This window comes from Streptomyces sp. NPDC048600, assembly GCF_055587025.1.
Genome location: NZ_JBVJGZ010000003.1, coordinates 47533 through 104356 on the forward strand (window position 1 = coordinate 47533; position 56824 = coordinate 104356).

The 56824-nt window shown below is 72.8% G+C and carries 48 protein-coding genes and 1 pseudogene (1 of these 49 cut by a window edge); 29 read left to right on the forward strand and 20 right to left on the reverse strand.

The genetic code is table 11. The annotated features are described in order from the left end of the window. Positions 1-176 precede the first annotated feature (176 nt). The gene (erpA, locus tag ACZ6SQ_RS04485) at positions 177-533 is read right to left on the reverse strand and encodes an iron-sulfur cluster insertion protein ErpA (protein WP_356688991.1); all 357 of its coding nucleotides are present in this window, start codon (positions 531-533) and stop codon (positions 177-179) included. A 344-nt stretch (positions 534-877) separates the two neighbouring features. On the opposite strand from erpA, the gene nadA reads away from it, so the two are divergent. After that, entirely contained in the window at positions 878-2062 is a 1185-nt protein-coding gene (gene nadA / locus ACZ6SQ_RS04490) for a quinolinate synthase NadA (protein WP_469556676.1), read from the forward strand. Between the two features lie 86 nt (positions 2063-2148). On the opposite strand, the gene ACZ6SQ_RS04495 is transcribed toward nadA, so the two are convergent. From ACZ6SQ_RS04495 to ACZ6SQ_RS04515, 5 genes are all read right to left on the reverse strand, one after another. Beyond that, positions 2149-5274, reverse strand: coding sequence for an efflux RND transporter permease subunit (locus ACZ6SQ_RS04495; protein ID WP_469556677.1), 3126 nt, complete (start codon positions 5272-5274; stop codon positions 2149-2151). A 154-nt stretch (positions 5275-5428) separates the two neighbouring features. Further along, positions 5429-6106 carry a response regulator gene (locus ACZ6SQ_RS04500; RefSeq protein ID WP_469556679.1) on the reverse strand — a complete coding sequence of 226 codons (678 nt, stop codon included), beginning with the start codon at positions 6104-6106 and terminating at the stop codon, positions 5429-5431. After that, positions 6103-7320 carry a sensor histidine kinase gene (locus tag ACZ6SQ_RS04505; protein WP_469556680.1) on the reverse strand — a complete coding sequence of 406 codons (1218 nt, stop codon included), beginning with the start codon at positions 7318-7320 and terminating at the stop codon, positions 6103-6105. The genes ACZ6SQ_RS04500 and ACZ6SQ_RS04505 overlap by 4 nt, the downstream gene beginning before the upstream one ends. A 399-nt stretch (positions 7321-7719) precedes the next feature. Further along, positions 7720-7998 carry a PspA-associated protein PspAA gene (pspAA, locus tag ACZ6SQ_RS04510; protein ID WP_469556682.1) on the reverse strand — a complete coding sequence of 93 codons (279 nt, stop codon included), beginning with the start codon at positions 7996-7998 and terminating at the stop codon, positions 7720-7722. Between the two features lie 20 nt (positions 7999-8018). After that, entirely contained in the window at positions 8019-8813 is a 795-nt protein-coding gene (locus ACZ6SQ_RS04515; protein WP_356688997.1) for a PspA/IM30 family protein, read from the reverse strand. Between the two features lie 289 nt (positions 8814-9102). On the opposite strand from ACZ6SQ_RS04515, the gene ACZ6SQ_RS04520 reads away from it, so the two are divergent. Then, positions 9103-9705, forward strand: coding sequence for a DUF3043 domain-containing protein (locus tag ACZ6SQ_RS04520; protein ID WP_469556684.1), 603 nt, complete (start codon positions 9103-9105; stop codon positions 9703-9705). Between the two features lie 80 nt (positions 9706-9785). Beyond that, positions 9786-10490: a methyltransferase domain-containing protein gene (locus tag ACZ6SQ_RS04525; RefSeq protein WP_469557202.1), complete on the forward strand. Its 705-nt coding sequence runs from the start codon at positions 9786-9788 to the stop codon at positions 10488-10490. Positions 10491-10640: 150 nt separating this feature from the next. On the opposite strand, the gene ACZ6SQ_RS04530 is transcribed toward ACZ6SQ_RS04525, so the two are convergent. After that, positions 10641-10889, reverse strand: a complete 249-nt coding sequence (locus ACZ6SQ_RS04530) for a hypothetical protein (protein WP_469556686.1) — start codon at positions 10887-10889, stop codon at positions 10641-10643. 151 nt (positions 10890-11040) lie between these two features. Between ACZ6SQ_RS04530 and ACZ6SQ_RS04535 the strand changes: the two genes are divergently transcribed. Further along, complete coding sequence (locus ACZ6SQ_RS04535; RefSeq protein WP_469556687.1) at positions 11041-12249, forward strand: bifunctional adenosylcobinamide kinase/adenosylcobinamide-phosphate guanylyltransferase; 1209 nt, start codon at positions 11041-11043, stop codon at positions 12247-12249. 97 nt (positions 12250-12346) lie between these two features. Here the strand turns inward: ACZ6SQ_RS04535 and ACZ6SQ_RS04540 are convergent, their stop codons facing one another. Beyond that, entirely contained in the window at positions 12347-13099 is a 753-nt protein-coding gene (locus ACZ6SQ_RS04540) for a class I SAM-dependent methyltransferase (protein ID WP_469556689.1), read from the reverse strand. A 156-nt stretch (positions 13100-13255) separates the two neighbouring features. Here ACZ6SQ_RS04540 and cobT point away from each other — a divergent pair, with 156 nt between their 5' ends. After that, positions 13256-14368 carry a nicotinate-nucleotide--dimethylbenzimidazole phosphoribosyltransferase gene (gene cobT / locus ACZ6SQ_RS04545; RefSeq protein WP_469556691.1) on the forward strand — a complete coding sequence of 371 codons (1113 nt, stop codon included), beginning with the start codon at positions 13256-13258 and terminating at the stop codon, positions 14366-14368. Between the two features lie 9 nt (positions 14369-14377). Here the strand turns inward: cobT and ACZ6SQ_RS04550 are convergent, their stop codons facing one another. Continuing rightward, a complete protein-coding gene (locus tag ACZ6SQ_RS04550; protein ID WP_469556693.1) occupies positions 14378-15136 on the reverse strand; it encodes a hypothetical protein in 759 nt (252 codons plus the stop codon). Positions 15137-15202: 66 nt separating this feature from the next. Here ACZ6SQ_RS04550 and ACZ6SQ_RS04555 point away from each other — a divergent pair, with 66 nt between their 5' ends. Next, positions 15203-15988: an adenosylcobinamide-GDP ribazoletransferase gene (locus ACZ6SQ_RS04555; protein ID WP_469556694.1), complete on the forward strand. Its 786-nt coding sequence runs from the start codon at positions 15203-15205 to the stop codon at positions 15986-15988. 598 nt (positions 15989-16586) lie between these two features. Here the strand turns inward: ACZ6SQ_RS04555 and ACZ6SQ_RS04560 are convergent. The 5 genes from ACZ6SQ_RS04560 to ACZ6SQ_RS04580 all read right to left on the reverse strand — a co-directional run bounded on the left by ACZ6SQ_RS04560 (position 16587) and on the right by ACZ6SQ_RS04580 (position 23479). After that, on the reverse strand, positions 16587-17378 hold the full coding sequence (locus ACZ6SQ_RS04560; RefSeq protein ID WP_469556696.1) for an endo alpha-1,4 polygalactosaminidase: 792 nt from the start codon (positions 17376-17378) through the stop codon (positions 16587-16589). Further along, complete coding sequence (locus tag ACZ6SQ_RS04565) at positions 17375-18022, reverse strand: spherulation-specific family 4 protein (RefSeq protein ID WP_469556697.1); 648 nt, start codon at positions 18020-18022, stop codon at positions 17375-17377. Before ACZ6SQ_RS04565 ends, ACZ6SQ_RS04560 begins: the two co-directional genes overlap by 4 nt. Before the next feature lie 118 nt (positions 18023-18140). Beyond that, positions 18141-19649, reverse strand: coding sequence for a hypothetical protein (locus ACZ6SQ_RS04570; protein ID WP_469556699.1), 1509 nt, complete (start codon positions 19647-19649; stop codon positions 18141-18143). Continuing rightward, positions 19646-21166, reverse strand: a complete 1521-nt coding sequence (pelF, locus tag ACZ6SQ_RS04575; RefSeq protein WP_469556700.1) for a GT4 family glycosyltransferase PelF — start codon at positions 21164-21166, stop codon at positions 19646-19648. The genes ACZ6SQ_RS04570 and pelF overlap by 4 nt, the downstream gene beginning before the upstream one ends. Positions 21167-21481: 315 nt before the next feature. Beyond that, complete coding sequence (locus ACZ6SQ_RS04580) at positions 21482-23479, reverse strand: hypothetical protein (RefSeq protein ID WP_469556702.1); 1998 nt, start codon at positions 23477-23479, stop codon at positions 21482-21484. Between the two features lie 416 nt (positions 23480-23895). On the opposite strand from ACZ6SQ_RS04580, the gene ACZ6SQ_RS04585 reads away from it, so the two are divergent. The 7 genes from ACZ6SQ_RS04585 to ACZ6SQ_RS04615 all read left to right on the forward strand — a co-directional run bounded on the left by ACZ6SQ_RS04585 (position 23896) and on the right by ACZ6SQ_RS04615 (position 35092). Beyond that, entirely contained in the window at positions 23896-25422 is a 1527-nt protein-coding gene (locus tag ACZ6SQ_RS04585) for a leucyl aminopeptidase (protein WP_469556703.1), read from the forward strand. Positions 25423-25727: 305 nt separating this feature from the next. Beyond that, positions 25728-27116: a dihydrolipoyl dehydrogenase gene (gene lpdA / locus ACZ6SQ_RS04590; RefSeq protein WP_389328515.1), complete on the forward strand. Its 1389-nt coding sequence runs from the start codon at positions 25728-25730 to the stop codon at positions 27114-27116. Between the two features lie 69 nt (positions 27117-27185). Continuing rightward, entirely contained in the window at positions 27186-28967 is a 1782-nt protein-coding gene (gene sucB / locus ACZ6SQ_RS04595) for a 2-oxoglutarate dehydrogenase, E2 component, dihydrolipoamide succinyltransferase (protein WP_469556705.1), read from the forward strand. A 427-nt stretch (positions 28968-29394) separates the two neighbouring features. Beyond that, the gene (locus ACZ6SQ_RS04600; protein WP_469556706.1) at positions 29395-30030 is read left to right on the forward strand and encodes a GntR family transcriptional regulator; all 636 of its coding nucleotides are present in this window, start codon (positions 29395-29397) and stop codon (positions 30028-30030) included. 620 nt (positions 30031-30650) lie between these two features. Next, complete coding sequence (aceE, locus tag ACZ6SQ_RS04605) at positions 30651-33365, forward strand: pyruvate dehydrogenase (acetyl-transferring), homodimeric type (protein ID WP_469556707.1); 2715 nt, start codon at positions 30651-30653, stop codon at positions 33363-33365. A gap of 128 nt (positions 33366-33493) precedes the next feature. After that, entirely contained in the window at positions 33494-34471 is a 978-nt protein-coding gene (locus tag ACZ6SQ_RS04610) for a helix-turn-helix transcriptional regulator (protein WP_469556709.1), read from the forward strand. A gap of 102 nt (positions 34472-34573) precedes the next feature. Beyond that, a complete protein-coding gene (locus ACZ6SQ_RS04615) occupies positions 34574-35092 on the forward strand; it encodes a DUF4240 domain-containing protein (protein ID WP_386384977.1) in 519 nt (172 codons plus the stop codon). Positions 35093-35321: 229 nt separating this feature from the next. On the opposite strand, the pseudogene ACZ6SQ_RS04620 reads toward ACZ6SQ_RS04615, so the two are convergent. Further along, a pseudogene (locus ACZ6SQ_RS04620) lies at positions 35322-36140 on the reverse strand (peptidoglycan recognition protein family protein); the annotation flags it as partial. Positions 36141-36301: 161 nt separating this feature from the next. On the opposite strand from ACZ6SQ_RS04620, the gene ACZ6SQ_RS04625 reads away from it, so the two are divergent. Continuing rightward, positions 36302-37486: a MarP family serine protease gene (locus ACZ6SQ_RS04625; protein WP_469556710.1), complete on the forward strand. Its 1185-nt coding sequence runs from the start codon at positions 36302-36304 to the stop codon at positions 37484-37486. 38 nt (positions 37487-37524) lie between these two features. Here the strand turns inward: ACZ6SQ_RS04625 and ACZ6SQ_RS04630 are convergent, their stop codons facing one another. Beyond that, the gene (locus ACZ6SQ_RS04630) at positions 37525-38034 is read right to left on the reverse strand and encodes a GNAT family N-acetyltransferase (RefSeq protein ID WP_469556712.1); all 510 of its coding nucleotides are present in this window, start codon (positions 38032-38034) and stop codon (positions 37525-37527) included. 60 nt (positions 38035-38094) lie between these two features. On the opposite strand from ACZ6SQ_RS04630, the gene ACZ6SQ_RS04635 reads away from it, so the two are divergent. Beyond that, positions 38095-38994 (forward strand): TIGR01777 family oxidoreductase, encoded by a 900-nt coding sequence (locus ACZ6SQ_RS04635; protein ID WP_469556713.1) that lies wholly within the window; start codon positions 38095-38097, stop codon positions 38992-38994. A 267-nt stretch (positions 38995-39261) separates the two neighbouring features. Continuing rightward, positions 39262-40599: an NAD(P)/FAD-dependent oxidoreductase gene (locus ACZ6SQ_RS04640; protein WP_469556714.1), complete on the forward strand. Its 1338-nt coding sequence runs from the start codon at positions 39262-39264 to the stop codon at positions 40597-40599. Positions 40600-40711: 112 nt separating this feature from the next. Here ACZ6SQ_RS04640 and ACZ6SQ_RS04645 read toward each other — a convergent pair whose 3' ends face one another. Further along, entirely contained in the window at positions 40712-42151 is a 1440-nt protein-coding gene (locus ACZ6SQ_RS04645; RefSeq protein ID WP_469556715.1) for a regulator, read from the reverse strand. 234 nt (positions 42152-42385) lie between these two features. Here ACZ6SQ_RS04645 and lipB point away from each other — a divergent pair, with 234 nt between their 5' ends. The 4 genes from lipB to ACZ6SQ_RS04665 all read left to right on the forward strand — a co-directional run bounded on the left by lipB (position 42386) and on the right by ACZ6SQ_RS04665 (position 45582). Beyond that, on the forward strand, positions 42386-43186 hold the full coding sequence (gene lipB / locus ACZ6SQ_RS04650; protein ID WP_469556717.1) for a lipoyl(octanoyl) transferase LipB: 801 nt from the start codon (positions 42386-42388) through the stop codon (positions 43184-43186). Between the two features lie 122 nt (positions 43187-43308). Next, a complete protein-coding gene (gene lipA, locus ACZ6SQ_RS04655; protein ID WP_469556718.1) occupies positions 43309-44274 on the forward strand; it encodes a lipoyl synthase in 966 nt (321 codons plus the stop codon). 279 nt (positions 44275-44553) lie between these two features. Further along, entirely contained in the window at positions 44554-44778 is a 225-nt protein-coding gene (locus ACZ6SQ_RS04660) for an SCO2195 family GlnR-regulated protein (protein ID WP_386384892.1), read from the forward strand. A 102-nt stretch (positions 44779-44880) separates the two neighbouring features. Next, on the forward strand, positions 44881-45582 hold the full coding sequence (locus tag ACZ6SQ_RS04665; protein WP_469556720.1) for a DUF4191 domain-containing protein: 702 nt from the start codon (positions 44881-44883) through the stop codon (positions 45580-45582). Between the two features lie 191 nt (positions 45583-45773). Here ACZ6SQ_RS04665 and ACZ6SQ_RS04670 read toward each other — a convergent pair whose 3' ends face one another. Then, positions 45774-46241, reverse strand: coding sequence for an RDD family protein (locus tag ACZ6SQ_RS04670; RefSeq protein WP_469556721.1), 468 nt, complete (start codon positions 46239-46241; stop codon positions 45774-45776). A 209-nt stretch (positions 46242-46450) separates the two neighbouring features. On the opposite strand from ACZ6SQ_RS04670, the gene glnA reads away from it, so the two are divergent. The 5 genes from glnA to pspAB all read left to right on the forward strand — a co-directional run bounded on the left by glnA (position 46451) and on the right by pspAB (position 51362). Next, the gene (glnA, locus tag ACZ6SQ_RS04675; RefSeq protein WP_389328556.1) at positions 46451-47860 is read left to right on the forward strand and encodes a type I glutamate--ammonia ligase; all 1410 of its coding nucleotides are present in this window, start codon (positions 46451-46453) and stop codon (positions 47858-47860) included. A gap of 137 nt (positions 47861-47997) precedes the next feature. Next, the gene (locus ACZ6SQ_RS04680) at positions 47998-48264 is read left to right on the forward strand and encodes an SCO2583/SCO2584 N-terminal domain-containing protein (protein ID WP_469556723.1); all 267 of its coding nucleotides are present in this window, start codon (positions 47998-48000) and stop codon (positions 48262-48264) included. A gap of 95 nt (positions 48265-48359) precedes the next feature. Next, positions 48360-49778, forward strand: coding sequence for a hypothetical protein (locus tag ACZ6SQ_RS04685; protein WP_469556725.1), 1419 nt, complete (start codon positions 48360-48362; stop codon positions 49776-49778). 79 nt (positions 49779-49857) lie between these two features. Beyond that, entirely contained in the window at positions 49858-50769 is a 912-nt protein-coding gene (gene htpX, locus ACZ6SQ_RS04690) for a zinc metalloprotease HtpX (RefSeq protein WP_469556726.1), read from the forward strand. A gap of 14 nt (positions 50770-50783) precedes the next feature. Further along, on the forward strand, positions 50784-51362 hold the full coding sequence (pspAB, locus tag ACZ6SQ_RS04695) for a PspA-associated protein PspAB (protein WP_386384906.1): 579 nt from the start codon (positions 50784-50786) through the stop codon (positions 51360-51362). A 33-nt stretch (positions 51363-51395) separates the two neighbouring features. On the opposite strand, the gene ACZ6SQ_RS04700 is transcribed toward pspAB, so the two are convergent. Then, positions 51396-52736 (reverse strand): DUF2252 domain-containing protein, encoded by a 1341-nt coding sequence (locus tag ACZ6SQ_RS04700; RefSeq protein ID WP_469556728.1) that lies wholly within the window; start codon positions 52734-52736, stop codon positions 51396-51398. 189 nt (positions 52737-52925) lie between these two features. Here ACZ6SQ_RS04700 and ACZ6SQ_RS04705 point away from each other — a divergent pair, with 189 nt between their 5' ends. Next, on the forward strand, positions 52926-54110 hold the full coding sequence (locus tag ACZ6SQ_RS04705; protein WP_469556730.1) for a winged helix DNA-binding domain-containing protein: 1185 nt from the start codon (positions 52926-52928) through the stop codon (positions 54108-54110). 139 nt (positions 54111-54249) lie between these two features. On the opposite strand, the gene ACZ6SQ_RS04710 is transcribed toward ACZ6SQ_RS04705, so the two are convergent. Then, a complete protein-coding gene (locus ACZ6SQ_RS04710; RefSeq protein WP_469556731.1) occupies positions 54250-54564 on the reverse strand; it encodes a hypothetical protein in 315 nt (104 codons plus the stop codon). Between the two features lie 152 nt (positions 54565-54716). On the opposite strand from ACZ6SQ_RS04710, the gene ACZ6SQ_RS04715 reads away from it, so the two are divergent. From ACZ6SQ_RS04715 to ACZ6SQ_RS04725, 3 genes are all read left to right on the forward strand, one after another. Next, complete coding sequence (locus ACZ6SQ_RS04715; RefSeq protein ID WP_469556732.1) at positions 54717-55079, forward strand: arsenate reductase family protein; 363 nt, start codon at positions 54717-54719, stop codon at positions 55077-55079. A 74-nt stretch (positions 55080-55153) separates the two neighbouring features. Then, positions 55154-56302 (forward strand): hypothetical protein, encoded by a 1149-nt coding sequence (locus ACZ6SQ_RS04720; protein WP_469556734.1) that lies wholly within the window; start codon positions 55154-55156, stop codon positions 56300-56302. A gap of 118 nt (positions 56303-56420) precedes the next feature. Beyond that, positions 56421-56824: the 5' portion of an RlpA-like double-psi beta-barrel domain-containing protein gene (locus ACZ6SQ_RS04725; RefSeq protein WP_469556736.1), read on the forward strand. Its footprint extends 331 nt past the window's final position; the window shows 404 of its 735 coding nt (coding positions 1-404); the start codon lies at positions 56421-56423; the stop codon falls past the right edge of the window.

Below are 56824 nucleotides of genomic sequence, written 5' to 3' on the forward strand. Positions count from 1 at the left end.
CATTGCCAACCAAAACCCCGAGGTAAAGGCGGCCCCAAACGATGCCCCCCAAGAAGAAATCCCCCCCCCCCCCCCCCACACCCACACCCCCCCCCCCCCCCCCCCCCCCCCCCCCCCCCCGCCTTCGTCGTGGCTCGCACGGCTCGCCCCGGAGGGCTGCCGCTGGGGGCCGCGGGTCAGCTGAAGGAGTCGCCGCAGGCGCAGGAGCCGGTCGCGTTCGGGTTGTCGATCGTGAAGCCCTGCTTCTCGATGGTGTCGACGAAGTCGACCGTGGCGCCGCCCAGGTACGGAGCGCTCATGCGGTCCGTGACGACCTTCACACCGCCGAAGTCCTTCACGACGTCGCCGTCGAGCGAGCGCTCGTCGAAGAAGAGCTGGTAGCGCAGGCCGGAGCAGCCGCCGGGCTGGACGGCGACGCGCAGGGCGAGGTCGTCACGGCCTTCCTGGTCGAGCAGGGTCTTGACCTTGGACGCGGCGGCGTCGGTCAGGATGATGCCGTCGGTGACGGTGCTGGTCTCGTCCGATACGGACATCTACATCTCTCCCGGGTTGTACGGAGACTGCTTGCCGACGGTTGAAACCGGCGGGGCCTCGGATTCATTCCGGGCCGGTCCATGGAGTTACCGCCGGGCCGGTCCTTCTTCATGCTCGCACACGGGCCGGGAAGCGGAAAACGTCCTGTCCGGACCACCCGGGGGTGACATCAGAACGGCCGCGGGATTCATGTCACATCGACACTATGGCCATCGTCAAACTGACGTGAAGCGGTTATGATAGATAGCGTCATTTCGACGAAAAGGTCGAAGAGTTCGTCCCGTATGACCCGCCGGTCCGGCTTCCCGGTCCGGCGAGCCGCAGAACAGAAAGGGTGCGTGTCGTGACCACCGCCCAGACCCAGGAGCTCGACGTACAGCCGACGCCCCTCGCCCTGCTCCTGCTCGGCCGCGAGGCCGACCCGCGCAGCGAGCGTGGCGTCGAGTGTCCCGGTGACCTCCCCTCGCCGTCCGACCCGGACCTGGTCGAGCGGGCCCGCGCGGCCAAGGAGAAGCTCGGCGACAAGGTGTTCGTGCTCGGCCACCACTACCAGCGCGACGAGGTCATCCAGTTCGCGGACGTCACGGGCGACTCCTTCAAGCTGGCCCGCGACGCGGCGGCCCGCCCGGAGGCCGAGTACATCGTCTTCTGCGGTGTGCACTTCATGGCCGAGTCGGCGGACATCCTGACCTCCGACGAGCAGAAGGTCGTCCTGCCGGACCTGGCCGCCGGCTGCTCCATGGCCGACATGGCGACGGCCGAGCAGGTCGCCGAGTGCTGGGACGTGCTGACCGAGGCCGGCATAGCCGAGCAGGTCGTGCCGGTGTCGTACATGAACTCCTCGGCCGACATCAAGGCGTTCACCGGCAAGCACGGTGGCCTGATCTGCACCTCGTCCAACGCCGAGCGCGCCCTCGACTGGGCGTTCCAGCAGGGCGAGAAGGTCCTCTTCCTGCCCGACCAGCACCTCGGCCGCAACACCGCCGTGCGGGACATGGGCATGTCCCTGGACGACTGTGTGCTCTACAACCCGCACAAGCCGAACGGCGGTCTGACCGTCGAGGAGCTGCGCGCGGCCAAGATGATCCTGTGGCGCGGCCACTGCTCGGTGCACGGCCGCTTCAGCCTGGACTCGGTGAACGACGTCCGTGAGCGCATCCCGGGCGTCAACGTCCTGGTGCACCCCGAGTGCCGGCACGAGGTCGTGGCCGCGGCGGACTACGTCGGCTCGACCGAGTACATCATCAAGGCGCTGGAGGCGGCCCCGGCCGGTTCCAAGTGGGCCATCGGCACCGAGCTGAACCTGGTCCGCCGCCTGGCGAACCGTTTCGCGCCCGAGGGCAAGGAGATCGTCTTCCTCGACAAAACGGTCTGCTTCTGCTCCACGATGAACCGCATCGACCTGCCCCACCTGGTCTGGGCCCTGGAGTCGCTGGCCGAGGGCAAGCTGGTCAACCGCATCGAGGTCGACAAGGAGACCGAGGCGTTCGCCAAGCTCGCCCTGGAGCGGATGCTGGCCCTGCCGTAACCCGCGCGCCGGCCGCGGAACGCAGGAAGGGCCCCGGACCTCACGGTCCGGGGCCCTTCTGCCGTCGGTTCACCCGATCGCGGTGGTCACACCCCCGCGGGCTCCGGCTCCTCCGACGCCACCGGCTGGGCCGGCACTCCGGCCTTCTTCTGGCGCTTGGCCTCGCGCTTGTTCGCTCGCCGCTCCTTGCGGAGCTCCAGCATCGCGTAGAGCGTCGGGACCAGCAGCAGGGTCAGCAGGGTCGAGGTGATCAGGCCGCCGATCACGACCACCGCCAGCGGCTGGGCGATGAAACCGCCCTCGCCGGTGACGCCGAGCGCCATCGGCAGCAGGGCGAAGATCGTCGCCAGGGCCGTCATGAGGATCGGGCGCAGACGGTGCCGGCCACCCTCCACGACGGCCTCGACGACGCCGTAGCCCTGGGCGCGGTACTGGTTGACGAGGTCGATCAGCACGATCGCGTTGGTCACCACGATGCCGATCAGCATCAGCATGCCGATCATCGCGGGGACGCCCATCGGCGTGCCGGTGACCACCAGCAGGCCGATCGCGCCGGTCGCGGCGAACGGGACGGAGACCAGCAGGATCAGCGGCTGGGCCAGCGAGCGGAAGGTCGCCACCAGCAGCATGAAGACGATCGCGATCGCCGCGAGCATCGCCAGGCCCAGGTTGGCGAACGCCTCGTCCTGGTCGGAGGACACACCACCGATCTCGGCGGTGGCGCCGGCGGGCAGCTTCAGCGCGTCGATCCTGGACTGGAGGTCGGCGCTCACCGCGCCGGTGTTGTCGCCGGTCGGCCGGGCGGTGACGGTGGCGGCCCGCTGACCGTCGATCCGGGTCATGGAGACCGGCCCGTCGACCAGCTCCACGGTCGCGATATCGCCCAGTTCCACCGGGCCGAGCTTCAGCGCGCGCAGCTCGGCGAGGGTGCCCGCGGGGTTCGCGGAGCGGATGACGACGTCGCGCTCGGTGTCGTCCAGCGTGGCCTTGGCGGCCGGGGTGCCGCGCACCGCGTGGGCGACGGCGAGGCCGAGCGTCTGGTCGCTGAACCCGGCGGCGGCCGCCTTGTCGTTGGCCTTGACCGAGATACGCGGAACGCTCTGCGCGAGGTCGCTGGTGACGTCGGTGACGTCGTCGAGCTTCGCGACGGTGGCGCGGACCTGCTCGGCGGCCCGGCGCAGGGCCTCGCCGTCGGCGGCCTTCACGACCACGCTGAGGTCCTGGCTGCCGAAGCCGTCCCCGGCCGCGACCGTGGTCGTGCCGATGCCGGTGAGCTTCTTCAGCCCGGCCTCGATGCGGTCCACGACCTCGTCGGAGGAGGCCGACTCCGCCAGCATCACGTTGTACTGCGCCTGGTTGGTGTCCGTGCCGCCGCCGAAGGCCGCGAGGAACCCGGACGAGCCGACCGTGACCTGGTAGTCCTTGACGCCCTCGATGCCGTCGAGCAGCCGCTCGACCTTCTTCGCCTGCTCGTCGGTCGCGGCGAGGCTGGTGCCGGGCGCCAGCTCCTGACGGACGGTGAGGACCTCCTGGTCGCCCTGGTCGAAGAAGTTGGTCTTCAGCAGGGGGGCCATGCCGAAGGTGCCGATCAGGATCACGGCCGCGAGGGCCACGCTGGTCAGCCTGCGGCGCGTGGCGAAGCGCAGGACGGGGACGTAGAGCCGCTGGAGCCTGCTGTTCGCCTCCTTCTCCTCGGCCTTGCGGCGCGCCTCCTCGGCGTCCTCGGGGGTGCCCTTGGGAGCGCGCAGGAACCAGTACGACAGCACGGGGACGACCGTCAGCGACACCAGCAGGGACGCCAGCAGCGCCGCCGTGACGGTGAGGCTGAACGGGCCGAACAGCTCGCCGACCATGCCGCCGACGAGGCCGACGGGCAGGAAGACGGCGACGGTGGTGAGGGTGGAGGAGGTGACGGCGCCGGAGACCTCGCGCACGGCGGTGAGGATCGCGGACTGCCGCTCCTCGCCGTAGCCGAGATGGCGCTTGATGTTCTCCAGGACCACGATCGAGTCGTCGACGACACGGCCGATGGCGATGGTGAGGGCGCCCAGCGTGAGCATGTTCAGGGACAGGTCACGCGTCCACAGCACGATCAGCGCGAGCACCACGGACAGCGGGATGGACACCGCCGTCACCAGCGTGGAGCGGACCGAGGCCAGGAACACCAGGATGATCACGACCGCGAAGAGCAGTCCGAGCCCGCCCTCGGTGGTCAGGCCGTCGATGGCCTTGGACACGGCCGGGCCCTGGTCGCTGACCACGGTGACGGTCGCGCCGGAGCCGAGGTCCGCGCGCATCGCGGGCAGTGCGTCCTCGACCGCCTCGGAGATGGCGACCGCGCTGCCGTCGTGGTCCATGGTGACCATCACGGCGAGGCTGGGCCGGCCGTCGGTCCGGGTGATCGCGTCGGCCGGGGCCTGCTCCTGCCGGACCGTCGCCACGGAGCCGAGGCGCACCGGCCGCCTGCCGCCCTCGCCGGTGACCATCAGGTCCTCGACCTGCGTCAGCGAGGTGTAGCCGCCGCCGACCCGGACGGTGCGGTTGGCGCCGTCCTCGTCGAAGGAACCGGCCGGGACGGTGGCGCCGCCCGCCTGGAGGGCCTGGGCGAGGGACTGCGTACTCAGCCCGGCGCGGGCCAGCTTCCGCTCGTCGGGCGTGACGGTGACCTGGAGGTCGCGCACACCGTCGACGGTGACCTGGCCGACCCCGTCGATGTCCTTCAGCCGCGGGACGACCGTCCGGTCGAGCTGGTCGGCCAGGGCCTGCTGGTCCTTGCCGGAGGTGACGGCGAGCACCACGGTCGGCATGTCGTCGGTGGACCCGGCGACGACCTGCGGGTCGACGGAGTCGGGCAGCTGCGCACGGGCGCGGTTGACCGCCTGCTGGACGTCGGCGACGAGCTGCTTCGTGTCGTTGCCGTAGTCGAAGGACGCCATGATCACGGCGTTGCCCTCGCTCGCCGTGGAGGTGACGCCGGTGATGCCGTCGACGGCCTCGAGGTTGTTCTCGATCGGCTCGACGACCTGCTTCTCGACCACGTCGGGGGAGGCGCCCTGGTACGGCGCGAGGACCGACACCATGGGCAGTTCGATGGTCGGCAGCAGCTGCTGCTTGAGCTGGGGGATCGCGATGGCCCCGAAGGCGAGCGCGATGATCGACATCAGCCCGATCAGGGCCCGTTGCGCGAGGCTGAATCTGGACAGCCAGGACATGGGTCAGGGTCTCTCTTCAGTGGCCGGAGCGGGGAGGGGGCGCAGGGGGAGCGCCCACCCCACACCCTGTGCCATCCACGGGCCCGGCCCGTACCCCGCAGGTCCCGTTTCCTTATGCCGCGCATACTGCGGGTGGAGTACGAGCCTCCGGGTGTCAGTCCACCCGGGGTCGTACCAGTCCCGATTCGTACGCGATGACGACCAGCTGCGCCCGGTCGCGGGCGCCCAGCTTGGCCATGGCCCGGTTGACGTGCGTCTTCACGGTCAGCGGGCTGACGGTGAGCCGCTCGGCGATCTCGTCGTTGGAGAGCCCGCCGGCGACCTGCACCAGCACCTCGCGCTCCCGCACGGTCAGCGCGTCCAGCCGCTCGGCGTGCGCGGGGTCGCGGTCGTCGGCGCCGCCCTGGGCGAGGAAACGGGCGATCAGCCCCTTGGTGGCGGTCGGCGACAGCAGCGCCTCGCCGCCCGCCGCGACCCGGATCGCGTTGAGCAGTTCCTCCGGCTCGGAGCCCTTGCCGAGGAACCCGGCGGCTCCCGCCCGCAGCGACTGCACGACGTAGTCGTCCACCTCGAAGGTGGTGAGTATGACGACCCGGACATCGGCCAGCGCGGGGTCCTCGCTGATCATCCGGGTGGCCGCCAGACCGTCGGTGCCCGGCATCCGGATGTCCATCAGCACGACGTCGGTGGGCCGCTCCTTGGCCAGCCGTACCGCCTCGGCGCCGTCGGAGGCCTCCCCCACGACCTCCATGTCGGGCTCGGAGTCGACCAGCACCCGGAACGCGCTGCGCAGCAGGGCCTGGTCGTCGGCGAGCAGCACGCGGATGGTCATGCGGGGTCCTCCTGCGGGCCGGTGCGGTTCCTGACCGGCAGGATCGCATGCACCCGGAAGCCGCCGCCGAAGCGGGGACCGGTGGTCAGGGTGCCGCGTACGGCGGTGACGCGCTCGCGCATGCCGAGCAGCCCATGACCGCCGCCGTCCGACGCGGCGGGGTCGCCGTCGCCGTCGTCGAGGACGCTGATCTCGATGCTCGGGCCCACCCGGACGACGCTGACCTCGGCCCTGGCGCACTGCCCGCCGTGCTTCTGCACATTGGTCAGGGCCTCCTGGATGACGCGGTACGCGGCGAGGTCCACGGCGGCGGGCAGCCGGGCTCCCTCGTCGGTGCGGGCGACCTCGACGTGCAGGCCGGCCGCGCGGAAGGTGCCGACCAGCTCGTCGAGGCGGTCGAGTCCCGGGGCGGGTTCGGTGGGCGCCTCCGGGTCGCCGGACTGGCGCAGCAGGCCCACGGTGGCGCGCAGCTCGTTGAGCGCGGAGCGGCTGGCGTCGCGGACGTGGGAGAGCGCCTCCTTGGCCTGGTCGGGCCGTTTGTCCATGACGTGGGCGGCGACGCCGGCCTGCACATTGACCAGGGCGATGTGGTGCGCGACGACGTCGTGCAGATCGCGCGCGATCCGCAGCCGCTCCTCGGCGACCCGGCGCCGGGCCTCCTCCTCCCGCGTGCGCTCGGCCCGCTCGGCCCGCTCGCGGATGGCCTCCACGACGGCCCTGCGGCTCCTCACGGCGTCGCCGCCGGCCGCGGCCATGCCCGTCCAGGCGAAGATGCCGAGGTTTTCCTGGGCGTACCAGGGCAGCGGGCCGCAGAGCATGGCCGCGCCGGTCAGCACGGTCATGGTGAGCAGGCCCACGCGCCAGGTGGTGGGGCGGTCGGTGGTGGAGGCGACGGTGTACAGGGCGATGACGGCCGCCATGGCGACGGGGGCGCGGGGGTCGCCCGTCACGGCCTCCACGAGGGAGAGGCCGCCGGTGACGGCCAGTACGGCGAGGGGGGCGCGGCGGCGGAACACGAGCGCGGCGGCGGCGAGCGCCATCAGTACGAGGCTCAGGGTGTCCGGGGTGCGCAGGCCCCAGGTGATGCCGTTGGCTCCGTGGGGGTCCACGAAGGAGCCGGCGACCATGGCCGCGAGGACGGCGGACGCGAGGGTTGCGTCCAGCGCCATCGGGTGCGCCTTCATGCGGGCGCGGACGCGGTCCAGGGTGGTCACGGCCATCTACGGTAACCGCCCCGGCGGGGTGCCCGGCGGGCGGCTGAGCCGTGCGGTGCGCTGCTCGGCGTCGCGGCGGGAAAAGCGGGGCGGTGCGCAGCTCGGCGTCAACGAGGTGCCTCCCCCAGAGGGGGGACCCCCAGCCCACCCGTGCCGCCCCGAGCGGCACGCATGCCCGCGGCCAGGGCGGCGCGCAGCCCGCGGCGGCGGAAAGACGCGTACGGCGGCAAGGGGACGGGGCGGGGGGTGTCCGCCCGCAGCGGCCGCCGTCAGACACCAGAACCCCCGCAGGAGACCTGATCGGCGGACCGAGGACGGATACACCCCCCGCCCCGGCCCAGCACCACCCACCAACCGCAGGCGTCCCCACCGACAGGCCGCCGCGGGCAGCCACACACCTCAGCCCGGGATCAGGCCGTCGTCGCGGAGCATGGTGCGGACCTCGGTCAGGGTTGCCTCGGGGGACGGGAGGATGAGGTCCGATGGTTCGAGGGAGTCGAGGGGGAGCGGGTCGCCGAGGCGGCGGACCGCGTCCAGCAGGGCGCCGAGGGTGCGGCGGAACCCCGCCTCGTCACCGGACTCGAGCTCCTTCAGGAGCTCGTCGTCCAGCGAGTTCAGCTCGGGCAGGTGGCTCTCGGAGAGGGTCACCTGCCCTTCCCCCATGATCCGTACGATCATGTCGCCTCCTCGGCGTACCCCTACTGCTTGTCGAAGCGCGGAGTGTCCTGCGGCTGCTGCTGGCCCTGCTGCTGCCCGCTGCCGCCCTCGAGGGCCTGCCGGTCGGACGAACCGCCCGCCAGCTCGGCCTTCATGCGCTGGAGTTCCAGCTCTACATCCGTACCACCGGACAGCCGGTCCAGCTCGGCCTGGATGTCGTCCTTGGCGATACCGGTCGGGTCGTCGAGCGCGCCGGACGCCAGCAGCTCGTCGATCGCACCGGCCCTGGCCTGGAGCTGCGCCGTCTTGTCCTCGGCGCGCTGGATCGCCAGCCCGACGTCGCCCATCTCCTCGGAGATACCGGTGAAGGCCTCCCCGATCCGGGTCTGCGCCTGGGCCGCGGTGTACGTCGCCTTGATCGTCTCCTTCTTCGTACGGAAGGCGTCGACCTTCGCCTGGAGCCGCTGCGCCGCGAGGGTGAGCTTCTCCTCCTCGCCCTGGAGCGTGGCGTGCTGCGTCTCCAGGTCGGTGACCTGCTGCTGGAGCGCCGCACGGCGGGACAGCGCCTCACGGGCCAGGTCCTCCCGGCCCAGCGCCAGCGCCTTGCGGCCCTGGTCCTCCAGCTTGGCCGACTGCGACTGGAGCTGGTTCAGCTGGAGCTCCAGCCGCTTGCGCGAGGTGGCCACGTCGGCGACACCGCGGCGCACCTTCTGGAGCAGCTCGAGCTGCTTCTGGTACGAGTAGTCGAGGGTCTCGCGCGGGTCCTCGGCCCGGTCAAGGGCCTTGTTCGCCTTCGCGCGGAAGATCATCCCCATCCGCTTCATGACACCGCTCATGGGCTTCGCGCGCCCCCTTCTGACGGACTCCGGCTCCAGCTCTGCGACAGAACCCACAGTACGGGCCCTGCATCCATTGACGCACTGTTCCGTGGCTGATGCGGTCATCCCCGAGGACGACTGCGCCCGCTCCGGCTCCGGCGTAAGGAGTAGGTGGTCCCCGAGGGTCCCGAGGGTTCCCCGGGGCCCTCCACCACGTCTTCCCTGTCCCCTGAAGACGCCTGGTGTTGCCGGATCGTTCCCCCCGGGACTGGGGTCCACACCTGCCTACCCCGTACCCTTGGGTTTTGTGTTCCGTAGCCGTGCCACCAAGGACGAGAAGGCCGCCGCCGCCGACAAGGCGCCGGTGACCGACTCCAAGCAGACCCGTGACCCGCAGGCCCCGAAGGGCAGGCCCACTCCCAAGCGCAGTGAGGCCCAGTCCCAGCGCCGCAGCGTCGCCAGTACGCCCACGACGCGCAAGGAGGCCGCCAAGCGGCAGCGCGAGGAGCGCCGTGCCGCCCTGGACCGTCAGCGCCAGGCGCTGGCAGGGGGCGACGAGCGTTACCTCCCCGCGCGCGACAAGGGGCCGGTGCGCCGCTTCGCTCGCGACTTCGTCGACTCCCGCTTCAACATCGCCGAGTTCTTCCTGCCGATGGCCGTGATCATCCTCGTGCTGAGCGTGGTCCGGGTGCAGAACGTGCAGACGCTGGCGCTGCTGCTGTGGCTCGTCGTGATCGTGATGATCGTGCTGGACTCGGTCCTCACCGGGTTCCGTCTGAAGAAGCAGCTGCGTGAGCGCTTCCCGGACGAGAACAAGCGCGGCGTGGTCGCCTACGCGCTGATGCGCAGCCTCCAGATGCGTCGGCTCCGGCTGCCGAAGCCGCAGGTCAAGCGCGGAGAGCGGCCCTGAGCGCAGCCGCTTTCTCCGGGGGTGCGGCCGAGGCCTGGCTGAACAAGCTGGGCGGCCTGCGTGATGTCGTACGACAGGAGCTGGTCGCCCGGCAGCTCGACGAGCAGATAGCCGGGCGGTTCCCGGTCGGGCAGCGGCTGCGGGTGCTCGACGTGGGGATGGGCCAGGGCACCCAGGCGCTGCGCCTGGCCCGCATCGGCCATCAGGTCACCGGTGTCGAGCGCGACGCGAAGATGGTCGCCGTCGCGCGGGCCGCGCTGTCCGCCGAGCCGGAGGGCATCCGGGAACGGATGCGGATCGTGGAGGGCGACGGCCGGGACACCGGCGTGCACTTCCTGCCGGGCAGCTTCGACGTGGTGCTGTGCCACGGCGTGCTGATGTACATCGAGGAGCCGGACGCGCTGCTGGCGGGTCTGGCCCGGGTGCTGGCGCCGGGCGGGCTGCTGTCGCTGCTGGTGCGCAACGCCGACGGGCTGGCCGCGCGGCCGGGCCTGTCCGGCGACTGGGCGGGGGCGCTGACCGCCTTCGACACCACCACGTACCGCAACCGGCTGGGTCTGGACGTGCGGGCGGACCGGCTCCAGACGATCACCGCGACGCTGGCGGGGATCGGTACGCCGCTGCACGCCTGGTACGGGGTGCGGGTGTTCACGGACACCGCGGCGGACGACGCCGAGATCCCCGAGGACGTCGAGCAGCTGCTCGCGGCGGAGGAGCGGGCGGGGCGCACGGACCCGTACCGGGCCGTCGCGGCGCTGCTGCATCTGTGCGGGGTCCGCGGCTGAGACACGGGCGGGAGCCCGGGGACGTCGTCACCCGGCCCGACCGCCGGGGCCCGGGGCCCGGCCCGTCAGGACGAGGCCCCACGAGCGACAGTCAGTCCCCTGAGCCCCGGCCGACAGACCGCCCCCGCGACTCGGCAGGCAGCCTGCGGCTCAGGCCTCGACCTCCGCCGTCTCCGCCTCCGCCTCCGCCGTGTCGTCGGCGTGCAGGCTCATCGGGCCGTAGATCTCCGTGGTGTCCTCGAACAGGCGCACCTGGTCGGCGCCGCCGGCCTGGAGGTCCTTCCAGTGCTCGCCGATCCACGACTCGGCGTCGCCCTGCGTGGTGAACTCCTCGGGCTGCACCGCGGGCTCGACCTCCGACCCGTCGGACTTCTCGAACCGCCACGTCCACATCGCCATGCAGGCCTCCTTCGTGGTCCTTCGTCTGGGACGAGCCTATGGGGTCGGCCGGGGTCGTCAGAAGAAGATCGGCACAGTCGGCCGATACCGCCCCGCCGCTCAGGGGGCTCCCGGGCGGGCATGATCAGGAGCGAGCGGCGAGAATCGGGGCGTGGAACTCACTCTGCTCGGCACCGGTGCCCCCGCTGGCCTCCCCCGCCCCGACTGCCCCTGCGCGGCCTGCGCCACCGCTCTCGGGGACGACGTCCGGGGAGCCACCTCGCTGCTGGTGGACGGGGCGCTGCTGCTGGATCTGACGCCCGGGGCGGCCTTCGCGGCGGCGCGGGCCGGGCGGTCGCTGAGCGGTGTGGGGCAGGTGCTGCTGACGCATCCGCACGACGGGCCGGCCGTCGAGGTCCCGGCGGGGCTGCCGCAGCCGGGCCGGGTGCCCGACGGGCGGGAGCTGGCGCTGCTGACGGGGCACCGGGTGCGGGCCGTGGCGATGGACGCGCCGGGCACCGGGTACGCGGTGACCGGGCCGGACGGGCAGCGGCTGCTGTATCTGCCGCCGGGCGGGGCACCCGCCGGGCTGGAGGAGGGCGGGCCGTCCGCCGAGCCGTACGACCTGGTGCTCGCCGATGTCGTCGGGCGGCCCGACGCGCTGGCCCGGCTGCGCGCGGTCGGCGCGGTGGGGCCGGGGACGGATGTGGTCGCGGTCCATCTCGATCACGACGTACCGCCGGGGGCGGAGCTGCCGCGGCGGCTCGCGGCGGCGGGGGCGCGGGCCGTACCGGACGGGACGACGCTGGCGGTGGGCGGCTACCCGGGCGCGCCCGCGGTACCGCGCAGGACGCTGGTGCTGGGCGGGGCGCGGTCGGGCAAGTCGGTCGAGGCGGAGCGACGGCTGGAGTCGTTCCCGGACGTGCTGTACGTGGCCACCGGGGGGACGCGGGGCGGGGACACCGAGTGGGCGGGGCGGGTCACCGCGCACCGGGAGCGGCGGCCGGGGTCCTGGCGGACGACCGAGACCTGCGACCTGGTGCCGCTGCTGAAGGACGACGGGCCGCCGTTGCTGATCGACTGTCTGTCCCTGTGGCTGACCGACGCGATGGACGCCGTCGGGGCCTGGGACGACGCGGAGTGGGCCGACGGGGGCGAACGGGCGCTGCGCGAGCGCGTGCGGGAGCTGACCGGGGCCGTGCGGGAGGCCCGGCGGATCGTGGTGGCCGTGTCGAACGAGGTGGGGTCGGGGATCGTGCCCGCCACGGCGTCGGGGCGGCGCTACCGGGACGAACTGGGGCGGCTGAACGCGGCGTTCGCCGGCGAGTGCGAGCAGGTGCTGCTGGTGGTGGCGGGGCAGGCCGTCGTCCTGCGGGGGTGAACGGCCCCCGGGCACGGGCGGGGTGAACGACCCTCGGGCGCGGGCGGGGTGAACGGGCCCCGGCGCGGGCGGGGTGAACCGGTCCGGCCCGGTGCGCTCAGGCCCCCCGGTGGGCGGCCGTCTTCCGGGCGATCAGGCGGTACGCCCGGGACAGGCGGGTGCGGGTCAGCAGGGTGGGGACGGTGGGGGTCACCAACTCGCAGCCCTCCGCCTCCAGTTCCGCGCGCAGGTTGGCGGGCGGCAGGAGATGGGGGACGCAGGGCAGCGGGAGGCGGCGGGGGTCCGTGGTCTCGATCAGGAGGTGGCCGCCGGGGCGCAGGGCCTTGAGCGCGGCGCGCAGCTCCGCGCGGGGGTCGCGGGTGTGCTCCAGATGGTGGAGCAGGCTGACCACGTCGTAGCGGGAGCGCAGCCGGGTCAGTACGTCGGGGGCCGTCAGGGTGCCTACGTGGGCCTCGTCCAGGCGGCCCGCCCGGCGGGCCCGTTCCACGCGCCTGCCGCTGTCCACGCCGTCGAAGGCGGTGTAGGGGAACAGGACGCGGGCCGTCTCGGGGAAGTCGGCGTGGCCGGTGCCCACGTCCAGCCAGCTCTCCGGTTCGGGGAAGGGCAGCATCGCGCGGGCGGCGAGCCGGTGGCGCAGCCGGGTGGCGGCCGCCCGTACGCCGTCCGCCCGCGGGCCTTCCCCGTGTGCCAGGTCCGTCCTGGGGTCGGTCCGACGCGGGTTCTGGAAGACGTGGGCGCAGTCGCGGCACTCGTCGACGGCCTGCGCCCCGGGCTTCGTCCGGGTGCGCAGGCTCGTGGAGCCGCACCAGGGGCAGTCGTCGCGGCGCGGGTCGGTGGGGGTGGGGGGCATCGGCTTACTCCCTGGGACGGCCGGACGACAGGGACGTATGACAATCCGCTGCAAAACGGAACGTATGGGATCTCGATCTTGGGCGCAACGACGTCGCCGGGGTGTGGGGGCCATGTGGCGGCGTTCTGTTCGACCGGTGCCGGTACTGTTCGGCGAATGAGCTCGCTTAATCTCGACGACTTCACCGATCTGATCGAGCGGCCCGACGGCGGAGTGCGCCGCGACGCGGAGGCGCGCCGGGAGCGTCAGATCGTGCCGCCCGGATCGCTGGGGCGCCTGGACGAACTGGGTGAATGGCTCGCGGCGGCGCAGGGCACCGCCGCGGTACGGCCCGTCGAGCGGCCGCGGGTCGTGATCTTCGCCGGGGACCACGGGATCGCCGGGCTCGGCGTGTCCGCGCGACCCTCGGACGGCGCGCTGGAACTCGTGCGCGGGGTGCTGGACGGCAGCCGCCCGGTGGCGGTGCTCGCCCGGCGGCTCGGTGTGCCGGTGCGGGTCGTCGACATGGGTCTGGACTGCGAGCCGGACGCCCTGCCCGCGGACGTCGTACGCCACCGGGTGCGCCGGGGCAGCGGGCGGATCGACGTCGAGGACGCGCTGACCGTCGAGGAGGCCGAGGCCGCGTTCCGGGCGGGCATGGCCGTCGCCGACGAGGAGGCCGACTCGGGGACGGACCTGGTCGTGCTCGGCGACGTCAGCGTCGGCGGGACCACGCCGGCCGGTGTGCTGGTCGCCGCGCTGTGCGGGACGGACGCGTCGGTGGTGACCGGGCGCGGCGGGCAGGCGATCGACGACCTGGCGTGGATGCGTAAGTGCGCGGCGATCCGGGACGCGCTGCGGCGGGCCCGGCCGGTGCTGGGCGAGCAGCTGCAGCTGCTGGCGGCCGTCGGCGGCGCCGACCTCGCCGCCATGACGGGCTTTCTGCTCCAGGCCGCCGTACGGAAGATGCCGGTCGTGCTGGACGGTGTGGTGAGCGCGGCCTGTGCGCTGGTCGGACAGCGGATCGCCTTCCGGGCGCCGGACTGGTGGCTGGCCGGGCAGCTCAGCGGGGAGCCGGCGCAGGCCAAGGCGCTGGACCGGATGGCCCTGGAGCCCCTGCTCGACCAGGGCGTGACGGTGGGTGAGGGAGCCGGGGCGCTGCTCGCGCTGCCGCTGGTCCAGGCCGCGGCGGCGCTGGCCGCGGAGCTGCCCGAGCGGGACGAGGAGAAGCCGGCGGAGGAGTCCGAGTCCGTGGACACCACCGCCGCGGGCGGGTCCGGGGAGGACTGAGCCGGGCCGTCAGCGGGCCTGCGGCTGCGGGGTGCGGTCGGGAGCGCCGCCGATCAGGTCCTGGAGCCGGCGCGCGGGGCCCGCCCAGCGCCGGTCGTGGCGGTAGGCGCGCAGCATCGCGCGGGCCCGGGTGCGCGGGCGTCGGGCGTAGAAGCGGCGGGCCCACGAGGATCCGGGGCGGGCCAGGCGGATCGCGGCGACGATGGCGACGAACGGGACGATCACCCCGAAGATCGCCATCCGGAGCTTGCCCTTGAAGAGGGCGATCAGGGCGATCAGGAAGTTGATGCCGATGGTCAGCAGGACCGTGCCGCGGTTCTGGAGCTCATCCTCGGTCAGGCCGTTGACGCCGAAGGGCGAGAAGCCGAGCAGCATCAGGCCGACCAGGGCGGCGGTGAGCACCACGACCTCGACGCTCTTGCGGCCCGCCTCGGTCCAGTAGACGTCGTCCAGGTGCAGGATCAGCGCGAACTCGTCGAGGACCAGGCCCGCGCCGACGCCGAAGACGACCGCGGCGAGGCTCGAGCCGAAGCCGCGCGTGCCGCCCGCGACCGCGGCGAACCCGCCGATGACGGTGAGGACGACCCCGGGCACGACGTGGTGGATGTGCACGCCGCCGGCCTGGACGTTGCCGAAGGGGCCCCGGCCCGCGCGGATCAGGCGAGTGATCAGCCGGGTGATCAGGAAGGTGGCGAGGAAGGCCACCAGGGCGAGCAACAGGGGCAGCTTGCCGGGTTCGATGATGTTGCGTTGCAGCCAGTCGCCCATGAGCGCAGTCTGCGCCCGGGCGGGCGCGGGCGCCTGTCCGGTTACGCCGTCGCGTAGCCTTCCGCCGTGCCTTCGATACCCGCAGCCCATGGCCTCCGCTTCGCCTTCGGCACGCTGTCCGTGCTGCCCGTGAGCGTCACCCGCTGGGACCGTGGCGCGGCCCGGGGCGGGATGCTGTGCGCTCCGGTGGTCGGGCTGGTGCTGGGGCTGGGCGCCGGGCTGGCGGGGCTGGTCCTGCTGCTGCTCGGGGCCGGGCCGCTGTTGGCCGCGGTCGCTTCGGTGGCTGTGCCGGCCGTGCTCACCCGGGGGCTGCATCTGGACGGGGTCGCGGACACGGCGGACGGGCTGGGCAGCGGCAAGCCCGCGGAGGACGCGCTGCGGATCATGAAGCAGTCGGACATCGGGCCGTTCGGGGTGATCACGCTCGTCCTCGTGCTGCTGGCGCAGGTCGCCGCGCTGGCGGAGCTGTACGGGGGGTCGTGGGGGGCGGGGGTGTTCGGGGCCGTCGTGGCCGCCGTCGCCGCGCGGCTCGCGCTGACGGCGGCCGCGCGGGCGGGGGTCCCCGCGGCTCGGCCCGAGGGGCTGGGGGCGGCGGTCGCCGGGGTGGTCCCCGAGCGGGTTGCCTACGGCGTCGTGGCCGGGGTTCTCATGGCTGCCGTGGTCCTGGGGTGGCTGTGCTTCGGGGTGTACGGGGGTGTGCGCGCCGGGGCGGCTGTGCTGGTCGGGCTGGCTGTCGCCGAGGGGTTGTTGCGGCGGTGTGTCCGGCGGTTCGGTGGGGTCACGGGGGATGTGTTCGGGGGGGTTGCGGAGGCGGCTGGGACGGCCGCGCTGGTGGTGCTTGTTCTCGGCTGAGGGCTGGGGGGTGCCGCTGGCAGTCGGGTCTCGGGTGCGGCGCCGCTGTGGCGTGTCACGCCGGGTGTTGTGTGGCAGGTGCGGCGCCGTTGTGGCTGGTCGCGCAGTTCCCCGCGCCCCTAAAGACAGGGCGGTTGCGCCTGAGGCACGTCGGGGACATGCCCTGAAGGGGCGCGGGGAACTGCGCGAGCGACCACGACGCACCCGCGCGTCGGACCGAACCGGACCGTCCGCGACCTGCCCGCGCCCACGCGGCGGAGCCGCACATCGATACAGCCCGCGCCCCTAAAAGACAGGGCGGATGCGCCTGAGGCACGTCGGGGACATGCCCTGAAGGGGCGCGGGCAACTGCGCGAGCAACCACGACGCACCCACGCGTCGGACCGAACCGGACCGTCCGCGACCTGCCCGCGCCCACGCGGCGGAGCCGCACATCGATACAGCCCCGCGCCCCCGGAGGGGCGGATACGCCTAGGGCACGTGCCCTGAAGGGGCGCGGGGAACTGCGCGAGCGACCACGACGCACCCACGGGTCGGACCGTTCGCGACATGGTCGCGCCCATGCGGCGGAGCCGCACTTCGATACAGCCCCCGGCGCTTATGGGCAGGGGCGGCGCCAGGCGTTCAGGTTGTAGTGCTTCTGCATGGAGCTGAGGTGCAGGTCGTGGGTGTGGGGGCAGAAGCGGGTGGGGGGCAGTTCGTACTCGACGTGGAAGACGGCCTTGTTCGCGGCGATGAACGGGGTGAGGGTGTCGCATTCGCCGTACTGGGCGCACTGTTCGTTGACCGCGAAGTCGAAGTCGTCGACCAGTTCGGGGATCTGGTCGAGGTCGTTCTTCAGGCCGACGGCCAGGCCGCGGTCCTGGGCCAGGCGGGCGATCAGGCGGTTGTAGCGGAGCTGGTCGGCGGCGGTGAGGGGGAAGCCGGTGTCGTTGGCGTAGCCGTCCATGTTGTCCGGCTCGACCGCGTCGAAGCCCTTCTCGCGGCACATGTCGAGCCGGGCCGCCATCAGGGGTTCGAGGACGTCGGTGCGGCGGATGTCGAGCCAGCGTTCGCCGTCCCAGCCGTTGCCCTTGCCGAGCACCGCGCGCGGGAAGTCGGCGGCGTCCGGGCGCCAGTCCTCGAAGGCGCCGGTGGACAGGTAGCAGATCACCTTGCGGCCGTCGCCGTGCAGGCGGGCGACCGTGTCGGCGTCGTGCTCGAAACCGTCGATGTCGTACACCGGCACGTCGACGGAGGTGTCGAGCCGGCCGCTGAGCTGCCACTGCCAGGTGAGGCCGGGGCGCGGCTGCCAACGAGGGCCGGACGGTTCGCCCTCGGGGTCGTCGGGGGCCGTCGTGCAGCCCGCGAGCAGGAGCAGCAGGGCGGCCGGCAGGAGGAGGCGTCTCACCGGGTGGGCTCCAGGGTGTGCGGCAACGTACCCCAAGGATGGGCGCCCGTGCCCGGCACCGCACAGTGCAGGTCGGCGCCCCGTGCCCGGACGGCGCCGGTGACGTCGGCGCCGTCCGGGACGCCGTACACCAGGTGGCAGACCAGCGTTCCGGGGCCGTAGGAGGGGCCGGGCGGCGTGGTGCGGTAGGTCTCCCAGGTGCCCTCGAAGGTGACGAGGACGTCGGCGGTGCGCGCGAACGCCGGGTCGGGCGGGGTGCCGTGGTTGAGGACGAGGGTGGTGCAGCTGGAGGACCAGGCGGCCGCCGCCAGCCGGCGGTAGTACGGCAGGGCGGCCGGGTCGGAGGCCGCCTGGTCGAGGAAGGCACCGTCGGCTCCGTACCAGGCGTGGTGGCGGGCCAGTTCGGCGGCGACCTCCTCGTGCGGGCGGCGGCCGTAGTCGGTGTCGGCGTAGCCGAGGACGCGGACCCCGGCTGCCTTCAGCCGGGCGGCGGCCCTGGCGAAGGCCGCGTCCGGGTGGGCGCCGGGGCCGTCGGCGGGGTTGAGGACCACGCCGTGCAGACGGGGCGCGGCGGCGACGAGCGCGTCCCACTCGGCGGGGCGTACGTCGGGGTGCTCGTAGTACGGGACCAGCAAGGTGTTCATCGGCGGGCTGACGCCCCTCCCAACAGGGTGTGCGGTATGGCGGTCTTCATGGGTGGGCCCATCGGTGGGCCCATCGGTGGGCTCATCGGTGGGCTCATCGGTGGGCTCATCGGTGGGCTCATCGGTGGGCCGAGGCCCTGCCCAGCAGGACGCAGGCGAGGGCCGTCTGCGCGAGGGCGGCCAGGCCGTAGACGACCGGGCCCGTCCACGGCGGTTCCCCGGTGCCGGTGAGCAGCAGCACGGTCTGGGCGAGGGCGACCGCGCAGGACACCGCGGCGGCGCTGACGATCGCGCCGAAGGACTGGAGCAGCAGCCCGGTCCACACCACGACCCCGAGCAGCAGCAGGCCCGTCAGCCGGGCCGCGTCCAGGTCCGGGGAGCGCGGCCACAGGGCGGCGACGGCCAGGGCGAGGGCGAGGAGGGTGGCGAGGTATCCGGTGAGGCAGCGGGCGACCGTCAGGGCGGTGGCCCGGCGGAACGCACTCGGGGTGCCGGTGGAGCGCAGTCCGGCCAGGCTGCCGCTGCGGAAGCGGTGCAGCAGCCATTCGCCGGGGCCCATGCTGAGGGTGAGCGCGACGGCCACGGGGGCCTCCACCAGACCGGCCGTGCCGCCGGCGAGAACGTCTCCGAGGGCCGCGTACAGCACGAGCACACCGCTGCCGAGGCCGAACACGGCGTACGGCACGGAGCCCGACAGCCGGGGGCCGCCGGCGGGCGCGCCCGGTGACCGGCCACCGTGGGCGCCGGACGGCATCAGGGCCGTCAGGGCCGTGGACCAGCCGCCCCCGCGCAGGGCGGGCGCCACCTCCCGGGCGGCGAGGACCGCGACGGCGGTCAGCGAGCCGAGGAGCAGCGCGTACCGGGCGCCCGTCGGGAGCGCCACGAGGGGGGTGAGGGCGGCGCCCGCGGCCATCGGCAGCAGCGCGTACAGCAGCAGCCGTTCGCGGCCCATGACCAGCAGCACGGTGGCCGCGCCCAGGTAGCAGGACTGTCCGGCGGCGAAGGCCAGGGCGCCCGGGTCGGTGGTGCCCGCGACGGCGAGCGCGGTGAGCGCGCCGAGCAGGGCGCCGGCGGGCGCGCCGACGAGCAGGGAGCGGCGGGCGGCCGTTCGGTCGCCGAGGCCTAGCCAGGAGTAGGCGCGGTGGGACAGGCCCTGGTTCCAGGCCCAGCCGGTGAGGGCGCCCGCGAGCAGCGGGACCGTGCCGGGCGGCAGGCCGAGGGCGTCGCGGGGGCCGGCGAGGAGCGGGGCGCCGAGGACGTAGGCGAGGCCGGGCAGGGCGAAGACGACTCCGCGGATCAGACAGCCGAGGAGGCCGGTCTGCCAGGGGTCGTGGACGGGCCCGTCGGGCTCGGGGTGACGGCGGCCGACGCGCTCGTAGAGCTCCTCGGCGAGCGCGAAGGAGCTCTTGACGCCGTAGGTCTCGCGGATGCGGTCGTCGGACATGCCGTCGGACTCCAGCAGCGCGGCGATCTCGTCCGGGTGGACGGCCGCGGCGGCGAAGTCCTCGAGGCGGTCGGCGAGTTCGTCGACGGGGTCCCGCCCGGACCAGCCGGAGGTGCGCTGGCGCGGGACGGTGGGCAGGGTGTCGGGGCGGGCGCCGGGCGGCAGCCAGACCATGCCGCTCACCGGCCGGCTCCTTCCGTGGCGAGCGCCGTGTACCAGGGGTCGCGCAGCTCCCGGGTCCAGTCGGCGACGGTCTCGACGGCCGGCTCGTAGGTCTCGGGCAGTCCGGCGAGTTCCTGGTAGATGGTGCGGAAGTTGTCCACGCAGCGGCGCAGGGTGAACCGGTCGATGACCCGCTGACGGGACAGCTCGGCCAGCCTCAGCCGTCGTCGGTCGTCCTTGAGCAGGGTGAGGGCCGCGGCGGCCATCTTCTCCGGTTCGCGCGGCGGGACGACGAGACCGGTGTCGCCGACGGCCTCTCGCACTCCGCCGACGTCGGTGGAGACGGTCGTACGGCCGCAGGACATGGCCTCGATGATGGAGAACGGGAAGCCCTCGGAGATCGAGGACAGCATGACCACATGGCCGGCGGCGTAGGCGCGCCAGACCTCGGTGACCCGGCCCTCGAAGGTGAGTCCGTCGGTGACGCCGAGTTCGGCGGCGAGCTTCTCCAGCCGGGTGGCGTAGGCCTCGCCGCCGGGCGGGACGGGGCCGAACAGCCGCAGCCGGGTCTCCGGGAGTTCGGCGCGGACCATCGCGTAGGCGCGGACGAGGGTCTCCAGGTCCTTGATGGGGTCGACGCGGCCGCACCAGGTGAGGGTGGGCACCTCGGGTTCGGGTCCGGCGTGGGGGAAGGCGGCGGGGTCGACGCCGTTGTAGACCGTGCGGATGCGGTCGGGGTCGGCGCCGCCGCGCTCCTCCCAGCGGCGGTTGTACTGGTTGCACGGGGTGATCAGGTCGGCGGAGCGGTAGCCGTAGGAGTTCAGCTCCCGGTAGAAGCCGAGCATGAACGCCTTGACCGGCCAGCGCTGGGTGTCCCTGCGGTAGCCGAGGTAGCGCTCGCGCAGATAGATGCCGTGCTCGGTGAGCAGAAACGGTACGCCTTCCAGCGCGCGGGCGGCGAGTGCGGGCAGGGTGGCCAGGCCGCTGCTGACGGCGTGCGCGACCGAGTCCTGCGGGACGCGCACGGCGAGCGGGCGCAGGGCGTGTTCCAGCAGGTCGGTCGCGGTGAGCGCGTCGTGCACGGTGGGCCGGGCGGCCGCGGTCGGCAGATGCGGCATGGTCCAGATCCACATCAGCGAGCGCAGCGCCGACTCGGTGCGCAGGGCGGCCGACAGCCGTCCGTCGCGGGCGAGGCGGGCCAGTTCGGTGAGCGCCTCGCCGAAGTCGCAGCGGGAGTCGGGGTCCAGGAAGGACAGCAGCAGCCGCTCGTAGGCGTCGGTGAAGCGGCGGCGCGCCTTGCCGTGCGGGGCGCGGGCGCGGCCGGGTCGGGGTCCCCAGGTGGGGACGGTGGTGTGGCGGCGGACGTTGGGCGGCAGCTCCCAGGTGACGGGTTCGCGGCCGGTGCCGGTGAGGGAGACGATGTGGAAGTCGACCTCCGGCATGCCCTTGACCAGCTGGTCGCACCAGGTGCTGACGCCGCCGTGGACGTGTGGGTAGGTGCCTTCTGTGAGCATGGTGACGTGACGGCGCTCGCGCATCTCTGCGCTTCCCCCCTGGGAGTTTGCGGATGATGTGCGGGGTGGTTTCCCCGCGGCCCCTTTTTTGCGGTTTGCGTGCGGGGAACTGCTCCTTCGATCCCGGGTGCGGGTTGTCGTCGGTTGGTCACGCAGTTCCCCGCGCCCCTATTTGACCCCGGGTGCGGGTTGTCGTCGGCTGGTCGCGCAGTTCCCCGCGCCCCCAAAAAGACGCCAGTTCCCCGCGCCCTTTTAGAAGGGCGTTGCTGGTCGCGCTCGCGCGGCGGTAGCCGCATGTTCAGCACAGCCCCGCGCCCCTAAAAGACGGGGCGTTGCCCTTTACGGCAGTTTCAAAGTCACTGCCGACTGGAGTGGTTCCGGGGTGGTCCAGGCTGAGCGTTGGGCTGCGTAGCCGGTGCCGAAGACCGTGGTTCCCAGGAGGAGTTGCTTCCTGGTGCCTTCGGGGGTCGTCACCGGGACCTGGACGCCCGAGGGTGCCGTGACGGTGACGGTCTTGCCGACCCGGTACGCCGTGACGCGGCCCTGATCGAGGGCGGCCTGCCAGGCGTCGCGGCGCTTGAGCTCGGTGCCGATGGCGCTCTGGCGGAGGTTCTCCAGCGGGGTGTTGTCGGCGAACAGGGCCCGGTAGTCGGCAAGCACCTTGTCCATGACTGGGTAGAGGATGCGGTCCTCGGCCAGGTTGGACTGGTGGGCGTAGTGCGGGCGCGGGTCGTTGGCGAGGACGTGCCCGAGGGCGGTGCGCGCCTCCTGCGGGACGATGTGGCTGTCGTAGCCGGTGGCCGGGTCCAGCGGCGCCGGCAGACAGGTGGAGGTCGGGTTGTTCTCGCAGATGCCGCTGCCCCCGTCGGCGGCGGAGGTGTAGATCCAGTTGTACTCGTCGGCCATCTCGGCCTCGGTGCCCGTGTTGTAGTACACGTTCATCGGGTGGCGCGGCACGGTCAGGGCGGCGCCGACGGTCCGCTGGGCGGGCTCGCGGGAGTTGTCCGAGGCGATCCACTTCACGCCGTTGTCGGCGAGGGCGCCGGCCAGGTTCGGGTTGTCGGCGGGCTGCTGCGGCAGGGTCCGCAGACCGGAGTGCTCGCCGGTGACGAGCTCGGTGCGGTCGACGGGCAGGCCCGTGCGCGTCGCCCAGTTGGTGTTGTCGCGGATCTGGGCGGAGATCTCGGAGCGGCTCATGTACCGGGTCGAGCCGTCGGCGTTCTTCGCGCAGGTCCAGGGCACGGTCGAGGTGTCCTGCACGCAGCCGAGGAAGGGGTGCGTGTAGGTGTGGTTGATCCAGCGGTACTGCGCCCGGTCGGCGACCAGCCGGTCGGTGAGCGGGTCGGTGCCGCCGTGCTCGGCCCTCCACTCCTCGCCGGAGCCCGCGTTGTAGACCATGTCCATGGTGAAGCCGCGCTCGCGCTGCCACTGGGCGGCGTAGGCGGCGTCCTCGGCGGTCATCCGGATCGACCCGGTGTCCTCGCCGCCCCCGCCGGGGCAGTCGATGTCGCCCGGTGTGCAGTTGAGGGTGGTGTCCCAGCGGGCGTCGGGCGCGAAGACGTCGTCCACGTGCACGGCGAAGTGGTTGCGGTCGCGGCCCAGGTGGACGCCGTCGGTGAGCCACTCCACGATGCCGCGGGCCAGCAGCCGGAAGTGCCGCTGGTGCTGGTTGTAGGCGAAGGTGACGACCAGCTCGCGGCGCCCGTCGTGCGCGTACTCGCCGACCAGGCTGCCGCGGCCGGTGCCGTCGGGCACCGTGATGTCGACGTACGAGGTGTAGCCGGGGCGCGGGCGGGCCGCGTAGCCGTAACTCTCCTGCACACCGGGGTCGTTGTCGTCGAAGGCGAAGGCGCCGTCGAGGTAGCCGAAGCGGCCCGCCTTGCCGGCGGCGGTGACGGCGGCCTCCCGGCCGTCGAGCAGACCGGCCCAGCCGCCCTCACTGGTGTAGTCGAGCCCGACGCCCGGGTGGGCCCAGGTGTAGGCGTCGACCTGCGGGATGCCGTACGTCCGCTCGTAGTTCTCCAGCGCGCTCTGCTCGGCCGAACCGGCCCCGAAGGGAGCCTCGTTGGGCAGCACGACACCCTGGAAGCGCGCGCGGGGCGTGCCGTTCACGGTGTCGGCGAGGAAGGCCGCGGTGACGGCCGGACGGTTCGGGTCCGTCAGGTCGACGGTGGTGTACGGGATGCCCGTGCTCCGCAGCTGGGCGGCGATCGCCCGGACCGCCGAGTCGCCGTTGTCGACGACGAGCACCCTGAGGTCGACGCGCGGTGTCGTGGCCGCCGACGCCTCGGGCGCCGTCACCCCTACGGCCAGCAGGCCGGTGACCCCCAGGGCCATGGCCGTTTCTCTCCATCTTTGCGCTCCGTGCGCCATTGGTGGTCCTCCCCCAGAAGACCCGCGCTGCGCCGATCGCGCCGCGGATCAGTGGAAATCATGCAAAGCGACGACAGGGCCGCTTCGCCGAACGCGACGAGTGTGACTCAGTTCACCGGGTGTGAGGATCGGGAAATAACCATGACGCCACTCGCAGGTGAACGGCCGGAGGAATGAGCGATTGCACACACGCGCGTAGGCTCGTCCCAGGCATGCGCCGTGCCGGTGCGCGACCCCGGAGGGGGCATGGTGCCTCCCCCCGGATCAGCGGACCCGGTCGGAGCGGCCTGTCCATCCGGATCTAGGGTCGGCTGTCGGGCCCGGCCGACCCACACCGTTCGGCCACAGAAACTTCACATCGGAAGCGAGATTTCACCACCGTGACTGCTCTCACTCTCAGCACGTCCGCGGCGCCCGCCCTGCGGGCCGACGCGATCGTGATCGGTGTCGCCAAGGGCGCCAAGGGCCCTGTCGTCGCCCCCGGTGCCGAGGCCGTCGACCAGGCGTACGACGGCAAGCTCGCCGGCGTCCTGGAGACGCTCGGCGCCTCGGGCGCCGAGGGCGAGGTGACCAAGCTGCCCGCCCCGGCCGGGTTCAAGACCCCGCTGCTGGTGGCCGTCGGCCTGGGCGCCGCGCCGGAGAAGGACGCCGAGTACGGCGCCGAGGCGCTGCGCCGCGCGGCCGGTGCCGCCGCCCGCGCGCTGACCGGGATCAAGAAGGCCGGCTTCGCCCTGCCGCTCGCCGACTCCGGCGACACCGGCGCGATCGCGGAGGGCGCGCTGCTGGGCGCGTACTCCTTCGACGCCTACAAGGGCGACGCCAAGGACGCCAAGGCCAAGAACGGCAAGGCGCCGCTGGCGGAGGTCACCCTGCTGGGCGCGAAGCCGCGCGACAAGGCCCACAAGGCCGCCGTCGACCGCGCCACGGCGGTCGTCGAGGAGCTCAACCGGGCCCGCGACCTGATCAACACCCCGCCGAACGACCTCGACCCTGCGGGCTTCGCCGCGATCGCCTCGGCGGCCGGCAAGGAGCACGGCATCAAGGTGCAGGTGCTCGACGAGAAGGCGCTCACCAAGGGCGGCTACGGCGGCATCCTCGGCGTCGGCGCCGGCTCGGCCGCGACCCCGCGCCTGGTGAAGCTGTCGTACACCTCCTCCAAGGCCAAGAAGCACCTCGCCCTGGTCGGCAAGGGCATCACCTACGACTCGGGCGGCATCTCGCTGAAGCCGGCCGGTCACAACGAGACGATGAAGTGCGACATGAGCGGCGCCGCCGCCGTGTTCGCCGCGGTCGTCGCGGTGGCCCGGCTCGGCCTGGAGGTGAACGTCACCGCGTGGCTGGCGCTCGCCGAGAACATGCCGTCGGGCTCCGCCACCCGCCCGGGTGACGTGCTGCGGATGTACAGCGGCAAGACGGTCGAGGTGCTCAACACCGACGCCGAGGGCCGGCTGGTGCTGGCCGACGCGCTGTGGGCGGCCTCGCAGGAGAAGCCGGACGCGATCGTGGACGTGGCCACGCTGACCGGCGCGATGGTGCTGGCGCTCGGCAACCGCACCTTCGGTGTCATGGCCAACGACGACGCGTTCCGCTCCGCCCTGGTGGAGGCCGCCGAGGAGGTCGGCGAGGAGTCCTGGCCGATGCCGCTGCCGGAGCACCTGCGCAAGGGCATGGACTCGCCGGTCGCCGACATCGCGAACATGGGCGAGCGGATGGGCGGCGGCCTGGTCGCCGGTCTGTTCCTGCGCGAGTTCGTGGGCGAGGGCATCACCTGGGCCCACCTGGACATCGCGGGTCCGGCGTTCAACGAGGGCGGCCCGTTCGGGTACACCCCCAAGGGCGGCACCGGTTCCGCGGTGCGCACGCTGGTCCGGCTGGCCGAGCTGACCGCCGCGGGCGACCTGGGCTGACGCCCTGCTGACGGGACCTCGCGTGCGGGTAGTGCGAGGTCCCGTCGACCCGGGTACCGCGGCTCGTCCCCGCGCGGCCGACCGCGGGCGATTTGTGGGGGTCCGTGCGTATCCCCGGACCCCCTGGTCACTCAACGTGCTACGTCTCACACAGCGGCCCCGCGTCTCGTTCGGTTCGGACAAGTGCGAAGATGGGGCACGGCAGGACAGGGCCCCCACCAAAGGGCCGAAGAACGAGCGGCCGGACACCAGCCGCCGACCGGTCACTGGAGACCGGCGTGGCGCACATGCATGGAGGACGTGACGTGGCGAACGACGCCAGCACCGTTTTCGACCTAGTGATCCTCGGCGGTGGTAGCGGTGGTTACGCCGCGGCCCTGCGCGGGGCGCAGCTGGGCCTGGACGTCGCCCTGATCGAGAAGGACAAGGTCGGCGGCACCTGCCTGCACCGGGGATGCATCCCCACCAAGGCCCTGCTGCACGCGGGCGAGGTCGCCGACCAGGCCCGCGAGAGCGCGCAGTTCGGTGTGAAGGCCACCTTCGAGGGCATCGACATCGCGGGTGTGCACAAGTACAAGGACGACGTGATCTCGGGCCTGTACAAGGGCCTGCAGGGTCTGGTCGCCTCCCGCAAGGTGACCTACATCGAGGGTGAGGGCCGGCTGTCCTCCCCGACCTCCGTCGATGTGAACGGTCAGCGGATCCAGGGCCGCCACGTGCTGCTGGCGACCGGCTCCGTGCCGAAGTCGCTGCCGGGCCTGGAGATCGACGGCAACCGGATCATCTCCTCCGACCACGCCCTCGTCCTGGACCGCGTGCCGCAGTCCGCGATCATCCTGGGCGGCGGTGTCATCGGCGTCGAGTTCGCCTCGGCGTGGAAGTCCTTCGGTGCCGAGGTCACGGTCATCGAGGGCCTGAAGCACCTGGTGCCGGTCGAGGACGAGAACTCCTCCAAGCTTCTCGAGCGCGCGTTCCGCAAGCGCGGCATCAAGTTCAACCTGGGCACCTTCTTCTCGAAGGCCGAGTACACCCAGGACGGTGTCAAGGTCACCCTCGCCGACGGCAAGGAGTTCGAGGCCGAGGTCCTGCTGGTGGCCGTCGGCCGCGGCCCGGTCTCGCAGGGCCTGGGCTACGAGGAGCAGGGCGTCGCGATGGAACGCGGCTACGTCCTGGTCGACGAGTACATGCGCACCAACGTCCCGACGATCTCGGCCGTCGGCGACCTGGTCCCCACGCTCCAGCTCGCGCACGTCGGCTTCGCCGAGGGCATCCTGGTGGCGGAGCGTCTGGCCGGTCTGAAGACCGTCCCGATCGACTACGACGGTGTCCCCCGGGTGACGTACTGCCACCCCGAGGTCGCCTCCGTCGGCATCACCGAGGCCAAGGCCAAGGAGATCTACGGCGCGGACAAGGTCGTCGCGCTGAAGTACAGCCTCGCGGGCAACGGCAAGAGCAAGATCCTGAAGACGGCGGGCGAGATCAAGCTCGTCCAGGTCAAGGACGGTGCCGTCGTCGGCGTCCACATGGTCGGCGACCGGATGGGCGAGCAGGTCGGCGAGGCCCAGCTGATCTACAACTGGGAGGCGCTGCCGGCCGAGGTCGCCCAGCTCATCCACGCCCACCCGACGCAGAACGAGGCGCTCGGCGAGGCCCACCTGGCGCTGGCGGGCAAGCCGCTGCACGCGCACGACTGACCGTCCCCCTCGGGTGAATCACGTCGCGACGACACAGACTTCCGCAATTCGTAAGGAGCAACAGAAACCATGGCGGTTTCCGTAACCCTTCCGGCGCTCGGCGAGAGCGTCACCGAGGGCACCGTCACCCGCTGGCTGAAGGCCGAGGGTGAGCGTGTCGAGGCCGACGAGCCGCTGCTCGAGGTCTCCACCGACAAGGTCGACACCGAGATCCCCGCGCCGGCCTCCGGTGTCCTCGCCTCCATCAAGGTCGCCGAGGACGAGACCGTCGAGGTGGGCGCCGAGCTGGCGATCATCGACGACGGCACGGGCGCCCCCGCGGCCGCCCCGGCCCCGGCCGCCGCCGAGGCTCCGGCCGAGGCCCCCGCCCCGGCTCCGGCCGCCGAGGCCCCTGCCGCCCCGGCTCCGGCTCCGGAGGCCCCCGCCGCCGCCCCGGCCGGTGGCGCCACCGGCACGGACGTGGTCCTGCCCGCGCTCGGCGAGTCCGTCACCGAGGGCACCGTCACCCGCTGGCTGAAGGCCGTGGGCGACTCCGTGGACGCCGACGAGCCGCTGCTCGAGGTCTCCACCGACAAGGTCGACACCGAGATCCCGGCCCCGGCCTCCGGCGTGCTGCTGGAGATCGTGGTCGGCGAGGACGAGACCGCCGAGGTCGGCGCCAAGCTTGCCGTCATCGGCGCCCCGGGTGCCGCTCCGGCCGCCGCCCCGGCTCCGGCCGCCCCGGCTCCCGCGCCCGCCGCCCCGGCCCCCGCGGCTCCGGCTCCGGCTCCGGCTCCGGCCCCCGCCGCTCCGGCCGCGCCCGCCGCTGCCGCCCCGGCTGCGGTGGCCCCGGCCGCTCCCGCCCCGGCCCCCGCTCCGGCTCCGGCCGCCCCGGCTCCGGTCACCCCGGCCGCCCCGGCGCCCGCCGCGCAGGACACCGACGAGGGTGCCTACGTCACCCCGCTGGTGCGCAAGCTCGCCGCCGAGAACGGTGTCGACCTGGGCTCCGTCAAGGGCACCGGCGTCGGCGGCCGTATCCGCAAGCAGGACGTCCTCGCCGCCGCCGAGGCCGCGAAGGCCGCCGCGGCTCCGGCTCCGGCCGCCGCCGCTCCGGCCGCCGCCCGCAAGGCCCCGGCGCTCGAGGTCTCCCCGCTGCGCGGCCAGACCGTCAAGATGCCCCGCATCCGCAAGGTCATCGGCGACAACATGGTCAAGGCGCTGCACGAGCAGGCCCAGCTGTCGTCGGTCGTCGAGGTCGACGTCACGCGCCTGATGCGGCTGCGGGCCAAGGCGAAGGACTCCTTCGCGGCCCGTGAGGGCGTCAAGCTCTCCCCGATGCCGTTCTTCGTGAAGGCGGCGGCCCAGGCGCTGAAGGCCCACCCGGTCATCAACGCCAAGATCAACGAGGCCGAGGGCACGATCACCTACTTCGACACCGAGAACGTCGGTATCGCGGTGGACTCGGAGAAGGGCCTGATGACCCCGGTCATCAAGGGCGCCGGCGACCTCAACATCGCGGGCATCGCCAAGGCCACGGCCGACCTGGCCGGCAAGGTCCGCGGCAACAAGATCACCCCGGACGAGCTGTCCGGCGCGACCTTCACCATCTCCAACACCGGTTCGCGCGGTGCGCTCTTCGACACGATCATCGTGCCGCCGGGCCAGGTCGCGATCCTCGGCATCGGCGCGACGGTCAAGCGTCCCGCCGTGATCGAGACGGAGGAGGGCACGGTCATCGGCGTCCGCGACATGACGTACCTGACCCTGTCCTACGACCACCGCCTGGTCGACGGCGCCGACGCCGCCCGCTACCTGACCGCCGTCAAGGCGATCCTGGAAGCCGGCGAGTTCGAGGTCGAGCTCGGCCTCTGAGCCCAGCACCCCTCACAGCAACACCGATGCCCTCGCCCCTCACCAGAGAGGCGAGGGCATCGCCCTGTTCCCCCAGGGGCGCGACAGGCCACAACAACCCCGGTCACCCCAAGCACCACACCCAGCACCTCACACCGGCACCATCGCCCCAGGGGCACGGGGAACTGCGCGACAAGCCACAGCAGGCCTGCACCCGAACAGCAACACCCACCACCCCCAGGGGCGCGGGGAACTGCGCGACAAGCCACAACGGGCCCGCACCCGAACGACAACACCCACCGCCGGAGGCACCCCGCCCACGGACGTCCACCCACCAAGACACCCATGTAAGTCTCGTCTCACCTGCACGAAAGCACCCACGTCAGCCTCACCCGCGGAGCGCCCCGGCCTTATTGTCTAAACGTCAGCCGCGCCCTAAGGAGCTCTCATGACCGCCCCCGTCATCCACTCGCTGCGCGAACAGATCCGCGAGCACATCCTGGAGGGGATCATCAGCGGTCGCTGGCAGCCGGGCGAGCGGATCGTGGAGCGCCGCATCGCCACGGAGCTGGAGGTCAGCCAGACACCCGTCCGCGAGGCGCTGCGCGAACTGGAGTCCCTCCGTCTGATCGAGTCGGCCCCCAACAAGGGCGTCCGGGTACGCAATCTGACCGCCGCCGACCTGGAGGAGAGCTACCCCGTCCGGGCCGGCCTGGAGGCCATCGCGGCCGAGCTCGCGGCCGACCGCCTGGCCACGGACTGCTCGGCCCTGGAGCCGCACGTCGCCGCGCTCTACGAGGCCGACGCCAAGGCGGACGGCACCGCCCAGGTGCGGCACACCGTCGGCTTCCACCGCGAGATGGTCCGCGCCGCCGGGAACTCCGTGCTGCTGCACACCTGGGAGGGCCTCGGCATCGAGGTGTTCACCGCCCTGTCCATCCGCTGGCTGGGCACGGTGCAGCAGTCGTACGCCGAGGAGCACCAGGAACTGGTCGAGGCGTTCCGCCGCCGCGACCCCCGCATCCCGGAGCTGGTGAAGGCGCACGTGCTGGGCTGCGCACCGCGCCACGAGGGCGAGCACTGAGGCCCCCTGGAACCGGCACGGGCCGAAAGCCGGACTCCGGCACGAGGAAGTCGGACTCCGGCACGAGGAAGTCGGACTCCGGCACGAGCCACGGGGGTGGTTTTCCTCCCGGTGAGCCGTGCGCGAGACGCCCCTGCGGGTCGCGTGTGGCTGAGCGCGCAGTTCCCCGCGCCCCCGAAGGACGGTGCAGGCATCGCTCTCGAGGGGCGCGGGGAACTGCGCGAGCAACCACGGATCACCCGCACCAAGAACCACACGCCGGCCAGGCAGGTTTCTGGGGGCGAGGCACGCCGGCCCCTGGCAGCCGCTGACGCGACCCCCCAGCGACACCCGAGCACCCCCGCGCTCATACGCCGCCTCACCTGCGAAAACCGCCGCTGTGAGCGTCACCCGGTGCCACCGCCGGAGGCACCCCGTGCCGACTTTCTCGTGATCAAGAGATTTTCCCCCTGAACCCTTTGATCGATCATCGATCAGGGAGTTACAGTCGCCGACGGGCCGCGCGACGGGTCGCACCACGACACCGCCACCGAGGCTCCAGCCCTGTCCTGCCAAAGACCAAGGGCACCCCCCGACCCTTACCGATGAGGGAACCCCCTTCGACTGAGGAAGGCGGCGACATGACCGACCCCAACGCCATCCAGACCAGCGAGCTGGACCAGCTCCACGACCGCGACCCGGAGGAGACCGCCGAATGGCAGGCCTCCCTGGACGCCGTCGCCCACGCTGCCGGCCCGCACCGTGCCGCGTACCTGATGCGCCGCACGCTGGAGCGTGCCGAGGCGGGCGGCATCGCGCTGCCGAAGCTCCTCGAGACGGACTACGTCAACACCATCCCCACCGCCGCCGAGCCGGAGATGCCCGGTGACCCGGCGATGGAGGCCCGGATCACCGCGTGGAACCGCTGGAACGCGGCCGCCATGGTGACCCGCGGCTCGAAATACGGCGTCGGCGGCCACATCGCCACCTTCGCCTCCGCGGCCTGGCTCTACGAGACCGGCTTCAACCACTTCTTCCAGGGCAAGGAGTCCGGCGCGGCGGCCGGTTCCGGGGATCAGCTCTACATCCAGGGCCACGCCTCCCCCGGTATCTACGCCCGTGCCTTCCTCGACGGACGGCTGACCGAGACGCACCTGGACAACTTCCGCCAGGAGTCCGGCGGCAACGGCCTGCCCTCCTACCCGCACCCGCGCCGCCTGCCGTGGCTGTGGGAGTTCCCGACGGTGTCGATGGGTCTCGGCCCGCTGTCGGCCATCTACCAGGCCCGTTTCAACCGTTACCTCACCAACCGCGGCATCAAGGACGTCTCGTCCTCGCACGTGTGGGCGTTCCTCGGCGACGGCGAGATGGACGAGCCGGAGTCGACGGCTGCACTCGCACTCGCCGCGCGTGAGGAGCTGGACAACCTCACGTTCGTCATCAACTGCAACCTCCAGCGCCTCGACGGCCCGGTCCGCGCGAACTTCAAGATCGTGCAGGAGCTGGAGGCCCAGTTCCGCGGCGCCGGCTGGAACGTCGTCAAGACGCTGTGGGGCACCGCCTGGGACGAGCTGTTCGCGCTCGACACCACGGGCGCCCTGGTACGCCGACTGCGCGAGGTACCGGACGCCCAGGTGCAGACGTACCAGACCCGGGGCGCCGCCTACATCCGCGAGGACTTCTTCGGCAAGGACCCGGCGCTCGCCGAGATGGCGAAGCTGCTGAGCGACGACAAGATCTTCGAGTGCTTCCACCTCTCGCGCGGCGGCCACGAGGCCCGCAAGGTCTTCGCCGCGTACAAGGCGGCCCTGGAGTTCAAGGGCGCGCCGACCGTGATCCTGGCCCAGACGGTCAAGGGCCACACCCTCGGCGAGGGCTTCGCGTCGAAGAACGCCAACCACCAGATGAAGAAGCTCTCGGTGGACGAGTTCAGGACGATGCGCGACCTGCTGGAGCTGCCGATCTCCGACAGCGCCTTCGCCGACGGACAGGTCCCCTACGCCCACCCGGGCGCCGACTCCCCCGAGGTCCGCTACCTCCAGGAGAGCCGCGCGGCCCTCGGCGGCCCGGCCCCCGCGCGCCGGGTGCACGCCCTGGCCCCGCTGCCGGCCCCGGCCGAGAAGGCCTTCGCCTCCTTCGACAAGGGCTCCGGCTCGCAGAACGTCGCCACGACGATGGCGTTCGTCCGGCTCGTCAAGGACCTGGTCCGCGACAAGGAGACCGGGAAGCGCTGGGTGCCGATCGTCCCCGACGAGGCGCGCACCTTCGGTATGGAGTCGCTGTTCCCGTCGCTCGGGATCTACTCCCCCAAGGGCCAGACGTACGAGCCGGTCGACCGCGACCAGCTGATGTACTACAAGGAGGCCAAGAACGGCCAGATCCTCAACGAGGGGATCACCGAGGCCGGTTCGATGGCCGACTTCATCGCCGCTTCCACCGCGTACTCCACGCACGGCGAGGCGATGATCCCGTTCTACATCTTCTACTCGATGTTCGGCTGGCAGCGCACGGCCGACCAGATGTGGCAGCTCGGCGACCAGCTCGGCCGCGGCTTCCTCGTCGGCGCCACGGCCGGCCGCACCACGCTGACCGGTGAGGGCCTCCAGCACGCCGACGGCCACTCGCCCGTCATCGCGGCGACGAACCCGGCGGCGCTGACGTACGACCCGGCCTTCGCCTACGAGGTCGCGGCGATCGTCAAGGAGGGTCTGCGCCGGATGTACGGCGAGGCCGCGCCGGGCGAGGACCAGGACGTCTTCTACTACCTGACCGTATACAACGAGCCGATGCCGCAGCCGGCCAAGCCGTCCGCGCCCGGCGTCGACGAGGGCATCGTCAAGGGCCTGTACCGCTTCAACACGGCGGAGACGGCCGGCCTGGACGTGGCCGCGGCGAACGCCCCGCGCATCCAGCTGCTGGGCTCGGGCACGGCGATCCACTGGGCGCTGAAGGCGCAGAAGCTGCTCGCCGAGGAGTGGGGCGTGGCCGCCGACGTGTGGTCCGCGACCTCCTGGACGGAGCTGCGGCGCGACGCGCTGGAGGCCGACGCGGCACTGCTGCGCGGCGAGGAGCGGGTGCCGTTCGTCCGCCAGGCGCTCCAGGGTGCCGAGGGTCCGGTGCTGGCCGTGTCGGACTACATGCGCCAGGTCCCGGACCAGATCGCGCAGTGGGTCGAGCAGGACTGGTCCTCGCTCGGTGCCGACGGCTTCGGTCTGTCCGACACCCGTGACGCGGCCCGCCGCCACTTCGGTGTCGACGCCGAGTCGATCGTGGTCGCGGCGCTCGCCCAGCTCGCCAAGCGCGGTGAGGTGAAGGCGACCGCGGTCAAGGAGGCCCGGGCCAAGTACGGCCTGTAGCCGTCCCGGCTGTCGCGGAGGCCCCCCACGTCCTGTGGGGGGCCTCCTGCGTGAGGGGGCCCCATGCTCTCCGGGGCCTCCTGCGTGATCGGCCCCGCGCTCTCCGGGGCCTCCTGCATGATGGGCGCATGCGTGCGGCCAGGCTGATCAAGATGGTGCTTCTGCTGCAGGGCCGGCCCTCCATGACGGCCGCCGAGCTGGCGCGGGAGCTGGAGGTGTCGGAGCGGACCGTGGCCCGGGACGCCCAGGCCCTGTCGGAGGCCGGGGTGCCGGTGTACGCCGACCGGGGGCGGACCGGCGGGTACCGGCTGATCGGGGGCTACCGGACCCGGCTGACCGGGCTGGCCCGCAGCGAGGCCGAGGCCCTGTTCCTGTCCGGGGTGCCGGGGGCGCTGCGGGAGATGGGGCTTCAGGACACGGCCTCGGCGGCCCGGCTGAAGGTGTCGGCCGCGCTGCTGCCCTCCCTGCGGGACGCCTCGCGCACGGCGGCGCAGCGGTTCCATCTGGACGCCCCGGCGTGGTTCAGCGAGCCGGAGACGCCCGAGCTGCTGCCCGCGGTGGCGGAGGCGGTGTGGGACGACCGCCGGGTCGCCGCGCGGTACCGGCGCGGGGACGGCGAGGTCTCGCGTGTCCTGGAGCCGTACGGGCTGGTGCTGAAGGCGGGGCGCTGGTACCTGTGCGCGCGGGTGACCGGCGACGGGGTGTTCCGGACGTACCGGATCGACCGGTTCACCGGGGTCGAGCTCGAGGAGGAACGATTCCGCAGGGATGCGGACTTCGATCTGCCCGGGTTCTGGGCCGAGCAGGCCGAGCGGTTCGCGCGGTCGCTGCTGCGGGCCGAGGTGGTCGTCCGGCTGAGCCCGCGGGGCCTGCGCATGCTGCCGCACGCCGTCGACCCGCCGGCCGCGCGGGAGGCCCTCGCCGCGGCGGGCGGACCCGGCCCGGACGGCCGGGTCGAGCTGACGCTTCGGGTGGAGTCGGAGGACGTCGCCCACACCCAGCTCACCGCCCTCGGCCCGGAGGCGGAGGTGATGGCGCCGGCCTCGCTGCGCGCCCGTTTCGCCGAGGACGCGGGGCGGCTGGCGGAGCTGTACGGACGGGAGTGAGCCGGGCCGTGCGGACGCGGCGGGACCGGGGCCCCACGGGCGTGGGAAAAGCATGGTCTTCCGCGTGCGTGGCGGGAGCGTAGGCCCGATGCTGGACCAGTGATGGACGAGACGGAGTTCTGGGCGCTGATCGACACCACCCGCGAGGCCGCCGAGGGTGATCCCGAGGACCAGGCCGATCTGCTGGTGGAGCGGCTCACCGGGCTGGACCCGGAGTCCGTGCTCGACTTCGCCCGGCACTTCGAGTCCCGTTACAACCGTGCCTACCGCTGGGACCTGTGGGGCGCCGCCTGGGTGCTGCTGGACGGGGCCAGCGACGACGCCTTCGACTTCTTCCGCTGCTGGCTGATCGGCCAGGGCCGGGACGTGTTCGAGGGCGCGCTGCACGATCCGGACTCGCTGGCCGGGCTCCTGGTGGAGTTCGACGAGGAGATCGACGGCGACGGCGAGGAGCTGGGCTACGCCGCCGACGAGGCCTACGAGCAGCTCACCGGCACCGTCGCCCCCGACCTCGGCATCCCGCCCGCGCCCTCGGAACCGGAGGGCACCCCGCTGGACTTCGAGAACGACCAGGAGCTGGCCGCGCGCCATCCCCGGCTGTGGGAGCGGTTCAGGGACTAGGGCCCTTGGGCTCCGGGCGAACGCGACCGGGTCCGGCTCTGGGCGGACCCGGCCGGGTCTACGGGGTGGCCGAAGGTCCGGGCCCGGTGTCCGGCAGTCCGGGCGGCAGCCCGGCGTCCTGGTGGCCGTCGAGCAGCCCGGCGTCCTGGTGGCCGGGCAGGCCGGGCGGGGGCGTCCAGGGCATCCACTGACGGACTCCCGGGAGCTCTTCGCCCTCGGAGTCCCCGGTCCTGCCCTGGAGGCGGGCCGCGAGCAGCCTGATCTCCGGCAGCAGGGCCGACAGGGACGCTCCGGGGCAGCTGGTCATGAACGCGTCGGTGTGCCCGGCGAGCGCGGGGAACACGGCGGCGGTGCCCGCGCTGAACCGGCTGTGGCTGTTGCTGGAGACGAGCCGCACGGTCCCCCGGGGATCGGTGTCGGACAGGCCCAGCTTCCAGGCGGCCACCGCGGCGATCGCGTCGGTCATCGCCCGCGGCACCTCCACGCCCTCCGTGAAGGTGCCGATCGCGGCGATCCCGGCCGTACGGTGGTTGAAGCCCTGGGTGTGCGCGCCGGTGACGGGCCGGTCCACGCCTCCCGCACGGCCCTCGTAGACGACCCCGCAGCGGTCGACGAGGAAGTTGTAGCCGATGTCGTCCCAGTCGCGGGCGCCGGTCTGGCCGGCGTACAGGTAGCGGATGATGCGGGGCGTCTCGGAGCAGTCGTAGGCGTTGGGCGAGTCGGTGTGGTGCACGAAGACGGCCAGGACCCGGTCGTCGTAGCGCGGGGGCGGGGCGTGGTCCGGGGCGGCGTCCTCGGTGAGCCAGACGGATCGGGGCACGATCGCCGGACGGGGCGCGGTGTGCGCGGCGGCGGCGGTGGGGCGGGCCGCGGACCGCGGGGCCGCGGGGGGCGGCTGGGCCCCGTCCGCGCTCAGCGCCGGCACGACCACGGCGGCCGCACCGGCCAGACAGCCCGGCACGACCAGCAACGCCCAGCCCGGTATCCGTACGCGACGACGGGCGCGCGCCGCCGTGGTTCTTCGGAATGCCGCTCGGAAGGCACACATGGACCCACTGTCCGACGGTTCCGTTCCGCCCGCGATGTGTGCTCTGCCACCCGGTGGAACCATCGTCCCGGTCTACGACGTTTTCCTCAGTGCAGGCGCACGTGGCTGATCACTGGGCCCGTCCCCCACGTAACAAGGGGTCAGACAAGAAAGGCGGCTCCGTGGACCTGGTCGACATCCTTCTGCTGCTGGTGATCCTGGTCTACGCCGGTTCGGGTTACCGGCGCGGCCTGGTGGCCGGCTGTGTCTCGCTGGCCGGGTTCGTGGGCGGCGCGGTGATCGGGGTGTGGCTGCTGCCATGGGCGATGCAGCCGGTCTCCCCGGGCACCACGGCGGCCACGGTGACCGCGCTGTGCGTGGTGCTGCTCCCGGCGGTGCTGGGCCATGAGCTGGCCGGCCGGCTGGCGCTGCGGCTGCGCCACGAGCTGGACCGGGGACCGTTGAGAGTGGCGGACGGGGTCGGCGGGGCGGTGGCCAACTCGGTGGCCGTGCTCATCGTGGCCTGGGTGGCGGCGAGCGTGCTGGCCGTGTCCTCCTCCCCGCTGCTGACCTCGGCGATCCGCGACTCCCGGCTGCTCGGGACGGTCCAGCAGGTCATGCCGGACACCACCCCCGCATGGTTCTCCCGGGCCACCTCCGCACTGACGGAGGCGGGCTTCCCGCAGGTGTTCAACCCCTTCGAGAACGAGTCGACGGCCGAGGTGGCCCGGCCCTCCGGGGACAACGTCACACCTGCCGCGACCCGGGCCGCCCAGCGTGCCACGGTCAAGATCGAGGGCTCCTCCGGCACCCAGGGCCGCGAGGGCAGCGGGTTCGTGTACGCGCCGGAGCGGGTGATGACCAACGCCCATGTGGTGGCCGGCATCGACGAGCCGGGCGTGCGGGTCGGCGGGGTCGGGCGCTCGTACGAGGCCCGGGTGGTGCTCTTCGACCCTGACAAGGACGTGGCCGTGCTGTACGTGCCGGGGCTGCGGGCACCCGTCCTGCCCTTCGACGGCACCGCCGGGCGCGGGGACGCGGCGGTGGTCGCGGGCTACCCGGAGGACGGCGGCCTCGACCTCCGGGCGGCCACGGTCGCGAGCCGCCTCCAGGCGCGCGGGCAGAACATCTACAGCGACGATTCGGTCACCCGCGAGATCTACTCGATCCGCTCCACGGTCCGGCCCGGAAACTCCGGCGGCCCGCTGCTGACCACCGAGGGCCGGGTGTTCGGCGTGGTCTTCGCCCGCTCCACCTCGGACGCCGAGACGGGGTACGTCCTGACGGCGGACGAGGTCGCCCCCGAGGCGGCCCGCGCGAGGAACGCGACCGCGCCGGTGGACACGGGCGAGCTGGTCACGTCGTAGGCCCCGGCGCCCGGGTTCCGCGTCGGATCGGCCGCGGATCAGCCCCGGATCAGCCGCTGTCCCATGGTCACGTCGTCCACGTACTGCCCGTCCAGGAAGAACTCCTCCGGCTGCACGCCCTCCACGACGAAGCCCTCCGCCTCGTAGAGGCGGCGGGCGGCGGTGTTGTACCCGAGCACGCGCAGGGTGATCCGGCGCGCCCCGCGGGCCCGTGCCTCCAGCACGGCCGCCCGTACCAGCGCGCGGCCCACACCCTTGCCGCGCGCGGCGTCGTCCACGGCGAGGCCGCGGATCTGGCGGACGTGCGCGTTCGAGGCGAGCGGGGTCGGGAAGCCGAGCCGTACGTATCCCACGAGCCGTCCGTCGAGTTCGGCGACGAGGTGGTCGCCCGGTCCGGCGTGCTCCCGGAAGAACGGATCCTGCGGGCCCGGCCGTGGGGTCACCGCGTGCAGCGAGGACCAGGTGACGTGGTCGAGACGGCTCAGCGCGCTCTCGTCGCCGTGGGAGGCGGGGCGTACGCGTATCTGCGGATCCGGCATGGCGGTCACTGTACGGCCGGGGTCGGGGATGGTCCCCTGATTTCCCGCCGTACCCGGCAGGATGGGGGCATGGAGCGTGCGCGAATCGTGGTGGCCGGGGCTTCCGGGCTCATCGGCAGGGCACTGGTGGCGTCCTTGACGGCGGACGGACATGAGGTGGTGCGGCTGGTGCGCCGCCGGCCGCAGGCGGCGGGCGAGGCACGGTGGGACCCGCAGGGCGGGCGCGTGGACACCTCCGCGCTGTCCGGCTGCGACGCGGTGGTGAACCTGGCGGGCGCCGGCGTCGGCAACCGGCCCTGGACCAAGGGGTACAAGGAGGAGATCCGGGCCAGCCGGGTGCTGGGCACCCGCACGCTGGCGCGGGCCGTCGCCGCGCTGGAGAGCCGCCCACGGGTCTTCGTCTGCGGCAGCGCGATCGGCTTCTACGGCGACACCGGGCAGCGCGCGGTCGACGAGGACGCGCCCGCCGGGCAGGGGTTTCTGCCCTCGGTGTGCGTGGAGTGGGAGGCGGCCGCCGCGCCCGCCCAGGAGGCGGGGGTACGCACGGTGTTCGTCCGCACGGGACTGGTGGTGGCGCGCGGCGGCGGGGCGTGGGGGAAGCTGTTCCCGCTGTTCAAGGCCGGGTTGGGGACCCGCTTCGGGGACGGCAGGCAGTACTGGTCCTATGTCGCGCTGCACGACGAGGTGGCGGCGATCCGGCATCTGATCGACCGCGACGACCTGTCGGGGCCGTTCAACGTGACCGCGCCGAAGCCGCTGCCGAACCGTGAGATCACCGCGGCGATGGGGCGGGTGCTGAACCGGCCCGCCGTTCTGTCGGCACCCGCGCCGGTGCTGAAGCTGGCACTGGGCGACATGGCGGGCGAGGTGCTGGGCAGTCAACGGGTGCTGCCGAAGCGGCTGTTGGAGTCGGGGTTCGTGTTCGCGCTGCCGGGGATCGAGGACGCGGTCCGCGCGGCGCTCGACTGAACGCCCGTCGGCCGCACGCCCGTCCGTCGGTACGTCCGGAGAGGAAGCCGTAAGGAGGGGTGTGCGGACAAGGCACGTCCGGACGGACAAGGCACGTCCGGACAAAGGGAGTCGGCGACCATGTGCGACCGCCGTGCGACCGTGCCCTGTCCATGCGCGACTGCCGCTGACCGGTCGCGGTCCTAACCTCGACCCGGACTCGGGTATCCCCGGAGCCCATTGGGGGCATGACGTCTCCACCGGCCGCGCAACCTCGAGGAGGGGCACGTGCTACAGCCCGCGTTTCAGGCGGACGTCGTCGTGGTGGGAGCCGGGGTCGCCGGGCTCTCCGCAGCACAGAGACTGATCAGCGCAGGGGTCAGTACAGCCGTTCTGGAGGCCGCCCCCTGTCCGGGCGGCCGTATGTCGACCGAGAAGGTCGACGGGTTCCGGCTCGACCGGATCGGGCAGCTGCTGTCCACGGCGTATCCGGAGCTCGCCCTGACACCCGGCCTCGGCGCACTCGTCCTGCGCCGCTTCGATCCGGGCGTCCTGCTGCACGGAGACGGACGCCGGCACCGGGTCGGCGCCCCCGTGCAGCGAGGGAGCGCGAGGGGCGCACTTCATGCTGTGCGCGCCTTCGCGAGCGCCCCCCGTCCCCAGCAGCCGGGCAACCCGGTCGGCACCGCCGTCGACCAGGCACGGCTAGGCGCAGCGCTGTCCCGGCTGGCAGCCGTGCCCGTCGAACGGCTGCTGGCCCGGCCGGAGGCGCCCGCGGGACAGGCCCTCGCCGCCCGCGGTCTGCCCGCCCGCACGGTCGACGGCTTTCTGCGTCCGCTCCTCGCCGCGCTGCTGTGCGACCCGGAGCTGAGCACCTCGAGCCGGTGCGCCGACCTCGCCCTGCGCGCCTTCGCGAGCGGACGGCTGTGCGTTCCGGAGGGCGGTGCCGAGGTGCTGCCGGAGCTGCTGGCGCGCACCCTGCCGCCGGGCACGGTGCACACCGGAGTCCGCGTCACCTCGGTGTCCACCACCTCGGTGACCACCGCCGAGCACGGCGAGTTCCGCTGCCGCGCGGTGCTGCTGGCCACGGACGCCCGCACCGCCGCCGAGCTGCTCCCGGGCCTGCGGGTGCCGGACTTCCACCCGGTGACGGTGCTGCACCACACCACGGACCTGCCGCCGCGGACCGGCGCCTCGCTGCTGCTGGACGCCGACCGGGGCGGCCCGGTCTCCCACACCGCGGTGATCAGCGAGGTGGACCCGACCAGGGCGCCCGCGGGCAGGGCCCTGGTCAGCTCGACCGTCCTCGGCACCCCGCCACCGGACGTCGACACGGCCGTGCGCACGCATCTCGCGCGCCTGTACGGCACCTCGACCTCCCGCTGGGAGACCCTCGCCGTCCACCACACCCCGGAGGCGGTGCCCGCCATGCGCCCGCCGCACGACCTGCACCGCCCGGTGCGCCTGCTGGCGGGCCTGTACGTCTGCGGCGACCACCGGGACACCAGTTCGGTCCAGGGCGCCCTGCACTCGGGCCACCGCGCCTCCACGGCGATCCTGACGGACCTCGGGGCGGCGGGCGGCCTGCACACCGCGGAGCCGCTGCCCTCGACCCGCGCCGCCTGACGTCACCCGGCGGGGCGGGGCCGCGAGCTCTCACGGTCCCGCCCCACCGGGCACACGGGCGGCCCACGGAACCACGCACGGCCGAGTCCGGCCGGACCCGGCCGACGGGCCCCTACCCCAGCGCGGCGATCCTGTCGCGGTACCCCCGCACGGGCGCGGCGTCCCGGTACGGCTCCAGCCTCCGCTCGAAGTCCCTGACGTACTCCACCGCCCGCACCGACCGCATCTCCACGGCCTGCCCGGCCGCCTCGGCGCCCAGCGCGCAGGCCTGGTCCAGTTCGCCCAGCCCCAGCCGCGCGGTGGCCAGCACCACCCGGCAGAACAGCCTGCTGCGGGCGAACCCCGGCGACCTCAGCTGCAGGGACCGCTCCGCGTGCTGCGCGGCCGCGCGGAACTGCTGGAGGTCCCGGTGGCAGTGCCCGAGCTCGTCGGCGAGCTGCGCCTCGTCGTAGAACCGGGCCCAGTGCGGCACCTCGTCGCCCGGCCGGGCCGCCTCCAGGGCGCGCTCGGCGCGCACCAGGGAGGCGGTGCAGGCCCGCACCTCCCCCAGCACCCCGTGCCCGCGCGCCTCGGCGGCGTGCAGCAGCGCCTGCACCACGGGCGGCGCCGAGCCCCCGACGCCCTGCTGGGCGACCCGGGCCAGCTGCACGGCCTCGCGCCCGTGACCGAGGTAGACGGCCTGCCGGCTCATGGTGACCAGCACATAGGAGCCGTACGCCCGGTCCGCGGCGGCCTGCGCCAGCCGGAGCGCCTGGACGAAGTACCGCTGGGCGAGCCCGTGCGCGGCGATGTCGTACGAGGTCCAGCCGGCCAGCCGGGTCAGGTCCGCGGCCGCCGCGAACAGCCGGCGCCCGGTCTGCTCGCCGTAGGAGCCCCGCAGCATCGGCTCGCACTCGTGCTCCAGGTAGCGCACCAGTGCCTGGCGGGCGTGGCCGCCGCCGTACATGTCGTCCAGGGTGCGGAACAGGTCGCCCACCGAGCGCAGGGCCGAGATGTCGCCGCCGGTGACCCGCTGGCCGGGGCCGCGCTCGGCCTGGCCGCGCTGGCGGGGCACCACGGGCCGGACCTGCACGGGCACCCGGGCCGCCGGCTGCTCGCCGCGGCCGACCTTCTCGTCGGCCCGGCCGATCAGCCAGTCCCGGCTGGGCACCACGAGCCCGGCCGGGGTGAACGCGATCTTGCGCAGCTCGGCATGGCTGCCGGAGTCCTTGCGCCACAGGCCGCTGACGATGTCGACGGCCTCCTCGGGGCCGCCCGCGAACTCCAGCCCGGCGTAGACCGGGGCGCACGCGTCGAGGCCCAGGTCCTGGGCGGTGAGCCGGCGGCCGAGGCGCCGGGTGAAGACCTCGGCGATCAGTGCGGGCGTGGTGCCCCGCGGCTGCTGGCCGCGCAGCCAGCGGGTGACGGATGTCTTGTCGTATCTGAGATCGAGCCCGTGCTCCAGACCGAGCTGGTCCACGCGACGGGCGAGACCCGCGTTGGAGAACCCCGCTTCTGCGATGAGTGCGGCGAGTTGACGGTTGGGAGTGCGCTGCGCGGGTCGTTCCGTCATGTGCGGTGCGATCTCCTGCCTTCCGGGCCTTCCGAAGTGCCTGGAATTGCCTGTGAGCAGCCCTTATGGCCTTATGAACGGCGCGAATGTAGCGGAGCGTGAGCACGCGGTCGCACACTTCGGCGTCCATTCATCCGATCGTGTGAGGATTGACCTCGGAGCTGACGTGCGACGGGGAGTCGTACAGTGGCGTGGGCGCGTTTCGTGCCTTACGACTTCGAGGAGGCGCTTGCCGTGAGTGAGCTGCGGTTCGTGCGTATGGGGTTCGGTGCCGAGGCCGTCGAGTACCAGCAGGCCTGGGACGAGCAGCGCCGGGTGCACGCGGCGCGGTTCACCGACGAGGTCCCGGACACCGTGCTGCTCCTGGAGCACCCGCCCGTGTACACGGCCGGCCGGCGCACCTCCGACGACGAGCGTCCGCTGGACGGCACCCCGGTGGTGGACGTGGACCGCGGCGGCAAGATCACCTGGCACGGGCCGGGCCAGCTCGTGGGGTACCCGATCCAGAAGCTGCCGCGCCCCGTGGACGTGGTCGCGCACGTGCGGCGCCTGGAGGAGGCCCTGATCCTCACCTGCGCGGAGTTCGGCCTGGAGACCACCCGGGTCGAGGGCCGCAGCGGGGTGTGGGTGCTCGGCGACCCGGTGGAGCAGCGCCCGTCGCTCGGCGGCCTCGCCCTCGACTTCGACCCCCGGCTGCACGACGACGAGTTCGATCCGCGGCTCAACGGCCCGGAGTACGCCCCGTCCAACGCCGGGCAGCGCCGCGAGGACCGCAAGATCGCCGCGATCGGCATCCGCGTGGCCAAGGGCGTGACCATGCACGGCTTCGCCCTGAACGTGAATCCGGACAACGTCTGGTTCGACCGGATCATCCCCTGCGGCATCCGCGACGCGGGGGTCACCTCCCTGGCCAACGAGCTGGGCCGGGACATCACGATCGCCGAGATCCTGCCGGTCGCGGAGCGCCATCTGCGGGACGTGCTGGAGAACGCGGACCTCAGGCCCCGCGTGATCGAGAAGACACCGGCCGCATAGCGGGAATGGACCCCCGAGCCCTGAGGTTGGCCTCACGGGCAAGGCCCAATGAGCACGGGCGTACCCTGGTGTACGCCGAAGAATCGAAGACTACGGTCTCAGTAGTCAGCAGGGAGCCGGTCGTGTCCGCAGTCGCACCCGACGGACGCAAGATGCTGCGCCTGGAGGTCCGCAACAGCCAGACCCCCATCGAGCGCAAGCCCGAGTGGATCAAGACCCGGGCGAAAATGGGCCCCGAGTACTCCAAGATGCAGAACCTCGTCAAGAGCGAGGGCCTGCACACGGTCTGCCAGGAAGCCGGCTGCCCGAACATCTACGAGTGCTGGGAGGACCGCGAGGCCACCTTCCTCATCGGCGGCGACCAGTGCACCCGGCGCTGCGACTTCTGCCAGATCGACACCGGCAAGCCCGAGGCCCTCGACCGCGACGAACCCCGCCGCGTCGGCGAGTCCGTCGTCACCATGGACCTCAACTACGCCACCATCACCGGCGTCGCCCGCGACGACCTCGAGGACGGCGGCGCCTGGCTCTACGCCGAGACCGTCCGCGAGATCCACCGCCAGACCGCGGACCGCGAAGCCGGCCGCACCAAGGTCGAACTCCTCGCCCCGGACTTCAACGCCGTCCCCGAACTCCTCCAGCAGGTCTTCGAGTCCCGCCCCGAGGTCTTCGCCCACAACGTCGAGACCGTCCCGCGGATCTTCAAGCGGATCCGCCCCGGCTTCCGCTACGACCGCTCCCTGAAGGTCATCACCGAGGCCCGCGACTTCGGCCTGGTCACCAAGTCCAACCTGATCCTCGGCATGGGCGAGACCCGCGAAGAGGTCAGCGAGGCCCTGAAGCAGCTCCACGAGGCCGGCTGCGAACTGATCACCATCACCCAGTACCTGCGCCCCTCCGTCCGCCACCACCCCGTCGAGCGCTGGGTCAAGCCCCAGGAGTTCGTCGAGCTCAAGGACGAGGCCGAGCAGATCGGCTTCTCCGGCGTCATGTCCGGCCCCCTCGTCCGCTCCTCCTACCGCGCCGGCCGGTTGTATCAGATGGCCGTCGAGAAGCGCGGCAGTTTCGAGGCGGTCCAGGCGGTCTGACCTCAGGCGCCGGTCCGGCCTCCGGCACCGCTCACCGGGCACGACAGACCCGTGTGAATTCGGGCACAAGCAACTACCCGCCAGTAAACGGTAGTTGGGCGCGGCCCCGGCAGTCCCCGCAGATGGGGGCGCACGCCGGGGCCGCGCTCGCGTCTGCGGGCCCCCGAAAGGCTGCGCAAAAAGGTTTCATTGCTGTTTGACCCCTCGGTCACGTGCTGGTAACACCAAACAGTGACGCTTGACTCACTCCACGTAGACAGACCGAGGGGGCCCTTCACGATGCAGGCAGCACCCGTCAACGACGTAATGCCGACCAGCACGCGCGCCACCGCCATCCCGTCCTTCACCGACGCCCTGCGCACCGTCGAGTCGCTGCTGATGAGCGGCGGCCAGCGCACGGCCCGCCGCAACGCCTGGACCTCCGTCCTGGAGGACCGTGCCCGCGCCAAGGACCGCGTCGAGGCGCAGAGGTTCCTGGAGCAGGCCGCCTCGGGCCGTTCCTGACCGGTCCTGGACCACGGCTGTCCCGCCCCTGTCCCGCCTCCGTCCCGCCCCGGACGGCACTGGGCGTCGTCCGCGCTCTCGGGGCCACGTAGACTTCGTGGCATGGCGAGGCAGGAAAACGCGGCGGAGGCCGCCAACCCCGGGCGACTGAAGCAGATCGCTCTGACCTACAAGATGACCCGCAAGGCCGACAAGAAGATCGGTCTTGTACTCGCGGCTGTCGGAATCGTCACCTTCGGTGTCTTCCTCGCGATCGGCTTCTTGATCGGTCACCCCATCTATCTCGGCATCCTGGGCGTGCTGCTCGCCTTCCTCGCGACGGCGATCGTGTTCGGGCGCCGGGCCGAGCGGGCCGCCTTCGGGCAGATGGAGGGCCAGCCGGGCGCGGCCGCGGCCGTGCTGGACAACATCGGCCGAGGCTGGACGACCACCCCCGCGGTGGCGATGAACCGCAACCAGGACGTGGTGCACCGGGCCGTCGGCAAGGCCGGCATCGTCCTGGTGGCCGAGGGCAACCCGAACCGGGTCAAGAGCCTCCTGGCGGCCGAGAAGAAGAAGATGAACCGCATCGTGGCGGACGTGCCGGTGACCGACATCATGGTGGGCACGGGCGAGGGCCAGGTCGAGCTGAAGAAGCTGCGCACGAGCATGCTGAAGCTGCCGCGTGTGCTGACCGGCCCGCAGGTCACCGCGACCAACGACCGGCTGCGCGCGCTCGGCGACCTGATGAGCAACATGCCGCTGCCGAAGGGTCCGATGCCGAAGGGCATGAAGCTGCCCAAGGGCGGCCAGAAGAACCGCTGACCCACTCCAGGACACGACGAAGGGGCGCCCGGTGATCCGTCACCGGGCGCCCCTTCGTCGTGCGGGGGACGCGCCTAGCTGTGTCGCTGTGTTGTGCGCGGGACGCGCCCAGCGCCCCGGCGTCGCGTTCGGGGTACGCGCCCGCGCCCCGGCGGCATCGCCCTATGCGGGCGTATGCGGGGCGTCCGCGGTCAGATGCGGACCTCGACCGTGCGGGCCAGTCGGTCGTGCAGGCCGCGGCCGTCGCGGTCCCAGACGAGCGCGGGGACGGCCAGGCACAGCAGCAGCGTCCGGACCAGGCTGCGCACCGGGCTGACGGTCTTGGTGTCGAGGGTGATCACCCGCAGACCGAAGAGGCGCTTGCCGGGCGTGGAGCCGATCGTGCCCACGGTCAGGGCGCTCAGCACGAAGAAGACGAGCAGCGCCCAGTTGCCGGTCGACTGGCCGTAGCCGTCGGTGATCAGGCCGTATGCGATGAGCATGCACACCGCCCAGTCGACGGCGAGGGCGCCGAGGCGCCTGCCGGGGCGGGCGACCGAGCCGGGCCCCTGGCGCGGCAGACCGAGTTGCTCACCGGGGTATCCGAGGTCGGCACCCGCTTCCTCCATGGCCGCGCGGGGCCCGGAGAGCCATGATCCGATTGCTTGCCTCTTGTCCACCCGTACACCGTACTGCGCCTGATTTCGACCGCGGGACGGCGGGGGGTGTCGGAGCTACTGTGGACAGTGGGCTGGTTAACTTCTGCGAAACAAATGGGTCACGCCCGAGAAATCACCCGTCCCTAGGGTCGGGACGAGCGTGTGCCACCGCACTGGCCGCACGAACGATCTACCACCCCGGCCCGCCGGCCGGAAGTAGGAGGAGCTGGATGTTCCAGAACGCCGACGAGGCCAAGAAGTTCATCGCGGACGAGGATGTCAAGTTCGTCGACGTCCGGTTCTGCGACCTGCCGGGCGTCATGCAGCACTTCACCGTGCCCGTCGAGGCGTTCGACCCGGACGAGGAGCTCGCGTTCGACGGTTCGTCGATCCGCGGTTTCCAGGCCATCCACGAGTCCGACATGGCACTGCGCGCCGACCTGTCGACGGCCCGCGTCGACCCGTTCCGCCGCGACAAGACGCTCAACATCAACTTCTTCATCCACGACCCGATCACGGGCGAGCAGTACTCCCGTGACCCGCGCAACGTGGCGAAGAAGGCCGAGGCGTACCTGGCGTCGACCGGTATCGCGGACACCGCGTACTTCGGTCCCGAGGCCGAGTTCTACGTCTTCGACTCCGTCCGCTTCGCGACGGGCGCGAACGAGTCCTTCTACCACATCGACTCCGAGGCGGGTGCCTGGAACACCGGCGCCCTGGAGAACAACCGTGGGTACAAGGTCCGCTACAAGGGCGGCTACTTCCCGGTCCCGCCGGTCGACCACTTCGCCGACCTGCGCGCCGAGATCTCCCTCGAGCTGGACAAGCAGGGCCTGAAGGTCGAGCGCCAGCACCACGAGGTGGGCACCGCCGGCCAGGCCGAGATCAACTACAAGTTCAACACGCTGCTCGCCGCGGCCGACGACCTCCAGCTCTTCAAGTACATCGTGAAGAACGTGGCCTGGCGCAACGGCAAGACCGCGACCTTCATGCCGAAGCCGATCTTCGGTGACAACGGCTCGGGCATGCACGTGCACCAGTCGCTGTGGAGCAACGGCGACCCGCTGTTCTACGACGAGGCCGGATACGCAGGTCTGTCGGACATGGCCCGCTACTACATCGGCGGCATCCTCAAGCACGCTCCGTCGCTGCTGGCCTTCACCAACCCGACGGTGAACTCCTACCACCGTCTGGTGCCGGGCTTCGAGGCGCCGATCAACCTGGTGTACTCGCAGCGCAACCGCTCCGCGGCCATGCGTATCCCGATCACGGGCTCCAACCCGAAGGCCAAGCGCGTCGAGTTCCGCGCGCCCGACTCCTCCGGCAACCCGTACCTGGCCTTCTCGGCCCTGCTGCTCGCGGGCCTGGACGGCATCAAGAACAAGATCGAGCCGGCCGAGCCGATCGACAAGGACCTCTACGAGCTCGCCCCCGAGGAGCACGCGGGCGTCGCCCAGGTCCCGACCTCCCTCGGCGCCGTCCTCGACCGCCTCGAGGCCGACCACGAGTTCCTCCTCCAGGGCGACGTCTTCACGTCCGACCTGATCGAGACCTGGATCGACTTCAAGCGCACCAACGAGATCGCGCCGCTCCAGCTGCGCCCGCACCCGCACGAGTTCGAGCTGTACTTCGACGTGTGACGGACGCGCCTGCCAGGCGCCGACGATCCCCGCGTGATACGCCCGTGCCCCGCCGTTTGTACCGACGGCGGGGCACGGGCGTATGTTTTGTACGGAAGAGTTTTCGAACGCGTCCGAGGCGACACGGGGGGCCGTACATGCCGACGCACGAGCACGACGACGACCAGGGCCGGGAGTACGACCTGCGCTGGGCGGACTCCGCCGAGCACAAGGAACCCTCGGCCCGCGCCCGGATGCTCGCCGCGCGCTGGAAGCACAGTCCGCCCGGCCCGGTCCCCTTCCGCCCCGAGCCCGGCTCCCCCGGCCCCCGCCGCTCCTCCTGGATCTCCACCGCCGTGGTCCTCGGCTGCGTGGCCGCGGTGATCGTCCTGATCGGCTACCTGAACACCCGCTCGCCGTACTGATCGCAGTGCGCCGCCGCCGGTGAGGTGCGCTTATTTCGCGCGACCGGTGGCCGTGCCCCGCTCTACGATCGCCCGAGATCCAAAAGGGGGCGACGGTGAGCGAAGAGATCTGGGCCGGCGGGGTGGGCGCGATGCTGCTCGCCGAGGGCGTGCCGCTGCGGACCGCGCTGGACGTGACGGACCCTGCCGGGTGGACGGCGTTCGACCGGGGTGTGCGTGAGCACTGCCCGCCCGCGCTGCTGCCCTCGGGCAGGCGGCTGCGGCCCGGAGCGCTCCGCTCCCGTCTCCTGCGGACCGCGGAACTCGGCGAGTCCGAACTGGCGCTCGCCCTGTGCCACCCCGACGGCCGTGTGCGCGAGGCCGCCCTGGACAGCGTGGCGGACCACCCCGGCCTGCTGCCCCTTCTGGTCATCCGCTGCGCGGACTGGGTCGCGCCCGTGCGGGAACGGGCGCGGGCGCTGCTGGCCGAGGCCCTGGACGTGCCGCGCGCGGCGGCCCTCGCGCCGCTGATCCTGCGGGTGGGCCGCAAGGAGCGCGGCGCCCACGCCGTGGAGCTGCTCGGCGACGTCCTGCGTCCGGCCCCGCCCGAAGTGCTGCGCCCGCTGTGCGGCGACGGGGACCGGACCGTACGGCGCTTCGCGCTGCGCCTCGCCGTGCGGCTCGGGCACCTCTCCCCCGGCGAACTGGCCCGCACCGCCGCGCAGGACGACGACATCACGATCCAGGACCTGTGCGCCGACGCGGCGCTGGCCGCCGTACGGGAGGGCGGGGCCTACGACGAGGTGCTGCCGACCCTGCTCGGGGCCCGGGGGCCCAGGTCGCGGGCCACCGGGGTCACCGCGCTGCGGGCGGCGGGGCGGTACGCGGCGGCCGAGCCGTTCCTCGCCGACCGGGCGGCCGTGGTGCGTGCCTGCGCGCGCTACGTCGTGCGGCGGGGGGACGGCGATCCGCCGGCCTGGTACCGGGAGCGGTGTGCGGTACGGCCGGAGCCCGGCGCGGTCATCGGGCTGGCCGAGTGCGGGGACCGGGCGGACGCGGCACTGCTGTGGCCCCTGGTCGGCCACCCGGCACCCGGTGTGCGGGCACGGGCGGTGGCCGGGCTGCGGCTGCTGGACGCCGTGGACACCGGGCGGCTGCTGCCGCTGCTCGACGACCCGTCACCATCGGTCGTACGGGAGACCACTCTCGCGCTGCTGCCGTCCGCGCCGGGTCTGCCGCGGGAACGGCTGACCGAGCGGACGGCGGCCGACCGGCCCCGGCAGGTGCGGCTGGCGGCGTTCCGGCTGCTCCACGCGTGCGGCGGCCTGGCGCGGCTGCGGGCGGCGGTGGCGTTGGTGCACGACGCGGACCCCAAGCTGCGGGCCTGGGCCGAGGCGTCCGTGCAGGGCTGGCACGCGGGGCCGGAGGTGCCGTTCCGGGACCCGGAGGCCGGTGAGCTGCTGGACCGGGCCGCGCATCTGTTCAGCGACTACGTGCTGGTCCGGCGCAAGCGGGAGGCGGGGCTGCCGGCCTGAGCGGGCAGTGGGGCGTCGGCCGGTGGTGGTGGGTGCACACTGGCAGTGGGACGAGTGTTTGAGCGCAGGGTGGTGCATCATGCACAGCCGCTTCCGGAACGACCGGCGGCTGACCGCGCGGATGACGGTCACGCTGTTCCTGCTCGGGTTGCTGTACGTGGCGTTCGTGGCCGCGTTGATCGTGCTGCTGAAGTCGTGGGTGCTGGTCGTGCTGGTCGCGGCCGGGCTGCTGGGGGCGCAGTACTGGTTCTCGGACCGGATCGCGCTGTACGCGATGCGCGGGCGGGTCGTGGAGCGCGAGGAGTATCCCGAACTGCACGCCGTGGTGGACCGGCTGTGCGCGCTGGCGGACATGCCGAAGCCGGTGGTGGCGGTGTCGGCGATGGACATGCCGAACGCGTTCGCGACGGGCCGCAACCCCGACAACGCGGTGGTCTGCGTGACGACCGGTTTGCTGCGCAGGCTGGAGCCGGACGAGCTGGAGGGGGTGCTCGCGCACGAGCTGTCGCACGTGGCGCACAAGGACGTGGCGGTGATCACGGTCGCCTCGTTCCTCGGGGTGATCGCGGGGCTGATCGTGCGGTTCGCCTTCTACTCGCAGTTGTTCGGCGGGCGGCGGGACCAGAACACCGCGGTCGTGTTCGTGCTCGTGATGGCCGTGTCCGCCGCCGTGTACGCGATCAGCTTCCTGCTGATCCGGGCCCTGTCCCGGTACCGGGAGCTGGCCGCCGACCGGGCCGCCGCGCTGCTCACCGGGCGGCCCTCGGCGCTGGCCTCCGCCCTGACGAAGGTCACCGGGGACATCGCGCGCATCCCGACGAAGGACCTGCGGACCGCGCAGGCGTTCAACGCCTTCTACTTCACCCCCGCACTGGGCGCCGGACTCTCCCGGCTGTTCTCCACCCACCCGACGCTGGAGCAGCGGCTGGAGCAGCTGGGGCGGATCTCGGGCGAGCTGGGCGAGGCGGCGACGCCGGGGAAGCCCGGCTGAGACGGGGCGCCGGGATGAGGCTGCTGGACATCCTGCTGGGCCGGTCCAAGCCGGCCGTGCCGGACCTGGACCGGCTGTTCGCGCTGCCGTCGGCCGCCGTCACGCTGGAGGCCGCGGCCGGGTTCACCCCGACCGGGCGGGGCGCGGTGTGCTTCGCGACCGTGGAGGGCGCCGCCTTCGAGCAGACGCACCGCGAGGTACGGGCCCTGCTGGACGCGGACGCGGAGCGGGACGGGCCGCCGGTGGAGCTGGAGGAGGACGGCTACGGATACTCCTGGCTGGTCTCCCGCCGCTCCCCCGGCGATCTGCCCCAGCTCGTCAACGACCTGCACGCGGTGAACAGTTCGATGGAGGTCAACGGCTTCGGGCCGCAACTGCTCTGCTCGCTGGCGGGCTTCCGCGACGAGGGCGGGCGTGCGCTGGCCCTGGTCTACCTCTACAAGCGCGGCACCTTCTATCCCTTCGCCCCGCTGCCCGGCGAGCGCCGGGACAACGCGCTGGAGCTGGAGGTGCGGGCGGCCCTCGCGGGCGACCTGCGGATCGAGGAGGACCTCGGACGGTGGTTCCCGGTGTGGGGGGCGCCCGGGTTGTGACGCCGGTCGGGTGCCGAGGAGGGCCGGGACCCGTCACACGTCCGGCGTCGCGCCGACCACCCCCGCCGCGATCGCCGCGCCGAGCGACGCGTGGTCGGCCAGGGTCTGGTCGGCGTAGCGCAGGGCGAAGTCGGCGACGGCGCGTTCGAAGGTGTCGGCGCTGCCGAGGTAGCCGGCGATGGCGATGCGGTCGCCGGAGCGGGCGTGGGCACGGGCCAGCGCGGTCCCGCACAGCCGGGCGTACAGGACGAGGTCGGAGGCGCGCATCCCGGCCACGTCCGCGGAGCCCTTCATGTCGCGCAGCTGGCGCCAGTAATAGGCGCGGCCCTGTGGTCCGGTCATCCAGCCGAGGAAGATGTCGCCGGCGGCCTGCGTCAGCCGCTGCCCGGCGACCACACGGTGCCCGGGGTGGACATGGGGGCCGCTCGGCAGGAACTCCTCCAGGACCGACTTGCGGGCCTCCTTGATCTGGAGGAACAGCGGGTCGTCGGCGTCCCGTCCGGCGAGCAGCACGATGAAGCAGCGCATGCCGACGCTGCCGACGCCGACCACCTTGCGGGCGGCGTCGACGAAGCGGTAGCGGTCCAGGAGCAGCCGGCGTTCCTCGGAGAGGGTGGACCGGTAGTCGCTGAAGATCTTGCGGATGGCGGCCGTGTCGGACACTCCGGCCTGTTCGATGAGGGGCGGGTCCTGGATGATGCGGCGCCGCCCGTCGACGACCTCGGTCAGTTTGCCGAGCGCGTGCAGGCTGGTGCGGCGGCGGGCCCGGGTGAGACTGGCCTCGGCGCGGGTGCGGCGGCGGGAGGAGCGCAGCAGGGGCAGCAGGCTGTCGGCGTCGATGCGCTGGTACCAGACGTCGAGCTCGCCGAGCCGGGACAGCCGCCGGATGCTGGTCCGGTAGGCGGCGGCCGACTCCAGGACGGCGCGGCGGGCCTTGTCGTCGCTGTGTCCGTTCTCGCGCGCGGCGACGGCGACGCTGGCGGCGAGCCGTTTGACGTCCCACTCGAAGGGGCCGGGGAAGGTCTCGTCGAAGTCGTTGAGGTCGAACAGCAGGGCGCGTTCCGGGGAGGCGAACACGCCGAAGTTCAGCAGGTGGGCGTCGCCGCACAGCTGGACGGTGAGTCCGCTGTGCGGCCGGGTCGCGAGGTCGCCGGCCATCACGGCGGCCCCGCCGCGCAGGAAGGCGAACGGCGAGGCGGCCATCCGCCCGTACCGCACCGGCAGCAGTTCCGGCAGCCGGTCGCGGCCCTGGCGTTCCAGTACGCCGACGGGGTCCGGCCGGTCCACCGGCGCGAGCCACTCGGCGTGCGTGGAGCGGGGCACGCGTTTGCGCGCCGCCCTGCCCTGTTCCGTACGTTCGGCGGGCGTGGCCATGCCGTCACACCTCCCCTGTCGCGCACCGTCCTGATCAGCAGTGAAAGCCGCCGGGCGGGGCGTCCGCGAGCGGGCCGCGGCGAACGGGTGAGCGGGGCGGGGTCGCACGACGGCCGCGTTGTCAGTGGTGTCCGTCAGGATGGGGGCGAGGACGGGACCGGGTGACCAGTGCGGTGACGGGGAGGCGGGATGGGCCGGGCGCGGCGGTATGTCGACGGGGCCGAGCGGCGGGCGCGGCTGGGGGTGCGGCACCGGCTGGCGGGCGGGGCGCGGGCGGCGGGCCCCGAGGAGGTGACCGGGTCGCTGGTGGCGCTGCACGGCACGGACCCGGCGACGGTGTTCCTCTCGGCGGGCGCGCGGCTCGCGGAACCCGCCGGGACGGTGGCGTCGACCGAGCGGGCGCTGTACGAGGACCGGTCCCTGGTCCGGATGCACGGCATGCGGCGCACGGTGTTCGTGTTCCCGGCGCAGCTGACGGCGGTCGTGCACGCCTCGACGGGGCTGACGGTCGCGGCGCGCGAACGGGCCAGGCTGGTGAAGGACATGGCGACGGCCGGGGCACCGGACGCGGACTGGCTGGCGGACGTCGAGCGGGCGACGCTGGCGGCGCTGGAGCGGCGGGGCCAGGCGACGGCGGCCGAGCTGTCCGGGGACGAACCGAGACTGCGCGAGCAGTTCGTCTACGCGGCCGGGAAGAGCTACGAGGGCGTCCACACGGTGTCGTCGCGGCTGCTGACGGTGCTGGGCACGGAGGGCAAGGTGGTGCGCGGCCGCCCGCTGGGGTCCTGGACGTCGGGCCAGTTCCGCTGGGCTCCCGCTCCCCCGCATCCCGAGCTGGACGAGGCGGCCGCGCAGGCCGCTCTGCTGGAGCGCTGGCTGAGGTGCTGCGGGCCGGCCACGGAGGCGGACCTGAAGTGGTGGACGGGCTGGAAGGTCACCGACGTACGGCGGGCGCTGGCCGCGGCGGGGGCCGAGGAGGTGACGGTGGACGAGGGCACGGGCTTCGTGGCCGCGGGCGACGGCGAGCCGCCGGCTGGTCCGGCCGGTCCGTGGGCGGCGCTGCTGCCCGCCCTGGACCCGACGGCGATGGCCTGGCAGCAGCGCGACTGGTACCTCGCCCCGGAGCTGCGCCCGGCCCTGTTCGACCGCAGCGGCAACGTCGGCCCCACGGTGTGGTGGAACGGCCGGGTGGTGGGTGGTTGGGCGCAGCGGGCCGACGGCGAGATCGTCTGGCGGCTCCTCGGCTCCGGGGACCTGGGCCGGGAGGCCGGGGCGGCGATCGCGGCGGAGGCGGAGCGGCTGGCGGGCTGGGTCGGCGCGACCCGGCTCACCCCGCGCTTCCGGACGCCGCTGGAGCGGGAGTTGACGGGGTGAGGAGACGTCCGGGGTGAGGGGGGACGTCCGAGGTGTCGAGTGGGGCCCCGGCGTCCCGGGTGACGGGTCGAGGCACGCCTCGGTGGCGGCCGGGGGGGAAGGGGAACGCCGGGTGCCTGGCGGGCACCCGGCGTGGACGTCACCGGCTGTAGCGCAGGAGCGCGCGGACCATGTGGCAGGTCGTGTCCGACGGCGGGTGGACCCCGATCTGCTCGGCGGTGCTGCGTATGGTCTCGTTGCGGGCCTGGTTGGGGACGTAGACGCCCGAGTCGAGCAGGGCGATGGCGAGACGCATCGCCTTCAGGCGGCGGTTGTGCGTGATGTACCACTCGCGCGGCCGGCCCGGAGGCAGCGTCCGCTTCTCCACGGGCGCGTAGGGCAGGTCGAGCAGGACGGGTCGCTTCGCGGTGGACTGGGTCGGCAGCGGCTTCTGCTGGAGTGCGGCAGCGGGCACGGGCATCCTCCTGTCGCGGTCAGGGTGCCCTCCGAAGCCATCCGGCGACCTCGGCGACACCCTCGAACACTGCTTCTATTCTACTGCCCCCCACTGACAAAAGCCCCTGGCCACAAGGGCTTTCGAGGGCCCCACCAGGTACCGTGAGCCCCATGGAGATCTGGATCAACCCCGCCTGTTCCAAGTGCCGCAGCGCCATCGGCCTGCTCGACGCCGAAGGTGCCGAGTACACGGTCCGGCGGTATCTGGAGGACGTGCCCAGCGAGGCCGAGATCCGGGAGGTGCTGGAGCGGCTCGGGCTGGAGCCCTGGGACATCACCCGGACCCAGGAGGCCGTCGCGAAGGAGCTGGGGCTCAAGGATTGGGCTCGCGACGACGCCTCCCGCGAGCGGTGGATCGCGGCGCTGGCCGCGCACCCCAAGCTGATCCAGCGGCCGATCATCACCGCGGAGGACGGTACGGCGGTCGTCGGCCGCACGGACGAGGCCGTGCGGGACGCGCTGTCCCGAAAGTGACACTCTCGTAGCGTTGTTGAGCATTTGTCGCCCGGAGTGAGCCGAGGCCGGGCGGGCTGTTACCCTCCGCGGCCATGACTTCCGGTGATCATGGAACACCCGACGGATACGACGCCCGGCCCGGACAGCCCTGGCCAGGACAGCCCCAGCCGTACTACGGACAGCCGGGAACCCCGCAGGGCCCGCCGGAGACACCGCAGGGTCGGCCCGGGACACCACAGGGTCGGCCGGACACGGAACCGTACGGCCACCCGGCCCCGCACGGCCACCAGGCCGGGCCCGCGTACGGCCACCGCACCGACCCCGCCCACGACGACCAGCCCGCCACCCCTTACGGCCACCAGCCCACGGCCCCGTACGGGCATCAGCCCACCGCCCCCTACGGCCATCAGCCCGCACCCCTCCACGGTCACCCCGGGGCGCCCTACGGCGGACCGGACCCGCAGGCCGCCTGGGCCGCCGAGCAGGAGCGGTCGCGCCGCCGGCGCGGACGGCGGGTGGCGGTCGCGGTGACGGGCGGCGTACTGACGGCGGCCGTCGTCGCGGGCGCCGTACTGCTCACCGGCGACGGCGACGAGGACCCGGCGGCGGCGCCCGGCACCACCCGGAGCACCACCTCCGAGCCGTCCGGCTCCCCCGCGGTTCCCCGCGTCGACATCGGCGAGCCCTCCAACGCCCCGACCGCACTGCCCTCGCTGCTGGCGCGCCCGGTCATCGGCGCGGAGCAGGTGTTCCCGAAGGAGACGGTGACGCTGGAGGACGGCTCGGTCTACGAGCGCGTCGACATGGCCACCACCACCGACTGTGCGCGCGGGATGTCGGCGGAGCTGGCGGCGCTGATCGAGCAGGGTGAGCCGTGCGTGCGGATGACGGCGGCGCTGTTCACCGACGCGGACCGGCGCTCACAGGTGACCGTGTCCGTGCTGAGCTTCGATCGCCCCGGGGACGCCTCACGGGTGTTCGCGATGGCGTCCATGGACCCGGTGACCTACCAGGTCGTCTCGCTGGACCCGGCGCCCGGGGCGGGGCTGCCGACCGTGCCGCCGGGGTCGCCCGGACTGTTCGAGCGGCTGATGACCGTGCGGTCGGTGGTGTTCGCCAACGGGCAGTGGGGCGACGGCGCCGAGACCGGAGAGGCGGAGCTGACCCGTCAGACACAGGGCCTGCTGCAGTACGTCAACGACGATGTGCTGGCGTACGAGGAGAACCGGCCGAAGGCGTGAACAATGCTCAACTTCCGTGTGACGTACGTTACTTGAAACCAGTGGCATAACTGCTGAGTAACTCCGTTCGGGATCTCGTACATAGCGGCGTACTCTCCCCGACTCTTAGGAGGCGCGCATGTCGCGCAGGAGGACCCTCAGTGCGAAGAAGAAGGTGGCGCTGCTCGTGAGCGCCGCCACGGTGGCGGGCGGTGGTGCCTTCGTCATGGCGAGCACCTCCAACGCCGCGCAGTCGGCGAAGGACTCGACCGTCTGCCAGGGACTCGCCACCGCGCTCGGCAACAACGAGCGGTTCATCGCGGACCAGAAGGCCAAGCCCGACGCCCAGTCGGCGGCGCGGATCGCCAACCGCGAGGCCGTCATCGCCCAGATCAAGGTGCAGCAGAAGGCGTCCGATTGCGTCGTTGGGGAGTCGGCTCAGGGCTCCCAGGCGGCGGGCAACGGCCAGCAGGGTCAGGGCCAGGGCCAGGGCCAGCAAGGCAACGGTCAGCAGGCCGGCGGCGGTCAGCAGGCCGGCGGCGG

Bases quoted from the DNA above. Each gene is read 5' to 3' on its own strand.
- pspAA (WP_469556682.1), bottom strand. From the start codon at position 7,998: ATGATCGTACGGATCATGGGGGAAGGGCAGGTGACCCTCTCCGAGAGC.
- ACZ6SQ_RS04515 (WP_356688997.1), bottom strand. From the start codon at position 8,813: ATGAGCGGTGTCATGAAGCGGATGGGGATGATCTTCCGCGCGAAGGCG.
- ACZ6SQ_RS04565 (WP_469556697.1), bottom strand. From the start codon at position 18,022: ATGAACACCTTGCTGGTCCCGTACTACGAGCACCCCGACGTACGCCCC.
- pspAB (WP_386384906.1), top strand. From the start codon at position 50,784: ATGAGGCTGCTGGACATCCTGCTGGGCCGGTCCAAGCCGGCCGTGCCG.
- sucB (WP_469556705.1), top strand. From the start codon at position 27,186: ATGGCGGTTTCCGTAACCCTTCCGGCGCTCGGCGAGAGCGTCACCGAG.
- pelF (WP_469556700.1), bottom strand. From the start codon at position 21,166: ATGCGCGAGCGCCGTCACGTCACCATGCTCACAGAAGGCACCTACCCA.
- ACZ6SQ_RS04550 (WP_469556693.1), bottom strand. From the start codon at position 15,136: ATGGGCGACTGGCTGCAACGCAACATCATCGAACCCGGCAAGCTGCCC.
- ACZ6SQ_RS04580 (WP_469556702.1), bottom strand. From the start codon at position 23,479: ATGGCCCTGGGGGTCACCGGCCTGCTGGCCGTAGGGGTGACGGCGCCC.
- erpA (WP_356688991.1), bottom strand. From the start codon at position 533: ATGTCCGTATCGGACGAGACCAGCACCGTCACCGACGGCATCATCCTG.
- ACZ6SQ_RS04540 (WP_469556689.1), bottom strand. From the start codon at position 13,099: ATGCCCCCCACCCCCACCGACCCGCGCCGCGACGACTGCCCCTGGTGC.
- glnA (WP_389328556.1), top strand. From the start codon at position 46,451: ATGTTCCAGAACGCCGACGAGGCCAAGAAGTTCATCGCGGACGAGGAT.
- ACZ6SQ_RS04645 (WP_469556715.1), bottom strand. From the start codon at position 42,151: ATGACGGAACGACCCGCGCAGCGCACTCCCAACCGTCAACTCGCCGCA.
- ACZ6SQ_RS04660 (WP_386384892.1), top strand. From the start codon at position 44,554: ATGCAGGCAGCACCCGTCAACGACGTAATGCCGACCAGCACGCGCGCC.
- ACZ6SQ_RS04705 (WP_469556730.1), top strand. From the start codon at position 52,926: ATGGGCCGGGCGCGGCGGTATGTCGACGGGGCCGAGCGGCGGGCGCGG.
- ACZ6SQ_RS04665 (WP_469556720.1), top strand. From the start codon at position 44,881: ATGGCGAGGCAGGAAAACGCGGCGGAGGCCGCCAACCCCGGGCGACTG.
- htpX (WP_469556726.1), top strand. From the start codon at position 49,858: ATGCACAGCCGCTTCCGGAACGACCGGCGGCTGACCGCGCGGATGACG.
- ACZ6SQ_RS04715 (WP_469556732.1), top strand. From the start codon at position 54,717: ATGGAGATCTGGATCAACCCCGCCTGTTCCAAGTGCCGCAGCGCCATC.
- ACZ6SQ_RS04680 (WP_469556723.1), top strand. From the start codon at position 47,998: ATGCCGACGCACGAGCACGACGACGACCAGGGCCGGGAGTACGACCTG.
- ACZ6SQ_RS04615 (WP_386384977.1), top strand. From the start codon at position 34,574: ATGGACGAGACGGAGTTCTGGGCGCTGATCGACACCACCCGCGAGGCC.
- ACZ6SQ_RS04610 (WP_469556709.1), top strand. From the start codon at position 33,494: ATGCGTGCGGCCAGGCTGATCAAGATGGTGCTTCTGCTGCAGGGCCGG.
- ACZ6SQ_RS04635 (WP_469556713.1), top strand. From the start codon at position 38,095: ATGGAGCGTGCGCGAATCGTGGTGGCCGGGGCTTCCGGGCTCATCGGC.
- aceE (WP_469556707.1), top strand. From the start codon at position 30,651: ATGACCGACCCCAACGCCATCCAGACCAGCGAGCTGGACCAGCTCCAC.
- ACZ6SQ_RS04530 (WP_469556686.1), bottom strand. From the start codon at position 10,889: ATGGCGATGTGGACGTGGCGGTTCGAGAAGTCCGACGGGTCGGAGGTC.
- ACZ6SQ_RS04600 (WP_469556706.1), top strand. From the start codon at position 29,395: ATGACCGCCCCCGTCATCCACTCGCTGCGCGAACAGATCCGCGAGCAC.
- ACZ6SQ_RS04700 (WP_469556728.1), bottom strand. From the start codon at position 52,736: ATGGCCACGCCCGCCGAACGTACGGAACAGGGCAGGGCGGCGCGCAAA.
- ACZ6SQ_RS04495 (WP_469556677.1), bottom strand. From the start codon at position 5,274: ATGTCCTGGCTGTCCAGATTCAGCCTCGCGCAACGGGCCCTGATCGGG.
- cobT (WP_469556691.1), top strand. From the start codon at position 13,256: ATGAGCTCGCTTAATCTCGACGACTTCACCGATCTGATCGAGCGGCCC.
- ACZ6SQ_RS04720 (WP_469556734.1), top strand. From the start codon at position 55,154: ATGACTTCCGGTGATCATGGAACACCCGACGGATACGACGCCCGGCCC.
- ACZ6SQ_RS04500 (WP_469556679.1), bottom strand. From the start codon at position 6,106: ATGACCATCCGCGTGCTGCTCGCCGACGACCAGGCCCTGCTGCGCAGC.